Annotated in this window: 51 protein-coding genes, 1 other RNA gene and 1 pseudogene (2 of these 53 running past the window's edge); 40 read left to right on the top strand and 13 right to left on the bottom strand. The window is 62.9% G+C overall.

All coding sequences use genetic code 11. From position 1 onward, the window contains the following. Positions 1–1,168, bottom strand: the 5' portion of a protein-coding gene (locus tag ACWGXF_RS15415) for an MFS transporter (RefSeq protein ID WP_256628586.1). It extends 152 nt beyond the left edge of the window; only the first 1,168 of its 1,320 coding nucleotides appear in the window; it begins with the start codon at positions 1,166–1,168; the stop codon falls past the left edge of the window. Positions 1,169–1,581: 413 nt separating this feature from the next. On the opposite strand from ACWGXF_RS15415, the gene ACWGXF_RS15410 reads away from it, so the two are divergent. Next, positions 1,582–1,746 carry a hypothetical protein gene (locus ACWGXF_RS15410; RefSeq protein WP_223305621.1) on the top strand — a complete coding sequence of 55 codons (165 nt, stop codon included), beginning with the start codon at positions 1,582–1,584 and terminating at the stop codon, positions 1,744–1,746. On the opposite strand, the gene ACWGXF_RS15405 is transcribed toward ACWGXF_RS15410, so the two are convergent. Beyond that, positions 1,730–2,644, bottom strand: a complete 915-nt coding sequence (locus ACWGXF_RS15405; protein WP_256628585.1) for a DMT family transporter — start codon at positions 2,642–2,644, stop codon at positions 1,730–1,732. The two genes, ACWGXF_RS15410 and ACWGXF_RS15405, sit on opposite strands and share 17 nt — an antisense overlap. A 91-nt stretch (positions 2,645–2,735) precedes the next feature. Here ACWGXF_RS15405 and ACWGXF_RS15400 point away from each other — a divergent pair, with 91 nt between their 5' ends. Together ACWGXF_RS15400 and rnpB are read left to right on the top strand one after the other, a co-directional pair. Then, the gene (locus ACWGXF_RS15400; protein ID WP_256628584.1) at positions 2,736–3,560 is read left to right on the top strand and encodes an AraC family transcriptional regulator; all 825 of its coding nucleotides are present in this window, start codon (positions 2,736–2,738) and stop codon (positions 3,558–3,560) included. 21 nt (positions 3,561–3,581) lie between these two features. Continuing rightward, positions 3,582–3,919, top strand: an RNA gene (rnpB, locus tag ACWGXF_RS15395) — RNase P RNA component class A. A gap of 41 nt (positions 3,920–3,960) precedes the next feature. Here the strand turns inward: rnpB and ACWGXF_RS15390 are convergent. Next, positions 3,961–4,092, bottom strand: a pseudogene (locus ACWGXF_RS15390) (LuxR family transcriptional regulator); the annotation flags it as partial. A gap of 1 nt (position 4,093) precedes the next feature. Beyond that, entirely contained in the window at positions 4,094–4,822 is a 729-nt protein-coding gene (locus ACWGXF_RS15385; protein ID WP_123975051.1) for a Crp/Fnr family transcriptional regulator, read from the bottom strand. A gap of 85 nt (positions 4,823–4,907) precedes the next feature. On the opposite strand from ACWGXF_RS15385, the gene ACWGXF_RS15380 reads away from it, so the two are divergent. From ACWGXF_RS15380 to ACWGXF_RS15370, 3 genes are read left to right on the top strand one after another with little or no spacing between them, the layout of a single operon-like run. Further along, the gene (locus ACWGXF_RS15380) at positions 4,908–7,088 is read left to right on the top strand and encodes a TonB-dependent receptor (protein WP_452102074.1); all 2,181 of its coding nucleotides are present in this window, start codon (positions 4,908–4,910) and stop codon (positions 7,086–7,088) included. After that, positions 7,088–8,335 (top strand): MFS transporter, encoded by a 1,248-nt coding sequence (locus ACWGXF_RS15375; protein ID WP_256628582.1) that lies wholly within the window; start codon positions 7,088–7,090, stop codon positions 8,333–8,335. The genes ACWGXF_RS15380 and ACWGXF_RS15375 overlap by 1 nt, the downstream gene beginning before the upstream one ends. Beyond that, positions 8,332–9,444: a siderophore-interacting protein gene (locus ACWGXF_RS15370; protein WP_256628581.1), complete on the top strand. Its 1,113-nt coding sequence runs from the start codon at positions 8,332–8,334 to the stop codon at positions 9,442–9,444. Before ACWGXF_RS15375 ends, ACWGXF_RS15370 begins: the two co-directional genes overlap by 4 nt. Positions 9,445–9,457: 13 nt before the next feature. Here ACWGXF_RS15370 and ACWGXF_RS15365 read toward each other — a convergent pair whose 3' ends face one another. Then, positions 9,458–10,225, bottom strand: coding sequence for a pseudouridine synthase (locus ACWGXF_RS15365; protein ID WP_012839847.1), 768 nt, complete (start codon positions 10,223–10,225; stop codon positions 9,458–9,460). Between the two features lie 66 nt (positions 10,226–10,291). Continuing rightward, on the bottom strand, positions 10,292–11,986 hold the full coding sequence (locus ACWGXF_RS15360) for an MBL fold metallo-hydrolase (RefSeq protein ID WP_054073880.1): 1,695 nt from the start codon (positions 11,984–11,986) through the stop codon (positions 10,292–10,294). Positions 11,987–12,145: 159 nt separating this feature from the next. Between ACWGXF_RS15360 and ACWGXF_RS15355 the strand changes: the two genes are divergently transcribed. From ACWGXF_RS15355 to ACWGXF_RS15200, 32 genes are all read left to right on the top strand, one after another. Continuing rightward, entirely contained in the window at positions 12,146–12,928 is a 783-nt protein-coding gene (locus ACWGXF_RS15355; protein WP_224648918.1) for a crotonase/enoyl-CoA hydratase family protein, read from the top strand. A gap of 38 nt (positions 12,929–12,966) precedes the next feature. Continuing rightward, the gene (locus ACWGXF_RS15350; RefSeq protein WP_256628580.1) at positions 12,967–14,871 is read left to right on the top strand and encodes a feruloyl-CoA synthase; all 1,905 of its coding nucleotides are present in this window, start codon (positions 12,967–12,969) and stop codon (positions 14,869–14,871) included. Between the two features lie 60 nt (positions 14,872–14,931). Further along, positions 14,932–15,699 carry an SDR family NAD(P)-dependent oxidoreductase gene (locus ACWGXF_RS15345; RefSeq protein WP_087864798.1) on the top strand — a complete coding sequence of 256 codons (768 nt, stop codon included), beginning with the start codon at positions 14,932–14,934 and terminating at the stop codon, positions 15,697–15,699. Between the two features lie 178 nt (positions 15,700–15,877). After that, on the top strand, positions 15,878–16,885 hold the full coding sequence (locus ACWGXF_RS15340; protein WP_452102073.1) for a Bug family tripartite tricarboxylate transporter substrate binding protein: 1,008 nt from the start codon (positions 15,878–15,880) through the stop codon (positions 16,883–16,885). Between the two features lie 91 nt (positions 16,886–16,976). Beyond that, entirely contained in the window at positions 16,977–17,984 is a 1,008-nt protein-coding gene (locus ACWGXF_RS15335; RefSeq protein WP_452102072.1) for a Bug family tripartite tricarboxylate transporter substrate binding protein, read from the top strand. A 153-nt stretch (positions 17,985–18,137) separates the two neighbouring features. Then, positions 18,138–19,901, top strand: a complete 1,764-nt coding sequence (locus ACWGXF_RS15330; RefSeq protein WP_256628578.1) for an acyl-CoA dehydrogenase family protein — start codon at positions 18,138–18,140, stop codon at positions 19,899–19,901. A gap of 96 nt (positions 19,902–19,997) precedes the next feature. Then, positions 19,998–20,558, top strand: a complete 561-nt coding sequence (locus ACWGXF_RS15325) for a MarR family winged helix-turn-helix transcriptional regulator (protein ID WP_003069024.1) — start codon at positions 19,998–20,000, stop codon at positions 20,556–20,558. 50 nt (positions 20,559–20,608) lie between these two features. Continuing rightward, the gene (dapF, locus tag ACWGXF_RS15320) at positions 20,609–21,487 is read left to right on the top strand and encodes a diaminopimelate epimerase (protein ID WP_256628577.1); all 879 of its coding nucleotides are present in this window, start codon (positions 20,609–20,611) and stop codon (positions 21,485–21,487) included. After that, positions 21,484–22,197, top strand: coding sequence for a DUF484 family protein (locus ACWGXF_RS15315; RefSeq protein WP_003069020.1), 714 nt, complete (start codon positions 21,484–21,486; stop codon positions 22,195–22,197). Before dapF ends, ACWGXF_RS15315 begins: the two co-directional genes overlap by 4 nt. A 25-nt stretch (positions 22,198–22,222) precedes the next feature. After that, the gene (locus ACWGXF_RS15310) at positions 22,223–23,269 is read left to right on the top strand and encodes a tyrosine recombinase XerC (protein ID WP_256628576.1); all 1,047 of its coding nucleotides are present in this window, start codon (positions 22,223–22,225) and stop codon (positions 23,267–23,269) included. Positions 23,270–23,479: 210 nt separating this feature from the next. After that, entirely contained in the window at positions 23,480–24,595 is a 1,116-nt protein-coding gene (locus ACWGXF_RS15305) for a CobW family GTP-binding protein (protein WP_034362970.1), read from the top strand. A gap of 254 nt (positions 24,596–24,849) precedes the next feature. Further along, positions 24,850–25,593 carry an RNA polymerase-binding protein DksA gene (gene dksA / locus ACWGXF_RS15300; RefSeq protein ID WP_003069012.1) on the top strand — a complete coding sequence of 248 codons (744 nt, stop codon included), beginning with the start codon at positions 24,850–24,852 and terminating at the stop codon, positions 25,591–25,593. A 46-nt stretch (positions 25,594–25,639) separates the two neighbouring features. Next, positions 25,640–27,367 (top strand): STAS domain-containing protein, encoded by a 1,728-nt coding sequence (locus ACWGXF_RS15295; RefSeq protein WP_256628575.1) that lies wholly within the window; start codon positions 25,640–25,642, stop codon positions 27,365–27,367. A gap of 147 nt (positions 27,368–27,514) precedes the next feature. Further along, positions 27,515–28,060 (top strand): ATP-dependent protease subunit HslV, encoded by a 546-nt coding sequence (gene hslV / locus ACWGXF_RS15290; RefSeq protein ID WP_003051248.1) that lies wholly within the window; start codon positions 27,515–27,517, stop codon positions 28,058–28,060. Between the two features lie 77 nt (positions 28,061–28,137). Continuing rightward, positions 28,138–29,457, top strand: coding sequence for an ATP-dependent protease ATPase subunit HslU (hslU, locus tag ACWGXF_RS15285; protein WP_003051251.1), 1,320 nt, complete (start codon positions 28,138–28,140; stop codon positions 29,455–29,457). Between the two features lie 354 nt (positions 29,458–29,811). Then, positions 29,812–30,240 carry a division/cell wall cluster transcriptional repressor MraZ gene (mraZ, locus tag ACWGXF_RS15280; RefSeq protein WP_452102071.1) on the top strand — a complete coding sequence of 143 codons (429 nt, stop codon included), beginning with the start codon at positions 29,812–29,814 and terminating at the stop codon, positions 30,238–30,240. A 9-nt stretch (positions 30,241–30,249) separates the two neighbouring features. Further along, entirely contained in the window at positions 30,250–31,179 is a 930-nt protein-coding gene (gene rsmH / locus ACWGXF_RS15275) for a 16S rRNA (cytosine(1402)-N(4))-methyltransferase RsmH (RefSeq protein ID WP_256628574.1), read from the top strand. 43 nt (positions 31,180–31,222) lie between these two features. Further along, a complete protein-coding gene (ftsL, locus tag ACWGXF_RS15270; RefSeq protein ID WP_003068998.1) occupies positions 31,223–31,504 on the top strand; it encodes a cell division protein FtsL in 282 nt (93 codons plus the stop codon). After that, positions 31,501–33,249, top strand: a complete 1,749-nt coding sequence (locus tag ACWGXF_RS15265; RefSeq protein ID WP_003068995.1) for a peptidoglycan D,D-transpeptidase FtsI family protein — start codon at positions 31,501–31,503, stop codon at positions 33,247–33,249. Before ftsL ends, ACWGXF_RS15265 begins: the two co-directional genes overlap by 4 nt. Then, positions 33,246–34,751, top strand: coding sequence for a UDP-N-acetylmuramoyl-L-alanyl-D-glutamate--2,6-diaminopimelate ligase (locus ACWGXF_RS15260; RefSeq protein ID WP_452102070.1), 1,506 nt, complete (start codon positions 33,246–33,248; stop codon positions 34,749–34,751). Before ACWGXF_RS15265 ends, ACWGXF_RS15260 begins: the two co-directional genes overlap by 4 nt. After that, positions 34,748–36,175, top strand: coding sequence for a UDP-N-acetylmuramoyl-tripeptide--D-alanyl-D-alanine ligase (locus ACWGXF_RS15255; protein WP_452102069.1), 1,428 nt, complete (start codon positions 34,748–34,750; stop codon positions 36,173–36,175). The genes ACWGXF_RS15260 and ACWGXF_RS15255 overlap by 4 nt, the downstream gene beginning before the upstream one ends. Then, complete coding sequence (gene mraY, locus ACWGXF_RS15250) at positions 36,166–37,344, top strand: phospho-N-acetylmuramoyl-pentapeptide-transferase (RefSeq protein WP_003068985.1); 1,179 nt, start codon at positions 36,166–36,168, stop codon at positions 37,342–37,344. The genes ACWGXF_RS15255 and mraY overlap by 10 nt, the downstream gene beginning before the upstream one ends. Before the next feature lie 5 nt (positions 37,345–37,349). Continuing rightward, complete coding sequence (gene murD, locus ACWGXF_RS15245; RefSeq protein WP_256628571.1) at positions 37,350–39,254, top strand: UDP-N-acetylmuramoyl-L-alanine--D-glutamate ligase; 1,905 nt, start codon at positions 37,350–37,352, stop codon at positions 39,252–39,254. Next, complete coding sequence (ftsW, locus tag ACWGXF_RS15240) at positions 39,251–40,522, top strand: putative lipid II flippase FtsW (RefSeq protein WP_012839829.1); 1,272 nt, start codon at positions 39,251–39,253, stop codon at positions 40,520–40,522. Before murD ends, ftsW begins: the two co-directional genes overlap by 4 nt. Beyond that, complete coding sequence (gene murG / locus ACWGXF_RS15235) at positions 40,519–41,604, top strand: undecaprenyldiphospho-muramoylpentapeptide beta-N-acetylglucosaminyltransferase (protein ID WP_003068977.1); 1,086 nt, start codon at positions 40,519–40,521, stop codon at positions 41,602–41,604. Before ftsW ends, murG begins: the two co-directional genes overlap by 4 nt. Next, complete coding sequence (gene murC, locus ACWGXF_RS15230; protein WP_003068975.1) at positions 41,601–43,034, top strand: UDP-N-acetylmuramate--L-alanine ligase; 1,434 nt, start codon at positions 41,601–41,603, stop codon at positions 43,032–43,034. Before murG ends, murC begins: the two co-directional genes overlap by 4 nt. Continuing rightward, positions 43,031–44,002 (top strand): D-alanine--D-alanine ligase, encoded by a 972-nt coding sequence (locus ACWGXF_RS15225; RefSeq protein WP_256628570.1) that lies wholly within the window; start codon positions 43,031–43,033, stop codon positions 44,000–44,002. The genes murC and ACWGXF_RS15225 overlap by 4 nt, the downstream gene beginning before the upstream one ends. Next, positions 43,999–44,808, top strand: coding sequence for a cell division protein FtsQ/DivIB (locus tag ACWGXF_RS15220; RefSeq protein WP_003068968.1), 810 nt, complete (start codon positions 43,999–44,001; stop codon positions 44,806–44,808). Before ACWGXF_RS15225 ends, ACWGXF_RS15220 begins: the two co-directional genes overlap by 4 nt. Before the next feature lie 72 nt (positions 44,809–44,880). Then, positions 44,881–46,110, top strand: a complete 1,230-nt coding sequence (ftsA, locus tag ACWGXF_RS15215; protein WP_003051293.1) for a cell division protein FtsA — start codon at positions 44,881–44,883, stop codon at positions 46,108–46,110. Positions 46,111–46,256: 146 nt separating this feature from the next. Next, positions 46,257–47,450: a cell division protein FtsZ gene (ftsZ, locus tag ACWGXF_RS15210; RefSeq protein ID WP_003068965.1), complete on the top strand. Its 1,194-nt coding sequence runs from the start codon at positions 46,257–46,259 to the stop codon at positions 47,448–47,450. A 249-nt stretch (positions 47,451–47,699) separates the two neighbouring features. Beyond that, a complete protein-coding gene (gene lpxC, locus ACWGXF_RS15205; RefSeq protein ID WP_003068962.1) occupies positions 47,700–48,623 on the top strand; it encodes a UDP-3-O-acyl-N-acetylglucosamine deacetylase in 924 nt (307 codons plus the stop codon). A gap of 11 nt (positions 48,624–48,634) precedes the next feature. Further along, positions 48,635–48,811, top strand: a complete 177-nt coding sequence (locus tag ACWGXF_RS15200) for a hypothetical protein (protein ID WP_452102068.1) — start codon at positions 48,635–48,637, stop codon at positions 48,809–48,811. A gap of 3 nt (positions 48,812–48,814) precedes the next feature. Here the strand turns inward: ACWGXF_RS15200 and ACWGXF_RS15195 are convergent, their stop codons facing one another. Then, positions 48,815–49,015: a hypothetical protein gene (locus ACWGXF_RS15195; RefSeq protein ID WP_256628569.1), complete on the bottom strand. Its 201-nt coding sequence runs from the start codon at positions 49,013–49,015 to the stop codon at positions 48,815–48,817. On the opposite strand from ACWGXF_RS15195, the gene ACWGXF_RS15190 reads away from it, so the two are divergent. After that, on the top strand, positions 49,014–49,442 hold the full coding sequence (locus tag ACWGXF_RS15190) for an RcnB family protein (RefSeq protein WP_034377101.1): 429 nt from the start codon (positions 49,014–49,016) through the stop codon (positions 49,440–49,442). The genes ACWGXF_RS15195 and ACWGXF_RS15190 overlap by 2 nt on opposite strands. A 149-nt stretch (positions 49,443–49,591) precedes the next feature. Here the strand turns inward: ACWGXF_RS15190 and ruvC are convergent, their stop codons facing one another. The 6 genes from ruvC to ACWGXF_RS15160 form a co-directional block, all read right to left on the bottom strand. Beyond that, positions 49,592–50,140: a crossover junction endodeoxyribonuclease RuvC gene (gene ruvC, locus ACWGXF_RS15185; protein ID WP_003068955.1), complete on the bottom strand. Its 549-nt coding sequence runs from the start codon at positions 50,138–50,140 to the stop codon at positions 49,592–49,594. 78 nt (positions 50,141–50,218) lie between these two features. Further along, positions 50,219–50,947: a monofunctional biosynthetic peptidoglycan transglycosylase gene (gene mtgA / locus ACWGXF_RS15180; protein WP_452102067.1), complete on the bottom strand. Its 729-nt coding sequence runs from the start codon at positions 50,945–50,947 to the stop codon at positions 50,219–50,221. Between the two features lie 14 nt (positions 50,948–50,961). Continuing rightward, positions 50,962–51,828, bottom strand: a complete 867-nt coding sequence (gene aroE, locus ACWGXF_RS15175; RefSeq protein WP_054073890.1) for a shikimate dehydrogenase — start codon at positions 51,826–51,828, stop codon at positions 50,962–50,964. Between the two features lie 181 nt (positions 51,829–52,009). Next, positions 52,010–52,870 carry an energy transducer TonB gene (locus ACWGXF_RS15170; RefSeq protein ID WP_452102066.1) on the bottom strand — a complete coding sequence of 287 codons (861 nt, stop codon included), beginning with the start codon at positions 52,868–52,870 and terminating at the stop codon, positions 52,010–52,012. Positions 52,871–52,899: 29 nt separating this feature from the next. Continuing rightward, positions 52,900–54,969, bottom strand: a complete 2,070-nt coding sequence (locus ACWGXF_RS15165) for a ribonuclease catalytic domain-containing protein (protein WP_256628568.1) — start codon at positions 54,967–54,969, stop codon at positions 52,900–52,902. Between the two features lie 169 nt (positions 54,970–55,138). Next, entirely contained in the window at positions 55,139–55,723 is a 585-nt protein-coding gene (locus tag ACWGXF_RS15160) for a YqiA/YcfP family alpha/beta fold hydrolase (RefSeq protein WP_003068947.1), read from the bottom strand. 177 nt (positions 55,724–55,900) lie between these two features. Between ACWGXF_RS15160 and rodA the strand changes: the two genes are divergently transcribed. Further along, positions 55,901–56,782 carry the 5' portion of a rod shape-determining protein RodA gene (rodA, locus tag ACWGXF_RS15155; protein WP_003068946.1) on the top strand. Its footprint extends 300 nt past the window's final position, so 882 of the gene's 1,182 nt are visible here — the first part of the coding sequence; it begins with the start codon at positions 55,901–55,903; its stop codon lies beyond the right edge, outside the window.

Here is a 56,782-nt window from a genome sequence, read left to right as displayed (position 1 = left end):
TGATGAGGGCGATGCCGCCTGCGGCAGCCGTGCCGGCCAGAAAGGCCGAGGGAATGGACCAGAACACGGGGAAGGCGGCGAGGATGCCGACGGAGGCCAGCGTCAGCGCGCACAGGGCCAGCACGGCGTCGTGCAGGAACATGCCTGTCAGGATCAGGCCTGTGGCGGCGATGAGCGCGGGGATGGCGCTGTGCATGCGGCGCTCGCCGGTCTTGTCCGAATGCATGCCGTTCCAGACCATGGCCAGCGTGCCGGCCAGGAAGGGAATGGCCGAGATCAGGCCGATCTGCAGATTGTTCTGGATGCCGATCTCCTTGATGATGGACGGTGACCAGAAGGCGATCGTGGCGTTGCCGCTGACGATGCAGAAGTACACGGCGGCACACAGCCAGACACGGTAGTTGCGGCAGGCGTCGGCGAAGGAATGCTGCTTGTGGCCCTGCTGGCTCTCCTGGGCCACGGCGGCGCTGACGGCGCGCTGCTCGGCGACGCTCAGCCACTTGGCGTTCTCGGGTTTCTCGGGCAGCCAGGCCAGCACGAAGAAGCCGGCGATCACCGAGGGAATGCCTTCAAGGATGAACAGCCATTGCCAGTTGGCCAGATGGCCCACGTCCTGCATGCCGTTCATGATGGCGCCCGCGATCGGGCCGCCCACGGCGCCGGCGATGGCGAACGAGGTCATGAACAAGCCGTTGATGCGCGCGCGGTGGCGGGCCGGGAACCAGTAGGTCAGATACAGCACCACGCCGGGGAAGAAGCCCGCCTCGACCACGCCCAGGATGAAGCGCAGCACATAGAACATGGTGGGCGTGGTCACATAGGCCATGGCCATGGAGGCCGCGCCCCAGAGGATGGTGATGCGCGCCAGCGTCTTGCGCGCGCCGATCCTCTCCAGCAGCAGATTGCTGGGCACTTCGAACAGGAAGTAGCCGATGAAGAAGATGCCGGCGCCCAGGCCGTAGACGGCCTCGCTGAACTGCAGGTCCTGCAGCATCTGCAGCTTGGCGAAGCCGACGTTGACGCGGTCTATCCAGGCCAGGACAAAGAGAAAGACCAGAAAGGGGATCAGGCGCCAGGTGATCTTGCGGTAGGTGGCGTCCATGTCGGGGTGCGCGTGCGCACCGGCATGGCCGGCAAGAGGGTGGGTGGCGGAAGCCGGGCTGCTCATGGGGAGTCTCCTGTATGCGAAAGTGCAGCGGGCACATGGGGCGCTTTTGCCGGCGCTCCTGTGTGTCTTGGAACATGGGGATGCGGCGCGGGCCGGTGTTCCTGTGGCGGCAGTATCGAAAGGCAGCGAGGGGCTGTCCAACAAGAAATTCTGAGCGGCCCTGAATGCAAATTCTTATGAGCAGAGGTGGTGCGGGCTTTGCACCGGCATGAGGCAGGCGTGCACCGATAAAGCACGGGAAAACCCTAGGGGTCATGCGTGCCCGATCGCGCTGCCGTCCGCTCAAAACCCCGGTCTGCGCCTGGTGTTGGGGATTGGCGATTGATTCACATCAAGCCCTGGGGAGATGGTGTTTCCCCTTGGGCCTGCAATCGGGAACAATGGGGCAAAGTCTGTTTGAGGGAGGACTGCTCTTGCTCACGTTCAACACAATTCTGGTGCTGCTGGGGGTCTGTTGCGTAGGCCTGCTGGTCGGTTTTTCCTGGCGCGAGCAGCGCTGGGGCCCCTGGGTCATGCTGGTGTTCGTGGTGAGTCTGCTGTCGCTGATGAGCTACGCGATTCTCAATCTGCTGCTTTAGCACCGCAGGCCAGGGCGGGACGCGCGCGCAGCGGGGCCTTCCACAGCTCGGCCAGCAGCAGACCGGCAATCGTCATGATGCCGCCCACGGCGTGGTAGGCCGCCAGGGGCTCGTTCAGGGCGAATGCCGCGATCAGGGCGGTGAAGACCGGGATCAGATTGAAGAACATGCTCGATCGCCCGGGCCCCAGCGTCTGCACCGCCTTCATCCACAGCAGCGGCGCGGCGATGGAGGCCATGATGCCGGCATAGCCCACCAGCGGCAGATTGCTGGCGTCAAGCCCGGTCTTGGGCGAGAAGAGATAGAGCGGGAACTGCACGACCACGGCAACCAGCACCTGCAGATACAGCAGCTGCACCGTGGCCAGGCGCGGCATGGGCCAGCGCTTGAGCAGGATGTTGTAGACCGCATAGGCCAGCATGGCCAGGAACATCATGGCGTCGCCCAGATTCAGGCCCTCGGAAGCCAGATGGCTGAGCCGGCCCGATGAAACCACCAGCGCGACTCCCACAATTGCCAGCAGCGAGCCCCAGATGCCGCCATGCGTCAGCGGCTGGCCCAGCATGAACACGGCCAGGGCCAGCACCAGCATGGGCGTGAGCGAGCCGATGATGCCCATGTGCGTGGCCGTGGTGAAGTGGGCGGCGTAATAGGCCAGGCTTTGGTAGATGACCATGCCCAGCACGCCCAGCACGAAGATCCGTGGCAGCAGGGGCTTGATGTCGGCGCGCTGGCGCCAGATCGAGGGCAGAACGAAGGGCGTGAACAGCACGGCGGCCACCAGCCAGCGAAAGAAACCGATCTCGGCCGCGCTGATGCTGTCTGCGGCCAGCTTGCTGACTACGGTGTTGACCGACCAGATCAGCACTGCGCCCAGTGGTAGTAGGTATGCACCCATAAGAAACTCCTTGAGGTGCTTATGATGCGCTTGACGTATTTGAAGCGCATTTCTGATTTCAGACATTTCATAACTCAAGCCGGACGAACCCATGCCTGCCTCTGCCCCGACTCCCGGCCCGGTCGCCAAGCGCCATGCCGTACAGATACTGGACACCGACAAAGTGCCTGGCCACTATTACTTCCGCTATGACGAGTTCGGCGAACACAGCGAGGCTCCGCCGCACAGCCACCGCTGGGGGCATCTGAACTATGCGGCCCACGGCAGTCTGAGCATGGACGTGCCCACGGGTCATATCCTGTGCCCGCCGCAGCACGGGGTGTGGATTCCGCCGGGCGTGGTGCACAGCTGCTATCTGCAGCATGCGGTGCAGTACCGCTCCGTCTATCTGGCCCCTGATCTGTGTGCGGACCTGCCGCAGACGGCGGGCTGCATGCGCCTGGGACCCATCGTCAAAGCCGTGCTCGCGGACTTCGGTGCCCGAGGCGTGCAGATCCCGGTGACTGACGCAGACCTGCGTCTGGCCCAGGTGGTGCATGACCAGTTGCGAGCCACGCCGCTGGAGCTGAGCTTTTTGCCCGTGGCCCGGCATCCGGCGCTGGTGCAGGTGCTGGACGCCATGCAGTCGCGCCCCGACGACCACCGCAGCCTGGCCGAATGGGCCGAGACCGTGCACATGACGGAGCGCACGCTGGCCCGCCACTGCCAGCGCGAGCTGGGCATGAGTCTGGGCGAATGGCGCCAGCGCATGCGTTATCTGCAGGCCATCGACGCGCTGGAGGCCGGCCACACCGTGCAGCAGATCGCCTACGACCTGGGCTACAGCACGCCCTCGGCCTTTATTGCCATGTTCCAGCGCGAGTCCGGCCTGCCTCCCGAGCAGTTCAGGCGCGAGTTCTGTGCAAGTTCTTTCTGAACGCGGGATAATGCGCGCCGTGAAGTGCGCCAGACCGCCGCTGGTACAAGTGCCGAAAGGCCGTACTGGAGGAACGTCCGGACTGCATAGGGCGGCGTAGCAGCTAACAGCTGTCCACCGTGAGGTGAGGATCAGAGCAACAGAGACGAGTCTGGCAGGAGTGCCGCAAGGCAGACCAACCAGGGTGAAACGGGCAATCTCTACGCGCAGCAATACCAAGTAGGCACACGTTGACGGGGCCCCCGGAGTGTGCGGGTAGGTAGCACCGAGCCATCGGGCGACTGATGGCCAAGATTAATGGCGGTCACATGGCGGGCAACCGTTGTGCACAGAATCCGGCTTATCGGCGCGCTTCACACTTTCTTCCTCGACCGGGCACAGCCCGGCGAATCCACTGCATTCACTCCACCATCAGCGCGAACTGCTGATGGGGATGGTGGATATCAAGCCGCGCAAATGCGCGGTTGCGATAGGTCTTGACCGGGGCAGCGCTCAGTCCGAGATCGGCCGCAATGCCGTCCTGGGTCAGGCCGCTATGTCGCGTATCTTCGCAGCCCTTCTACATCCTTGAGCTGCACGCTTCGGTAACCTACGGTCAGCAGGTCCTGGCGTTCCAGCTCCAGCAGCGCTTCGTTGAAGCGCGAGCGCGAGACGCGACAGAAGTCGGCCAGCTCGCTTTGTGTGATGTTGAGCTGACCTGCATCGGGGAACGGAAAGTTCAGCGGCGTGATCAAGGCCCCCAGGCACTGGGCGACGCGGCTGGTGATGTGGCTGCATTGCTGAGCCGAGATAAGGCGCATGAGTTGCTGGTTGCGTTCCGCCATGAGCTCCAGCAGGAACTGGCTGAAAGCCGGGGATTCGAGGCGCAGGCGGTGAAAGGCCGGAGCCGCCAGCGTCAGCATGGTCAGATCGTGCAGGGCCACGGCATCGCAATCCATGCGCGCGCCCTGGCGCAGCAGGCAGGCTTCGCCGAACCAGCTGCCGGCAAAGCCGCACAGCGTGATGGATCGCCCGTCCTCGCCCGGCATGCACAGTTTCACGGCACCGCGCCGCACCCCGACCCAGCCGCGTGGGGCGTCGTCGTTGCACCACAGGTAGTGGCCCGCCGGGACGTGACGCACGGTCAGCGCGGGGCGCACACATTCCTCGAACATCTGGTCGCTGACTGCATGTGACCAGATGCACTGCTGCCAGCCGGCAAGTGCCTGCTCTTTGCCTAGGAACGAGGGATTGATGGGCATGGCGGCGGAGATTGTTCTCAAAAGAAAAGAATTCTCATTCTCGTTTGTTTATTCTTCTGGGGTTATTCGTGCATTCAATGTGGGTATCCAGATGAGAAAAATCGGGTTGTTGGAGGGAGTGGCCGCCGTGGTGACGGCTACCGTGGCAGGGGGGGCGCAGGCGGCGCAGACCGAGGTCGTGCTACCCGAGCAGCAGGTCAGCGCTTCGGCAGCCCCCCAGATCCGCAGCGAACTGGCCGCGAGCGTGCAGGTGATCGAGCATGCAGAGCTCCAGGCACAACTGGGCGCTGGCCGCAATCTGCAGGAGGCCCTGGGCCAGTTGGTCCCGGGCATAGACCTGGGAGGGCAGTCGCGCAGCAATTTTGGCCAGAATCTGCGCGGACGCACCATGCTGGTAATGATCGACGGCGTGTCACTCAACAGTTCGCGCGGCACGGCTGGGCAGTTGGATGCCGTGGATCCGTTCAACATCGAGCGCATCGAGGTGCTTGCCGGTGCCAGCGCCCTCTATGGAGGCGGAGCGACCGGCGGCGTCATCAACATCATCACGCGCAAGGCCTCGGATGCTCCCACGCGTTTCAGCAGCGAGCTGGGCGTGACATCGGGGCTGCAGGGCAGCCGAGATCATCAGTATCGACTCGCTCAGTCCATTGCGGGCGGCAATGACTGCGTTCAGGCCCGGCTGGGTATCGCGCTGCAGCAAAACGGCAGTTTCTATGACGGCAAGGGCGATCCGGTGCGTACCGACATCGCGCAGACCGATGCGCAAAATACGCGCATCGTGGATCTGATGGGCAACCTGCAGCTCAAGATCGATGCGCGGCAAAGCCTGAGCCTCGGCGCTCAGTACTACCGCAACAGGTTCGACGGTGGCTCCTATCTTTATGGGGGGCCGAATCTCGCGGGCATCTTCGGCGGCAGGCCCGGGCTGCTGGAGCAGCGCGGTGGCTTTGTCAGCGATGTGATGCCCCAGACCGAGCGCGCCATGTTCAACGCGGACTACCGCGTAGAGCAGGTGTTCGGCGGCCAAAATCTCTATATCCAGAGCTTCTGGCGCAAGGAGAAGATGGACTTTGCGCCGTTTCCCAGCTCCGTGGTCACCGCCTCGCACCAGAACACGGACAGCTGGGGCTTCAAGTCCGCATTGGCCAAATCCTGGGGGGATGTCAGCCTGCGCTACGGCCTGGACTGGGACCGCGAAACCTTCGACGGATCGGCGACCGTGTTCGATACCGGCCAAGCCCTGACCTCGGGGGGCATGGTGAACCGCTCCATAGGCAGCACTGGGCGCTATCCGGGTTATCGGGTCGATACGACGGCGCTGTTTGCCCAGGCCGAATGGAAGCTCAAGCCCGAGCTGACCCTCAGCGGCGGGCTGCGCTACCAGCACATGGGCCTGGAGGTGGGCGACTTCGTGGGCTTCAACCAGCAGCTCTCCCTGCTGCTGGGCCGTGGAACGACGGCCGATGCCATCCGCGGCGGCAAGAACAGCTACAAGGTCGGATTGTTTAACCTGGGGGCCACCTATGAGCTGAGCAAGGCCCACAGCACCTGGCTCAGCTATTCCGAAGGCTTCGAGCTTCCCGACCCTGCCAAGTACTATGGTCAGGGCAACTACGCGCTCAATGGTTCGCATTGGCAACTGGTCAGCGGCATCGATCCTGCCGGATCTCCGCTCAAGGGTATCAAGACGCGCCAGCTCGAATGGGGCTGGAAGACGCATGGCAGCCCCCTGAAGCTGCAGGCGGCGCTGTTCTACGCATGGTCAGACCAGACACTGCAGATCAACAATGCCAACAACAACGTGACCATCAATGTGGCGGACGAAAGACGACGCAACTACGGCATCGAGGGCTCGCTGGACTACGCCATGGGTTCGCAGTGGAGTGCAGGCGGCAACTGGCTGTGGATACGCTCGCAGACGCGCCAGGGCAGGGAGTGGTCGCGGCAGAGTATCATGACGGCGAGCCCGTCCAAGCTCGGCACCTATGTGCAATGGGCGCCATCGCCCTGGAAGCTGAGACTGCAGGCGACGCACCAGTTCAGGCTCGAGGATGACAGCGCACAGCGCATCAAGGGCTTCACCACCATGGACTTGCTGGGCAGCGTGAAGCTGTCGCTGGGCACGTTGAACTTCGGCATCCAGAACCTTCTGGACAGGCAGTACCTCACCACCTGGTCGCAGCGCGCCATGGCGCTCTACGGCGTGGGAGCCGTCTCGCCGCAGGCCTTTGCCTTCCAGGGGCGCGGGCGCACCTTTACGCTGAACTACCGGGTGGAGTATTGATGCAGGAGTACCATGCCCGTCCGCGTGGGTTCTGGGCCGTGCTCGTGGCTCTGTACATTGCTCAGGGAATCCCCGGCTATCTGCTGATCATGGCCGTGCCGGCTGCCTTGCGCGCGGCCGGCATGCCTTTGCAGCAGGTGGGCATGCTGTCGGTGCTGATGCTGCCGCTGGTCCTCAAATTCCTCTGGGCTCCCTTCGTGGACCGCTGGCAGCCCCTGGGCTGGGGCCATAGGCGCAGTTGGATACTCTGCACCCAACTGGCCACGGCAGCCGGCGTCGTGCTGCTGGCGCTGTGTGGACCGCAGGTGCCCATCGCCACCATTGTTGCCATCGGCATGTTGATCTCTCTGTCCGTGGCCACGCAGGACATCGCTACCGACGGCTATGCCACACAGCAACTGCGCGGCACCGAGCTGGGTCGTGGCAATGCCATACAGGCGGCTGCGGTGGCTGGTGGGGTGCTCATAGGCGGCTCCCTGTCTCTGGTGCTCATGGAGCGCCTGGGCTGGCAGCCGGCACTGCTGCTGATGGCGGCGTTGTGCTTGTTGCCGCTGCTGATGCTACCCTGGATGGTCGAGCCCGAGCGCATGCCGGCGGCAGCGGCGCCCGGGCAAGCAAAGACCGGGCCCAGTCTGCGCAACTTCCTGCAGCGTCCCGGTATGCTGTCGGTGCTGGCGCTGGCAGTGGTCTTCCGGCTCAGCGAAGGCATGCAGCGTTCCATGGAAAGCAGCTATCTGCTGCACAACGAGCTGTCGCTGGGCCAGGTGGGGGTGCTTGGTGGCACTGGGGCAGCCATTGCGGGTCTGGCCGGCAGCGCGCTGGCCGCGCTGTGGCTGCGCTGGCGCAGCCGTGAGCAGGTGCTGCTGGCATTGAGCGGCATACGCGCCCTGGTTTTTGCCCTGTTCCTGCTGCATTCGCTGCACTTGCTGGGTTCGGATCTGCCGCTGGTCGGGCTCACCGTGGCACTCAGCCTTTTGCGCTACATGGAAATGGTCGCGCTCTATGCCTTGTTCATGTCGGCGTCCAGCCATTCGCAGCCAGGCACGGACTTCACCATCCTGGCCTGTGCGGAGTTTCTGACCTATATGCTCAGCTCGATGGCGGGTGGCTTCATCGCCAAGCAGTTCGGCTTTTCGGGCCTGTTTGCCGTGACCAGCGCGCTGGCCGTTTTCAGCTGGCTGGCCGTGGCCAGGTTGTTGCTGAGCTACCGCAGCACCAGTGGCGGATCCGTGGAGGCTGCCGCATGACATCCGAAGTACACATTGCGTCCGCTCAGTTGCAACTGCCCGATGCCGCCGCCTTTACCCGCTGGTTTGCCGCACATCTGGAGGATGAGGAGGTCCAGGTCCTGCACACCGAGCCACCAGGCTCGGTGCATTTGCAGCTGGACCTGGTGGGCAGCCTGGAGCTGCGCCTTACGGGGGGCTCGCGCATAGCCTGCGAACTGCAGGCCGTGGATGGGCGCATGGCGCAGCTGATGCAGCTGTCCCTGGGCGAGCACCTGCAGCAGTTTGCCGAGCAGCTGTGCATTCCCGCGGCGCAATGGTGTATTGCCTGGGAGAGTGACAGGGACAGCGGGAGCGCGGGCGACAGTCCGAGCCTGAATGTCTGGCGCGTGCTTAGCAACCGGGTGCTGACGCCGCATATGCGGCGCCTGCGCTTGCAGGCCCAGGCGCAGAAGGGATTCGAGGATCTGGCACCGGACGGCCTGCATGTGCGCTTGCTGCTGCCGACTCCAGGCGCTATGCCCCAGTGGCCGCTCATAGATGCTGACGGCCGCCTGCTCTGGCCACACGGAGCTCCCCGACTGCCACGTCGCAGCTACACCATCCGGGCGCGGGACCCGCAGACGCGCGCCATCGATATCGATGTGCTGCTGCATGCGCGGGAGGGTGGTGGGCCGCTGGCGCCCGGTGCGCGATGGGGTATGACGGCTGCGGCCGGCGATGAGGTCGGTGTCCTCAGCCCTTCGGGCGGCAGAGTGCCTCAGGCCGACCGGCTGATATTGCTGGCGGATGCCTGTGGCCTGCCTGCTGTGGCCCGCATTCTGGAAGACGCCCAGCCGGGCCGGCAGGCGTATGCCTGGTGCTGGGTCGACTCGCCGCAGGAGTGCAGGGCGCTGCCCGCGCAGCTGCAGCGGCATGTCACCTGGTTCTGCGCGGGCAGGCCAGGGGCATCGGAGGAGGGCATCGCGGCGGTGCTGGCCTGGCTGCAGCAGCAGGATTGGTCGCAGCCCCAAGGCACGCAGCTATGGGCTGCGGGCGGTCAGGCCATGGCCGTAGCCATACGGCAGTGGGTGCGCGGCCATGCCCCCGCAGCCAGCGTGCGCAGACTGGTGAGCAGTTATTGGCGCTAAGGCGCTGATCCGTTCAGAACCTTTCCCAGGGCATCAGATAGCGCCACTGACCCTCGGGCACCTTGGCCAGAGAGACGCGGCCAAGGCGCAGCCGGCGCATGCTGACCACCGCCAGGCCGATGGCGGCGCACATCTTCTCGATCTCTTCGGGCGCAATGCCCTTGAGAGCGAAACGCAGGTGGTTTTCGCTCTGCCAGCTCACGTGGCAGGGAGGCATGCGGCGATGGCCGTTGCCGCCGGGAATGGGCAGACCTTCGTACAGAATTTCCAGGCCATCTTCAATGATCTGGCCCTCCACGCCGACGATGATTTCCTGCTCCAGCCACATGCCTTCCTCGGCCAGCTTGCGTGCCACGCGCTTGTCCTGGGTGTAGACGATGAGGCCGCTGGCAGGCAGGGGAATCGTCAGAAACGACTCCAGATTCCTGAAGTGATGATCCAGCACCAGCTGGGGCATGGGCGTATCGAGCTTGGCCTTGGTGTCTTCTCTCAGCAGCGAATGCGCGCTGCGCACGCGGCCATAGGCCGGGCCCTGGGTCATGCCCGCAGGCTTGTTCATCAGGATGGTGACGGGCGGAATGGCTTCAGGCTTGGCATCCTTGCGCAGGATCACTACCTGATCGGGGCGCACGCGGGTTTCGGGCACTTGCACCACTTTGCCGTCCACCTGGACATTGCCCGCGACGATATGGAGCTCGGCTTCGCGGCGCGAGCATTGTTCTTGCTCCGCCACGCGTTTGGCCAGGCGGATGCTTTCTTGTTCAGGCAGGGATTCAGACATGGCGAGAGCTTAATGCTCCGGCCATGTCCTAGTTGTCCACAGGTTTAGCGCTGCGGTCGCTGGGCGCTATCTGCCAAGGCAGAGCTTTTGAATGCGCTCCACATGCGCCAGCAGCGATTGCTGGGCCACGGGCCACAGGGCTTGAGGTGTGTCCGCGTAGGCAATCGCCACCCAGTCCTGAATGCTGCCGTCGGGCTTGGTGCGCATGGCCTGATGTACCTTGGCCTCGCGTGCCAGGCGGTGGGCCTTGAGGCGGGTGATCTGATGTCGCGCAAAGCCCAGCACATAGCCATGGGCGGGCAGGATGTAGCGAATGTCGTGCTCCAGGCACATGGAGTGGAGCCTGTCCAGCGAATCGAGGTAATCGATCATATTGCCGTCCGGCGGGCTGATGACGGTGGTGCTGCCATTGAGGATGTGATCGCCACTGAATAGCAGCGCGTCCTCCTCCAGCAAAAAGCACAGGTGGTTGGCCGCGTGGCCGGGCGTGAAGATGGCTTGCAGCGTATGCGTGATCTCGCCTTCTGCCCCTTGTCCGGCAAGCGTGATGCGCTCTCCGTCCTGTAGCGTCACCTCGGGTCTGAAGCGACTGTTGGCGCGCGCTGTGGGCGCCGACGGCAGGCCCATGATGGGAGGCCTGGCATGGCCGGAGAGCAGGACCATGGCCTGCAGCGGCGCGGCGCCCGGCGAGTGATCGGGGTGGGAATGGGTGCAGACGATGTAGCGGATATCGCCGCCGGCGGCATCGTGCAGGCGCTGCAGATGTTCGGCATCGTCCGGGCCGGGGTCGATGGCGATATAGCCGGTATGCGCATCGCCGACCAGATAGCTGTTGGTGCCGGGACCGGTCATCATGCCGGAGTTGGGGGCCGTCAAACGCAGCAGGTTCTTGCGCAGCGGCACGGCTTTTTCAGGCTGCCAGTCCAGATGGTGAATGCCGTGGCCGTCGGGCAGCACCATTTCCAGTTCGCCATAGGCCATATCGGTTTCGGTATGACGTGTGTCTTTGCCTTTCAGGTGGCCGCCACGGGGACAGGCCTGCCACAGCGGCTTCTCGCTTAGCAGTGCATTGATCACGGCCTGGGTATCGGGCTGGTGAGCGATGCGCTGCAATGTGCGCTGGGTGGGAAAGAGGATGAACAGCTTTTTCTCTTCAAAGCGCGCAATCGCATCCTGCGGAGAAATCCAGGTGGGCTCGAACTGCTCGGTTTCGTCGGCCACCGCCGTTTGACCCTCGGGCATGCGGGCCACAAAAAACGGCACGTTAAAGCGCTTGGGCAGGTCCAGTGGTGCGGTCCAGTGGGCCAGATACCAGAGCTGGTCCACGGCCAGCGTCCAGCCGCGCGCGCGGCATTGCTCATACAGCGATGCCTTGCGGTCCAGTTGCTGAACTTGGGCCGGTGGAACGGGTTGGCCGGCCTGGTCATAGGCCAGCAGGATGCCCAGCTCCTCAAAAGTCTCGCGAATGCCTGTCAGAGCCTGGGTGATGCGTTCATCTCCCGCCTCGGCGATCATGCTGGGGCGCAGGCGCGCCAGCGCATGACTGGCTGGGGCTGCATCTTCATCTTCCTGGCCGCCGCCGGGGAAAACATAGGCATTGGCAAAGATGCCTTGATCTGCACGCCTTGTCATCAGCACTTCAAAACCATTGCCATCGGCGCAGTCGCGCAGCAACAAAAGCGTGGAAGCATCGCGCGCGGGAACTGGCGCGCGCTGGGGCTGAAGCAACTGGCTGGGGCGGGGCTGGCTGGGTGATGTCATGAGGTCACATTATGCGAAGTCGCCGCGTTCGTGAATGTCACACCTGGACTAGTTGTGCACTCCTGCTGCGCGAATCGGGGAAAGCACTGAGAGCAAACGGCCGAGGATGTCTTGCATTTAGTTATTTGAAATAACAATAATGATGCAAAAGGAATGGTTATGACTCATAAAGAAATTGCAGTTGAGTTCCGTGGCGAAGCCGAACAGGTCGTCGTCATTCGCCTGATGCGTGCCGCCAAGCGCAACGCCTTGTCCGATGGGCTGGTGCTGGGTCTGCGCGATGTATTCATGAATCTGCCCGCCAGCGTGCGCGCTGCAGTGGTGGATGGCGATGGACCGCATTTCTGCGCCGGCCTGGATCTGAGCGAGCTCAGCGAACGCGATGCGGCCCAGGGCGTTCTGCACTCACGCATGTGGCATGAGGCGCTGCGCCAGGTGCAGTTCGGCGCGGTGCCCGTGGTCGCCGCCCTGCATGGTGCCGTGGTGGGGGGCGGCCTGGAGCTGGCCAGCGCCTGCCATATCCGTGTGGCCGACAGCAGTACTTTCTATGCCTTGCCCGAAGGTTCGCGCGGCATTTTCGTCGGCGGCGGCGGCTCGGTGCGCATCCCGCGCCTGATCGGAGCCGCACGCATGGCCGACATGATGTTCACGGGCCGTGTGTACAAGGCCGAAGAGGGTGAGCGCATTGGTCTGTCGCAATATCTGGTGCCCGAAGGACATGCGTTGGACAAGGCCGTGGAACTGGCGCTGCGCATTGCCGAAAACGCCCCCATGACCAATTACGCCCTGATGCACGCGTTGCCCAGGATTGCCGATCAGCCCGCTGATCAGGGGCTGATGACAGAAGCTCTGATGGCTGCCGTGGCGCAGAGCGCGCCAGAAGCCAAGTTCCGTTTGCAGGAATTTCTGTCAGGGCGGGCCGCCAAGGTCAGCAAGGACTGAAAGCACTCTCAAAAAACAACGCTGTGGAGACAAAGACAATGCAGGAGACAAACACAGCCATGCAGGCCCTCGGCCAGGTGGTAGAGGGGGGCAGGCCCCGCTACCGTGAGCTGGAGTTCGGCGTGCGCAGCATCCAGGTCAGGGAGGCAGGCGACGGCACTTTCTACGTGCGCTCCGACCGGGAGCTGGCAGAGCACGCAGCACGCATGACTGACAGGCTGCTGCACTGGGCGCAGACCACGCCGCAGCAGACCTTCATCGCCCAGCGACAACGACTGGCCGACGGCAGCACCGGTGATTGGCAGCGCATCGACTATGCCCAGACGCTGGCAGCGGCGCGCAGCATTGCGCAGTCCTTGCTGGACAGAAAGCTTTCGGCAGAGCGTCCCGTCATCATCCTCAGCGAGAACGATCTCGACCATGCCATGCTGGCCATGGGTTGCCTGTATGCAGGCGTGCCCTATTGCTCGGTTTCCACAGCCTATTCACTGGTCAGCACCGATTACGCCAAGCTGCGCCATGTGGTCGATACGCTCACGCCAGGCCTGATCTTTGCCGCCGATGCGGCGCGCTACGACAAGGCGGTACGCGCCGTGCTGCCCGAGGGCTGTGAGGTGGTTTACCGCAAGCCGGCCGTCGATGCCCGGACCTGCACCTTGTTTGCCGACCTGCTGGCAACCGAGCCTACAACTGCGGTGGATGCCGCCATGCAGGCCACCGGGCCCGACACCATCACCAAGTTCCTGTTCACCTCGGGATCGACCAAGCAGCCCAAGGCCGTGATCAACACTCACGGAATGTGGTGCGCCAACCAGCAGCAGATTGCCCAGACCATGCCCGATATGGTCAAAGGCCCGCCCGTGCTGGTGGACTGGCTGCCCTGGAATCACACTTTCGGAGGCAACAAGAATATCGGCCTCGCGCTCTATCACGGCGGCACTGTCTATATCGACGAGGGCAAGCCTACGGCGGCGGGCATTGCGGAGACGCTGCGCAATCTGCGCGAGATCTCTCCCACCGTTTACTTCAACGTACCCACGGGCTTCGAATACATCGCCCGCGCCATGGAGGGCGATGCGCAGTTGCGCAACAGCCTGCTCAAGCGCGTCAAGATGTTCTTCTACGCAGGAGCCTCTCTGGCGCAGCCCGTCTGGGATAGCCTGCACCGCACGCAGGAGGCCGAGTGCGGCGAGCGCATCGTGATGGGCACGGGCCTGGGCATGACCGAGTCCTCGCCCTCGGCCCTGTTCATCAACCGTCCCGATGTGCGCTCGGGGGACCTGGGCGTACCGGTGCCGGGTCTGGAGCTCAAACTGGCGCCTGTGGATGGCAAGCTGGAGGTGCGCTATCGCGGGCCGAACGTCACGCCCGGCTACTGGCGCGCGCCCGAAGCCACGGCAGAGGCGTTTGACGAGGACGGATTCTTCCGCACCGGCGACGCCGTGCAGTGGCGCGACCCGCAGGATCGAAACCAGGGTCTGCGCTTTGACGGCCGCATTGCCGAAGACTTCAAGCTGGCCACGGGCACATTCGTCAACGTGGGGCCGCTGCGGGCCAGGATCATCCATGCCGGCGCGCCCTATATCCAGGATGTGGTGCTGACCGGTCTGGATCGCAAGGAGGTCGGTGCCATCGTTTTCGGGACCCCGGCCTGTGCGGCCTTGAGCGGCCTGGACGCGGGGGCGACGCTGGAGCAGATCATGCACAGCGAGCCCGTGCAGCAGCATCTGCAGACGGTTCTGAACCAGCTGGCGCAGACGGCCACCGGCAGTGCCACCCGCATTGCGCGGGCAGTGGTGGCGATCAGGGCGCCCTCGCTGGACCTGGGCGAAGTCACGGACAAGGGCTCCATCAACCAGCGTGCCGTGCTCCAGCATCGCGCCGATGTGGTGGCAGGCCTGTACGACGAAACGCTGGCCCTGATCCTGAAGCCCAATCTCTGAGCCAGGACAGGCTTGAGCCCAATGACAGAAAGCGCAAGCAGCTTTTAAAAGGATAGTGATATGCAAGTTCAGGATCAGATTGCCATCGTCACCGGAGGAGCCTCGGGCCTTGGCGAAGCCACGGCGCGTGCGCTGGCTGCCGCAGGCGCCAGGGTTGCCGTGCTGGATCGTCAGCTCGACAAGGCCAAGGTGGTGGCTGCCGAGATCGGCGGACTGGCGCTGGAGAGCGATATCTGCGATGCGGTCAGCGTCACGGCCGCGCTGGATGCCGTTCGCGAGCAATGGGGCTCGGATGCACGCATTCTCATGAATGTGGCCGGCATCGGCACGGCCAAGCGCGTGATCGGCCGCGATGGCGAGCCCGCACCGCTGGAGGACTTTGAACGCGTGATCCGCGTCAACCTTGTCGGCAGCTACAACATGACGCGGCTGTTTGCCGCACGCTGCGCCAAGCTGGCGGCGCTGGAGGATGGCGCGCGCGGCGTGATTCTCTACACCGCCTCGGTGGCAGCCTTCGATGGCCAGGTGGGACAGCAGGCTTATAGCGCATCCAAGGGCGGCCTGGTCGGCATGACGCTGCCCATGGCGCGTGATCTGGCCCAGCACGGCATTCGTGTCTGCACCGTGGCGCCAGGCTTGTTCGCCACACCGTTGATGAAGGAATTGCCCGAGCCCGTGCAGCAGTCGCTGGCGGCATCCATTCCCTTTCCTTCGCGCCTGGGCAAGCCTTCGGAGTTTGCCGATCTGGCCGTGCATATCGTGCACAACGATCATCTCAATGGCGAGGTGATTCGTCTGGATGGTGCGCTGCGCATGGCTCCTCGGTAAGTGTTACCCCCTGAGGCACTTTGCGCCTTCCCCCAAGGGGACGACACCATCGCTGCGGGGCTGCCCTTGCTCGATGTCTCTGGCTTGGAGAGTGCCAGAGCCAGCTCAGTGCCAAAGATTGAGACGTGTATTGATTCCACAGGACCGAAGAGTCCGTATTTCAAGCAGGAGACAAGTCATGCAAGGTCGTCGCAATTTCGTCAAAGGGCTGGGCGCTGGTGCCGCGCTGGCCGCGTTCGGCGGCATCGCCAGCCGCAGCGCCTATGCCCAGGGCAGCGGACCACTGGAGCAGGTGCGCATTCTCTACGGCTTTCCCGCAGGCAGTGCCGGTGACTCTGTAGCCCGCCGCGTGGCCGAAAAGATTGGCGGCACCAGCTACTCCAAGAACATGGGCGTGGTGGAGAACAAGCCCGGTGCCGGTGGCCGCATCGCGCTGGAGAATCTGCGCAACTCTGTGGGCGACGGCTCGGTCATCGTGCTGTCCCAGGTCTCGGCCTTCTCCATCTACCCGCATATCTATAGCAAGCTGAGCTATCAGGCCAAGGATTTTGAGCCGATTTCCATCGGCGCCATCATGCACCATGGACTGGCTGTCGGCCCTGCCGTGCCGTCCGAGGTCAAGACCCTCAAGGATTTTCTGGCCTGGTGCAAGAACAACCCCGACAAGGCCAGCTTCGGCAGCCCCGGTGCCGGCAGCCAGCCGCATCTGCTGGGGGCGCTGCTGAGTCTGCGCTCCGGCGTCAGGCTCAGCCATGCGCCATATCGCGGCATGGCACCCGGCGTCTCGGACGTCGTGGGCGGTCAGATCGCCGCCATCATGGGCACGTGCGGCGACTACCTGAGCTATTACAAGGCCGGCAAGCTGCGCGTGCTGGCCACCAGCGGCCCGCAGCGCAACCCCTATCTGCCCAATGTGCCCACCTTTGCCGAGCAGGGCTTTGCCGATCTGACGGCCGAGGAATGGTTTGGCTTCTATGCCAATGCCAGGACACCGGTCGACGTGCGTGCACGCGCCCATGCGGCCATCACGGCAGCGCTCAAGAGCGACGCGCTCAAGGAAAGCCTGGGTGTGGTGGGCCTGATTGCCACCAGCTCCACGCCAGAGGAGATGGCCCGTTCGCAGCAGGCCGAGTTCGAGCGCTGGGGTCCGCTGGTCAAGCAGATCGGTTTTACGGGCGATTCCTGATGACCCCTCGGTATCGAATAGCATTCGGGTCGGGATTTTTCAGACAGGCTCAAGCCTGCATATAGCGATCGAACAATAGAGGAGACAAACCATGCAAGATCGTCGCAATTTCGTCAAAGGCCTGGGCGCTGGTGCAGCGCTGGCCGCGTTCGGCGGCATCGCCAGCCGCAGCGCCTATGCCCAGGGCAGCGGACCACTGGAGCAGGTGCGCATCCTTTACGGCTTTCCCGCAGGCAGTGCCGGTGACTCTGTAGCCCGCCGCGTGGCCGAAAAGATTGGCGGCACCAGCTACTCCAAGAACATGGGCGTGGTGGAGAACAAGCCCGGTGCCGGTGGCCGCATCGCGCTGGAGAATCTGCGCAACTCTGTGGGCGACGGCTCGGTCATCGTGCTGTCCCAGGTCTCGGCCTTCTCCATCTACCCGCATATCTATAGCAAGCTGAGCTATCAGGCCAAGGATTTTGAGCCGATTTCCATCGGCGCCATCATGCACCATGGACTGGCTGTCGGCCCTGCCGTGCCGTCCGAGGTCAAGACCCTCAAGGATTTTCTGGCCTGGTGCAAGAACAACCCCGACAAGGCCAGCTTCGGCAGCCCCGGTGCGGGTACCCAGCCGCATCTGATCGGCTCCCTGCTCAGCCTGCGTTCGGGCATCAAGCTCAGCCATGTGCCTTATCGCGGCACGGCGCCTGCGGTGTCAGACCTGGCTGGTGGTCAGATTGCAGCCGTGATGGGCCCCAGCGGCGACTTCCTGAGCTACTACAAGGCCGGCAAGCTGCGCGTGCTGGCCACCAGCGGCCCGCAGCGCAACCCCTATCTGTCCAATGTCCCTACCTTTGCCGAGCAGGGCTTTGCCGATCTGACGGCCGAAGAGTGGTTTGGCTTCTATGCCAATGCCAAGACGCCTGCCGATGTGCGTGCACGCGCCCATGCGGCCATCACGGCGGCGCTCAAGAGCGACGCGCTCAAGGAAAGCGTGGGTGTGGTCGGCCTGATTGCCACCAGCTCCACGCCCGAGGAAATGGCCCGTTCGCAGCAGGCCGAATTCGAGCGCTGGGGACCGCTGGTCAAGCAGATCGGCTTTACTGCGGATACCTGATACACCCCCTGAGCCGCTTCGCGGCTTCCCCCTGAGGGGGACGGCGCCATCGCCGCGAGGCGGCTCTTGCTGGGCGCCTCTGACTATAGGGTTGCGCTTCTTGCATAGCCCGCGTTTTGGTTGAGTTTTTGCTGCAAACGCAGCCGGTTTTGTATGTCCTATTTGCCCCTCAGTGCCGATAACGCGTTTCTTCTATTTGATGTGCTCAAGGCCGATGAGCAGTTGCAGCGCCTGCCGGCGCATGCCGCAACGGATCAGGCGCTGATGCAGCAGGTGCTGGAAGAGGCCGGCAAATGGGTGGGCGAGGTGGTGGCGCCGCTGTCGCGCGAAGGTGACGAGGTCGGCGTGCAGTTTGCAGCGGGCAAGGTCACCACGCCGCCTGGATTTGCCCAGGCCTATCAGGACTTCTGGCAGGCGGGCTGGCCTGCACTGGCCTGTGCCGAGGAGGACGGCGGCCAGGGGCTGCCCTGGGTGCTGGAAGGCGTGCTGTACGAATGGCTGAGTGCCGCCAACCATGGCTGGACCATGGCGCCGGGCCTGCTGCATGGTGCTTATGAGTGCCTCAAGCACCATGGCAGCGATGCGCTCAAGGCCGCCTATCTGCCCAAGGTGGCCAGCGGTGAATGGCTGGCAACCATGTGTCTGACGGAGGCCCATGCGGGCAGCGACCTGGGGCAGGTACGCACGCAGGCCGTGCCGGTTGGCGAATCCGAGCAGGGCGAGCGATTCGAGATCAGCGGCAGCAAGATTTTCATTTCGGGCGGCGAGCATGATCTGACCGATAACATCCTGCATCTGGTGCTGGCGCGTCTGCCCGGGGCTCCGGCAGGGCCCAAGGGCCTGTCGCTGTTTCTCGTGCCCAAGCTGCTGCCAGGCGGCGAGCGCAACCGCGTGGTCTGTGAGCGCATCGAGGAAAAAATGGGCCTGCATGGCAGCCCCACCTGCGTGATGCGCTTTGATGGGGCTGCAGGCTGGCTGATAGGCCAGCCCGGAGCGGGCCTGAACGCCATGTTCGTCATGATGAATGCCGCGCGCCTGCATGTGGCGCTGCAGGGCATAGGCCTGCTGGACGCGGCATGGCAGAAGGCCCATGCCTATGCGCTGGAGCGCCGTCAGATGCGAGCGCCAGGGGCGGTGCCGGCCTCGCGTGGCGCAGGCGATGCAGCAGATCTGATCATCGAGCATCCGGCCATTCGCCGCACGCTCGATTTGCAGCGTGCCTGGGTGGATGGCGGGCGTGTGCTCGCCTACCAGACCGGTATCTATCTCGATGTAGCGCGACATGCCGAAAGCGCCCGCGAGCGCGAGCAGGCCCAGCAGTGGTGCAGCCTGATCACGCCCGTGCTCAAGGCCGCCTGGACCCAGCAGGCATTCGAGGGTGCCAGCGCCTGCCTGCAGGTGTTCGGCGGCCATGGCTACATCCGCGAGTGGGGCATAGAGCAGATCGTGCGTGATTCGCGCGTGGCCATGATTTACGAAGGCACGAATGAAATTCAGGCCATCGATCTGCTGGTGCGCAAGGTGCTGCCGGACGGTGGTCAGGCCATGGGGCAATGGCTGCTGACTTTGCGCAACAGCCTGGATGCAGGTCGGGCGCTGGATGCAGAAGTGCTGCGCTGCCTGGCCCAGCTGCGCTACTTCACCACGGTGCTGGCGCAGGCCTGCAAGGAAGATGACACCCTGGCCTGGCGCGTGGCCGACGACTACCTGCGCTGCGTGGCCGTGGTGCTGCTGGGCTGGGCGTGGGCACGTATTGCGGCCACAGCGGGGGGCGATAGTGAGCGCTGGCGAGGCCCCTGCAAGCAGGTGCAGCAGCGCATATGGCCCGAAATGGACTGGCGTCTGACTCTGATGAAGGCGCAGTGGGCGCAGGCTTCCGTCGTACACGGCAACCAGCTGTTCACCTCCGCGCATTGATCAAAATGGCTGCAGGATGCGAGCAATACCGGCACAATTGCGGTCTTTTCATCGCGCCCCTGGATTGCTCTTTTGCCTTCGAAGTTGACATCGCCAATGCTCGCTCACAAGACTGCTGAACCAGACTCCAAACCTGCACGCTCCTTGCGCGGCACGCGCTCCAGAGAGGTGGGTTCGGACCTCCCGGGCTCGGGGCAGGAGCCCAGGGACAGTGCCGAGGTTTTTGCCGTCGATCAGGTCGATGCCAGCTTTCTGGAGTCGCTGCTGGGCTACAACGCCAGGCGCGCCTCGCTGGCTCTGGTGGGAGTTTTCATGCGCTGCATGGAGCGTTTTGACCTCAAGATCGTCGAGTTCTCCGTGCTGTCTCTGGTGGGCAGCAATCCGGGCATCACCTCGCGTCAGCTCTGTCAGCAACTGGCCGTGCTGCCGCCGAATATGGTGGGCATGATCGATGCGCTGGGCAAACGCGGCTTTCTGGAACGGCGTCCGCACCCGCGAGACGGCCGCGCCACGGGTCTGTACCTGACCGCGGCAGGGCGCGAGCTGGTGGATACGGCCGAGCCCGAGCTCAAGAGCAGCGAGACCCGTGCCATCGCGCATCTGAGTGCTGCCGAGCAGGTGCAGCTCATGGAGTTGTTGCAAAAGCTGTATCGCTGATCCCATGGCATGGCGCAGATCCTGCGCCCGGCGCGATAATGTGCGGCATCATGCAGATTCGCTTTACCAAGATGCAAGGTGCGGGCAACGACTTTGTCGTGCTCGACGAAACCCAGGCTCGCCTGGGCTTGAGCACCGCCCAGTACCGCTACCTGGCCAATCGTCACTTTGGCGTGGGCGCCGACCAGATCCTGACGGTGCGCCCGGCACCCGCAGAGGGCGTGGACTTTGAATATGTGATCCACAACGCCGACGGTGGCGAGGTCGAGCAGTGCGGAAACGGCGCACGCTGTTTTGCGCGCTATGTGCATGACAAGGGTCTGACCGACAAGAGCGTGATCCGCGTACAGACCCTCTCGGGCGTCATCGCCCCCGAAATTCATGGCAATGGCCGCGTCACGGTCGATATGGGGGCGCCTCAGCTGGATCCGGCCAAGGTGCCGTTCACGAACGACGGTCTGCAGGCCGAGACTCTGGGTTCGACGCAAAAATGGCCTCTGACGCTTGATACTCCTTTGCAGCCGGCTACAGTCTGGATAGCAGCCGTTTCCATGGGCAATCCGCATGCGGTGCAGTTGGTGGACGATGTGGATGCCGCTTTGGTGGGGTTGCACGGCCCGCTGATAGAGAACCATGCCCGTTTTCCTCAGCGTGTGAACGCCGGCTTCATGCAGATCCTCAACCGCGGTGAAGTCCGCTTGCGTGTCTATGAACGTGGTGCCGGCGAGACCCTGGCCTGCGGTACGGGGGCTTGTGCCGCCGTGGTGGCCGGCATTGGCTGGGGCCTGCTCGATCAGCGCGTCGATGTTCATACCCGCGGCGGTCTGCTGACCATTGAATGGACTGGCGGTGCGCACGATCGCGTGCGCATGACCGGCCCTGCCGAATTTGTTTTTGAAGGCCAGATCGACATACCTGATACCTTATGAACAGCTTGACCGATACCGCCATGACCGAAGAGTCGATTGCCGATTACCTCCAGGAAAACCCCGATTTCTTCGAGCGCCATGCCGAGATGCTGACAGGCGTGCGTTTGATCAGCGGTCATGGCCCACGTGCCGTCAGCCTGCAGGAACGTCAGGCCGAGATGCTGCGCGAAAAGATCAAGGGTCTGGAGCATCGCATCATGGACATGGTGCGCCATGGCAGCGAGAACGCTTCCATCGCCAACAAGATTCATCAGTGGACCCATGCCCTGGTCAAGGTGCAGGACCTGCGCGAGCTGCCCCATGCGCTCACCGCCAGCCTGCAGCACACGTTTGATGTCCCCCAGGTCGCACTGCGTCTGTGGAATGTGGCGGGCGCGCACAGCGGCACCGTCTACACCATGGGAGTCAGCGATGATGCCAAGGCCTTTGCTTCGTCTCTGACCATGCCGTTCTGCGGCCCCAATATGGGCTTCGAACCCGTGACCTGGCTGCCCAACCCCAATGCGGTGCAGTCGGTCGCGCTGCTGACTCTGCATGACGGTGCCATGGACAGCACTTCCAATGCCTTTGGCATGCTGGTGCTGGGCTCGCCCGACCCGTTGCGCTTCGATGCCACCATGGGTCTTGAATTCCTCTCCCGCATCTCCGAGCTGGCCAGTGCCTCGCTCTCGCGCATGCGCGCTCCTGCGCTGACGCTGGCGCACGGCTGAGGCTGCAAAAAGGGGGTAGATACCGATGCAAGAGCGCGAGCAGCCCTCTTTTGAGGAGCAGTACGCGCAGCTTCCGGAAGTTGTCCATAGCTATCTGGAGCATGTGCGTGTGCAAAAGCGCCTGGCCGAGCGCACGCATACGCTGTATGCGCTGGACCTGATCAAGCTGCAGAGCTTTGCGCAGGCGGTAGCTCAGGAGCTTTTGACGCTGCAACCCTCGCATATCCGCCGCTTTGCTGCGCAAATGCATGGCGCCGGCCGCAGTGCACGCGGTATCGCACTGATTCTTTCGGGCTGGCGCAGCTTTTTCCGCTGGGCGGCCCAGCGGGAGCTGGTGCCTTTCAACCCCGTGGAGGGCGTGCGCGGCCCCAAAGCCGCCAAGCCTCTTCCCAAGGCACTGGCTGTGGACGATGCCGTGCAGCTGGCCAGTTTTCACAACCCCGAGGCGGACCCGTGGATGGAGGCGCGTGACGTCGCCATGACCGAGCTGCTCTACAGCTGTGGCCTGCGTGTGGCCGAACTGGTGGGGCTGGATTTGCGGCCCGACCAGCAGAGCCGGCATGAAGGCAGAGGCTGGATTGACCTGGAGGCGGGTGACGCCCATGTTCAGGGCAAGGGCAGCAAGCGCCGCATCGTGCCCGTGGGGCGCATGGCGATCGAGGCCTTGCAGCGCTGGCTGGCGCTGCGCAGCAGCGCGCTGGTCGGGACTGCACAGCTCAAGGCACAGGATGAAGCGGCCTTGTTCGTCGGCCGCCGGGGCGAGCGGCTCAGCGCCCAGTCGGTCTGGTCGCGTCTCAAGCAGCGAGGCCAGCAGGCGGGGCTTGCGACTGGCGTGCACCCGCATGTGCTGCGTCACTCCTTTGCCAGTCATATGCTGCAGTCCAGTGGCGATCTGCGTGCCGTGCAGGAGCTGCTCGGGCATTCCAGCATTGCCACCACGCAGATATATACGCGGCTGGATTTCCAGCATCTGGCCCAGGCTTATGAAAAAGCCCACCCGCGTGCGCAGCGCAGCAGCGTCGGAGAGACGCCCGCTCCATTGCGCATGCCGGACGACGAAGAGCAAAACTGAAGAGTCCTGATTTGATAGCTTGAAGTGATTGTTGAGTATGTGATGGAGGTGATTTTTTGCTGAAATTTCTGCCATCCCTGCTGCCCATGCGCGCTTGAAAGCACCGCTACACTCCCCAGCTGTTATCACCGGAGCGCGCATAGGGATGCGCCGCCCGTGTTTTTTGGACAGCCGCATGTGGCGGCTGGCCGCAGCAAGAGGTTTCAACGCATGGCTCTCATTCCTGTCACCATCCTCACGGGCTTTCTGGGCTCGGGCAAGACCACGCTGCTCAAGCGCGTGCTGCACGAATCCCACGGCATGAAGATTGCCGTGATCGAGAACGAGTTCGGCGAGGAGAACATCGACACCGACATTCTCAAGACCGAATCCAAAGAACAGATTCTGCAGATGAGCAACGGCTGCATCTGCTGCACCATCCGCGAAGACCTGCGCGAGGCTTTGCAGTTGCTGGCCGCCAAGCGCCGCAAGGGGCAGGTGGACTTCGACCGCATCGTGATCGAGACCACCGGCCTGGCCGATCCCGGTCCCGTGGCCCAGACCTTCTTCATGGATGACGAGATCGCCGAGACCTATCTGATCGACTCCATCATCACTCTGGTGGATGCCAAGCATGCCAACCAGCAACTCGACGATCGCCAGGAAGCGCGCCGTCAGGTGGGCTTTGCCGACCAGATGTTCCTGTCCAAGACCGATCTGGTGACGGATGCGGAAAAGGAGGCGCTGATCCATCGCCTCAAGCACATGAACCCGCGCGCGCCCATCCGTGCCGTTCATTTTGGCGATGTGCCCCTGAGCGAAGTGTTCGACCTGCGTGGCTTCAACCTGAACGCCAAGCTGGACATCGACCCTGATTTCCTCAAGGAAGATGATCACGACCACGATCATCACGACCACAGCGCTTGCGACCATGACCATGGCCAATGCGAACACGATCATGAACACCAGCACGACGAGCATTGCGGCCACGACCACCATGACCACGAGCATGGCGAGCACTGCAATCACCCACATCACCATCATCACGACGATGACGTGAAGAGCTTTGTCTACCGCGCCGATCGCGCGTTCGACCCGGCCAAGCTGGAAGACTTTCTGGGCGCCATCGTCAATATCTACGGCCCCAAGATGCTGCGCTACAAGGGCGTGCTCGACATGAAGGGCACCAGCCGCAAGGTCATCTTCCAGGGCGTGCACCAGCTCATGGGCAGCGATCTGGGCCCAGAGTGGGAAGCCGATGAAAAGCGAGTCAGCAAAATGGTCTTCATCGGCATCGACCTGCCGCAGGACATTCTTCGCCAGGGACTGGATCAATGTCTGGTGTAAACCCTGGGTTTGGGGGCTGTTTCGGCGAAAGCTAACGGTTTGCTGACAATGACTGACGGCCTGCCAAGCAGGCCGTTTTGTTTGTCTGTTATTTCTCGCAAACTGACCGAAACAGGCGCAGGCTTTGTTGCAAATTGTGGGGTATGTGCAACGGAGCCGGGATGGGGGGACTGGCGTGGCTACAATGCCGGCCCTAAAGAGGGTGTTGGAGCAATCCGGCCCTGCAAGGGCTCTGTACTGTAAGGAGACAGGACGTGACCGCTGTGAAAAGTAATCTGCCCAAGGCTGCAGCCAAAGCTGCGGCAGCGGCTGTGCACCCCCGCAGCGTCGAGACCTCTTTGGTGGACGCCGCGTTGGACAACCCGGTGCTGGTACCTGCAGCAGCGGGAGAATCTTCCAAATCGTCCAGATCCAAGCGTTCTGCATCGCCTCCAGCGCGGCAGCCTGAAACAGATGTTCCGCCCTTGGCAGCTTCGGCAGTCAAGGCTGCGGCAACCATGAGAGATACGAAAGCAATGACCAACACAAAGCAAGCTGTGCCCAAGAAAGATCCCAAGCTGGCCAACGCCTGGAAGACCAAGTCGGTAGAGGAGCTGACCGATGCTGAAGTGCTGGCCATGTCTGATGACGATTACATGAACGACGCCCAGCTGGCCTACTTCCGTCGCAAGCTGGTCGCGCTCAAGAACGATATGCATGTGAATGCGGGCGAGACTGCGGAAAACCTGCGTGAAGACACCGTCGTGGTGCCCGATCCTGCCGATCGTGCCACCATCGAGGAAGAGCACGCTCTCGAGCTGCGCACCCGTGACCGCGAGCGCAAGCTGCTCAAGAAGATCGACCAGTCCATTGCCCGCATCGATGCCGGCGACTACGGCTACTGCGACGAAACCGGCGAGCCAATCGGAGTGGGACGGCTGCTGGCTCGCCCCACCGCTACACTGTCGCTGGAAGCCCAGCAGCGCCGTGAACTCAAGCAGAAGATGTACGGCGATTGATCTGCGTCAGGCGTTGGCGGGGCTGCAGGCAGCAAAGTAGAGGACCATGGTGAAAGAAGAAAACAAGTCGGGAGGGTTGCTGTCCAAGGTGGTGCGTTTCGTGCGCCACCCGACCGTGAATTGGTCCGATTTGGAAAATCTCAACCAGGAAAGCGAAGCAAGCCAGTACAGCAAGCAGGCGCTAAAGGAGATGCTGGAGCGCAAGCGCCAGAACGACTTTGTGCGAAAGCGCGAGTTTGACCAGCTGCGCAAGCTGCGTCAGGCTCAGCTGTCCAAGACGGCGGTGACTGCCAGGGCTCCGCTCGAGACGCCGACCCCATTGGCACCTTCCTCTTTTTTGCAGACTGCCCAAAGCTCCGTACCGGGCGAGCGCGCAGAAACCATCAAGAAGATCGACGAGATCGAAGCGCAGATGGCCCAGCAATGGTGGCGCGGCAAGCTGGCCGCTGATGCCGCCACCATGCCGCTGCAACTGCCGGAGGTCGGAGGCAGCATGCCTTCGGTATTTAAAAGCCAGCCGCTTTCAATCAGCACGTTGCCCCTGCTTCAGGATGTGTTGCCAGGCGATCTGGAGCTGCCGCAATCGGGGCGGCAGGGCAATCCTGTTGCTTTGCCGGGCCTGCGTGGCGAGACGGACTTTTCGCCGGCGTTTGCCACGACCGAGGTCTCCGCTCCAACCGATATCAACATGGTTCCGCCGTCCTTTGCGCGCTTCGAGCATGATGCCGCGCTGGAGGATGCTGCGATTGTCTTTGCCAGCGGTGACAGCGTAGCAGCCGAGACCAGTCTCAAGGCCTTGATTGCCGAGCGTGCTCAGGATACGCCGGCACAGTTGCAGGTCTGGCTGGCACTGCTGGACATGTACCGCGCAGCAGGCATGCAGGCTGAGTTTGAAGACGCTGCCATGGACTTTGTGGCGCGCTTCGGCCGCTCGGCCCCGCAATGGTTTGTGATGCCGCAGCAGGCGGGCAGGCTTAGCGAAACCGCGCCGGATGCCGCAGCAGTGCAGACCGGCTTTCGCTGGCAGGCTCCTGTGCATTTGGATGAGCCTGGCTTCAAGGCGCTGCTGGCCAGCAAGGCGCGCAGCGTCGGCAGCTCGGTCATGGACTGGAGCGTTCTGGAGAGCCTCGACCCCGGCGTGAAGAAGCCGCTGCTGGATGCGGCACAGCGATGGGCCGACGAAAAGGGATCACTGGTTTTTGCCGGCCATGAAAGATTGCAGGCCGTGCTCAGCAAGCACACCCCTTCCGGTGATCGAGCCGTCGATCAGGACTGGTGGTATTTGCGTCTGGCCATGCAGCGCCTGATGCATCTGCAGGACGAATTTGAGCTGACGGCGCTGGACTATTGCGTGACCTACGAGCTGTCGCCACCCTCGTGGGACGATCCGGTCTGTGCGTATTCGAACGAAGGGCAGGCGCAGAACCTGCGTGCCCAGGATAGCCGACTCTTGGGGCCGGAGACGATTCAGCCCGGCATGCTCTGGAAGGAGCATCAGCCGCGTTTTGCGCTGCAAGGCGTGATCGACGGCGATGCATTGCCCTGGCTGGCCGAGGTTCAGGAAAAGGCCAAGCTTGGCGAAGCCATTGCCATTGACTGCGCGCGCCTGGTGCGCATGGACTTTGCTGCCGCAGGCTCGGTGCTGAACTGGGCTGCGCAGATGCAGGAGCTGGGTCATGTGTTGCAGTTCGGTCAGTTGCACCAGTTGCTGGCGGTGTTCTTCAATGTTGTTGGCATTCAGGAACATGCACAGGTGATCCCAAGGAGGGACTAGCTCCCTGGGTGGCTATGCCGCCTCCCGCCAAGAGGCGGCGTCTCCGGCTGGAGTCGGGCCGTTTGAGGCCTTATCCACAGCAAGCGCTGCAAATTTAATTTTTCTGGGCCTCTTGAGGTCGATCTTGTCTGTCCCCATCTGCTCCAGATGGAACAGTTTCACGGCACCACCATTTTGAGCGTGCGCCGCCAGACTCCCGAGGGCGTGCAAGTCGCCATCGGCGGTGATGGTCAGGTCACATTGGGCAATATCGTCATCAAGGGCACGGCGCGCAAGGTGCGCAAGCTCTATCACGGCAAGGTGCTGGCGGGCTTTGCGGGGGCAACCGCAGATGCCTTCACGCTGTTCGAGCGCTTCGAGGCCAAGCTGGAAAAACACCAGGGCAACCTGACCCGCGCCGCGATCGAGCTGACCAAGGAGTGGCGTACCGACCGCGTGCTGCGCAAGCTTGAAGCCATGCTGGCCGTGGCCGATGCGACGACCTCGCTCATCATTACCGGCAATGGCGACGTTCTGGAGCCCGAGCAGGGCATTGTGGCCATCGGCTCCGGCGGCGCCTATGCGCATTCCGCAGCCAAGGCCTTGCTCAACAACACCGAGCTGTCGGCCGAAGATGTGGTGCGCAAATCCCTGGCGATTGCCGGCGAGCTGTGCATCTACACCAATATGAATCACACGATCGAGACGCTGTAAGCACCTCGATTATCCGAATTGATAGCTGTCGGCGCTTTATGGATGGGCGCCGGAGGCATATTTGACTGAGAATTCACATGTCTTCTGCCATGACTCCCCAGGAGATCGTCTCCGAGCTGGACAAGCACATCGTCGGCCAGCATGGTGCCAAGCGCGCGGTGTCGATTGCCTTGCGCAATCGCTGGCGCCGTCAGCAAGTGCCCGAGGGCCTGCGCCAGGAAATCACGCCCAAGAACATTCTGATGATCGGCCCCACGGGCGTGGGCAAGACGGAGATCGCCCGCCGCCTGGCAAAACTCGCCGATGCTCCCTTCATCAAGGTCGAGGCGACCAAGTTCACCGAAGTGGGCTATGTGGGCAAGGATGTGGACGCCATCATCCGCGATCTGGCCGAAGTTGCCGTCAAGCAGACGCGCGAGTCGGACATGAAGAAGATGCGCGCCCGCGCCGAAGATGCTGCCGAGGAGCGCATTCTCGATGTGCTGATCCCGCAGGCCCGCACTGGCGAAGTACCCGCGGACAACACGGCGCGTCAGGTTTTCCGCAAGAAGTTGCGCGAAGGTCAGCTTGACGACAAGGAAATCGAGATCGACATCGCCGAGCAGATGCCTCAGGTGCAGATCATGGGCCCCCAGGGCATGGAAGAGATGGCCGAGCAGCTGCGCGGCATGTTCAGCCATATGGGCCAGGAAAAGCGCAAGACGCGCAAGCTCAAGATCGCCGAGGCCCTGAAGCTGCTGACCGATGAGGAAGCAGCAAAGATGGTCAATGAGGAAGACGTCAAGACCCGCGCCATTGCCAATGCCGAGCAAAACGGCATTGTCTTCATCGACGAAATCGACAAGGTGGCGACGCGCCAGGAAACCAGTGGCTCCGATGTATCGCGTCAGGGTGTGCAGCGCGACCTGCTGCCCTTGGTCGAAGGTACCAGCGTCTCGACCAAGTACGGTGTGGTCAAGACAGACCACATTCTGTTCATCGCTTCGGGTGCTTTTCACCTGTCCAAGCCCAGCGATCTGATTCCCGAGCTGCAGGGGCGCTTTCCCATTCGCGTGGAACTGGAATCTCTGTCGGTACAGGACTTCGAGGCGATTCTGATGCAGACTCACGCCTCCCTGGTCAAGCAATATCAGGCGCTGCTGGCGACCGAAGGCGTGACCCTGGAGTTCAAGCCCGAGGGCATCACGCGTCTGGCAACGATTGCCTTTGACGTCAACGAGAGTACCGAAAACATCGGTGCACGGCGTCTGTCCACAGTGATGGAGCGTCTGCTTGACGAAGTCAGCTTCGATGCGGCCAAGCTTTCGGGGCAGACCGTGGTGATCGATGCAGCCTATGTGGATCAGCGCCTGCAGGTGCTGAGCAAGGATGAGGATCTGTCGCGCTTCATTCTTTGAAGAACCGAGCGCTTGAAGCGAGCTGCCCGCCTGTGCGGGCAGTTTGCGTTTGTAGGAGAAGGTCGAGACTTAAATCAGTTCTTTCCATTGAATTGAATGGTTGCAATTGACGTCTCCTAATGAGAGTCCACTTGCATTGACTTTGCTAAGTGCTTGTAAAGGAAAGGTATTTTCAGAATAAGGCTTTTCTTTTTCTCTCTAAGTGCTTGATTTCATTGCAAATAATTGTTCCTTCGGGTTTGGATTCACCTTAAATTGCTGATACAGTGCAAAAAAGTGCAATTAAGTGGTGAAAGCTGCCCTCGTGCCCATTTTTGGGGAACGAGCGGCTCCAGATGACCGGAGTAACTTGCCGTGTTTCAAGGGGCGTCTTCGCTGAATCTCGATGGAAAGGGTCGGCTCTCAGTGCCGACCCGGCATCGTGACGCCCTTTTCTCCTTGGCGGAGGGGCAGGTCACTTTCACCAAGCATCCCGATGGCTGTCTGTTGCTGTTTCCGCGCCCCGAGTGGCTGCAGTTTCGCGAACGCGTCGCGCAACTGCCGATCACGGCTCAGTGGTGGAAACGGATTTTTCTGGGCAATGCCATGGATGCGGAGATGGATGCAACCGGTCGGCTGCTGATTTCGCCCGAGTTGCGTGAGGCCACAGGTCTGACCAAAGAGGTCTTGATGCTGGGCATGGGGGCGCATTTCGAGGTCTGGGACAAGGCCACTTATGAAATGCGCGAAGCGGAAGCGCGCCAGCAACCGATGCCGGCGGCTTTCCAGGATTTTGTTTTGTAGGAAGTGCTTGTGAATCAGCCGTTGCAACATATCACCGTCTTGCTGGACGAGGCCGTGGACGCCCTGCTGGGTGGTGCCGCCAAGCCGCCTGCCGGCCAGTGGGTCGATGCGACGTTCGGTCGAGGCGGTCATTCCCGGCTCATTTTGCAAAGGCTGGGGCCGGACGGGCGCTTGATCGCGTTCGACAAAGACCCGGACGCAATTGCTGAGGCGGCGCGCATCACCGATGCGCGTTTTTCGATTCGGCATGAAGGATTTCGCCATCTTGGCGAACTGCCCGAAGGCAGTGTGCAGGGGGTGTTGATGGACCTGGGGGTGAGCTCGCCCCAGATCGACAACCCGGACCGGGGCTTCAGCTTCCGCTTTGACGGCCCCCTCGACATGCGCATGGACACCACGCGTGGTCAGAGCGTGGCCGAGTGGCTCGAAGATGCGGAAGTGCAGCAGATTGCGGAGGTGATACGTGACTACGGCGAAGAACGGTTTGCTGGCCCCATTGCAAAGGCGATTGTTGCTCGGCGCGAAAGCCAGGGCTCATTACGCACCACTGCCGAACTGGCCCAACTCGTGGCTGGCGCGGTCAAGACCCGCGAGGCTGGGCAAAACCCGGCAACACGGACCTTCCAGGCTCTTCGGATTTTCATCAATGCCGAACTTCAGGAGCTTGAGCAAGCGCTAGAAGCCAGTCTGCGCGTGCTGGCTCCCGGCGGCCGTCTGGCCGTGATCAGCTTCCATTCGCTGGAAGATCGCATCGTCAAGCAGTTCATTGCCAAGCATTCCAAGGAGGTCTACGACCGCCGTGCACCGTTTGCGCCTCCCACGCCCATGCGTCTGAAGGCGCTGGAGCGCATCAAGCCCAGTGCTGCCGAGGTGGATGCCAATCCCCGTTCGCGTTCCGCCGTGATGCGCGTCGCCGAGCGCACCGAGGTGCCTGCATGATGCATCGCCATGCCGCTCCGAGCATGGCTGCGGGAGGGCTGCCATGCTGCGCATAAACCTGCTGCTGCTGCTGGCGGTCATGACCAGCGCCATCTTTCTGGTGCATACCCAGTATGAGTCGCGTCGCCTGTTCACCGAGCTGGACCGCGCCGAGGCAGAGGCACGTCGGCTGGCGACGGATCAACTGCGCCTGCAGGTGGAAAAGCGTGCCCAGGCCGCTCCTCAGCGCATCGAGACCTTGGCGCGCGAAAAGCTGCAGATGAAGCAGGCTTCTCAGGCCATTACGCAGTACGTGCATGAAACGGCTGCAGGAACTGCGCAATGACACGCAGCGTGCTCTATACCACCAGCCCTTTGCTGGCTTCGAAAACACCGCTGTGGCGCAGCAAGTTCATCGTGGCTGCGCTGGCGCTGGGTTTTGTGGGCCTGGGCGCGCGTGCAGCCTATGTACAGGTCTTCGGCAACGACTTCTTCAAGCGTCAGGGCCTGGTGCGCTTTGCGCGCACTCTGGAGCTGCCGGCCAATCGTGGCCGTTTGCTGGATCGCAATGGCCTGATTCTTGCGTCCAGCGTGCCGGCGGCCAGTATCTGGGCCATTCCCGAGGACGTGGATCTGAAGGACCCTGAGGTCCAGCAAAAGCTCAAGGAAGTGGCGCGCCTCATGGACATGCCGCTGCGCTCCCTGATGGAGAAGCTGGATGTCGAGGACAAGACCTTTGTCTGGGTAAAGCGTCAGCTGGACTGGGATGTGGGCCAGAAGATCGTGGCGCTCAATATCAAGGGCATCTACAACCGCAAGGAATACAAGCGCCAGTATCCCGAAGGGGAGTCTGCGGCGCATATCGTGGGCTTCACCAATGTGGAAGACCATGGTCAGGAAGGCATGGAGCTGGCGTTCGACAAGGAACTAGCCGGCAAGGCTGGCTCGCGTCGTGTGATCAAGGATCGTCTGGGCCGCGTGGTGGAGGGCGTGGGCGATGAAGTGCCGCCGCAGGATGGGCAGGATATTCAGTTGTCCATCGACAGCAAGGTCCAGTACTACGCCTACCAGAAACTCAAGCAGCAGGTCGAGACCTTCAAGGCCAAGGCAGGCAGCGTGGTGGTCATGGATGCGCACACCGGCGAGCTGCTGGCCCTGGCGAACTATCCGAGCTACGACCCGGGGCATCGCAAGAATCTGACGGGCGAGCAGCTGCGCAACCGCGCGCTGACCGATACCTTCGAGCCGGGTTCGACCATGAAACCCATCACAGTGGCCGCAGCCCTGGAGCTCAAGCGTGTCAAGCCAAGCACCATCATCGATACCGCACCCGGCCGCTACACGGTGACGGGCTCCACCATCACCGATACGCACAACTACGGCGCGCTGACGGTGGAGGGCGTGATCCAGAAGTCCAGCAACGTGGGCGCGACCAAGGTGGCGCAAAAGCTCTCACCTCAGGAAATGTGGGAGTACTTCAGTGCGCTGGGCTTCGGCCAGAAGCCGCAGATTCAATTCCCGGGCGCGGTCTCGGGTCGTCTGCGTGCCTGGAAGACCTGGAAGCCTATCGAGCAGGCCACCATGTCCTATGGCTATGGCCTGTCGGCCTCGCTGTTCCAGATGGCACGTTCCTACACCGTGTTCTCCAACGACGGCAATGTCATTCCCTCGACGATTCTGAAAACGAACGAGCCTCCGGTGGGCGTGCGTGTGATCTCCAAGGAAAACGCCGAGGCGGTGCTGCACATGCTGCGTCTTGCTGCAGGCCCAGGCGGTACCGGCCAGAAGGCCCAGGCCGAGGGCTACACCATCGGCGGCAAGTCGGGCACTGCCCGCAAGCAGGTGGGCAAGAGCTATGCCGCTGGCAAGTACCGGGCCTGGTTCACGGGCATTGCTCCCATCGACAAGCCGCGCATCATCGTGGCCGTGATGGTGGACGAGCCGACGGCAGGTTCCTACTACGGTGGCACGGTGGCCGGCCCGGTGTTTGCGGACGTGGTCCAGCAGACATTGCGTTTCATGGGCGTTCAGCCCGACAAGGAAGTCAAGCCTCAGATCGTGGCTGCACCCGCTGAGGAGCCTGTGCTATGAGCACCCCCATTCAAATCCTGAACAATGCAGCCGAGGCCGTTGCCTGGCTGCGCAGTCGCGTGCAGGGTGACCTGCAGACCGATAGCCGCAAGGTCAAGGCCGGCGATGCCTTTGTCGCCTGGCCCGGTGCTGCCACTGATGGCCGAGCCTATGTGGGCAAGGCTCTGGAGCAGGGCGCCGCCGCCGTGCTGGTGGAGGCCGACGGTCTGCAGGTCTTCGATCTGAGCGGCGACAGCATTGCAGCTCTCAAGGGCCTGAAGGCCGCGACGGGACTGATTGCCGACCAATGGTTTGCACATCCCAGTGGCGAGCTCGACGTGCTGGCCGTGACCGGCACCAACGGCAAGACCACCACAGCCTGGTGGCTGGCGCATGCGCTCTCGAAAGTGACGCTGAACACACGCACCGGCTGTGCGCTGGTGGGCACCCTGGGTGTGGGCGTGCCGCCTGCATTGGAGTCGACAGGCATGACCACGCCGGACCCGGTGTTGCTGCAGCGCGCGTTCCGCAGCTACGCCGACCAGGGTCTTGCCGCCTGTGCCATCGAGGCATCGTCCATCGGCATCGTCGAGCACCGTCTGGACGGCAGCAAGATTCGCGTGGCGTTGTTCACCAATTTCACGCAGGACCACCTGGACTACCACGGCAGCATGGATGCCTACTGGCAGGCCAAGGCCCAACTGTTCGACTGGCCCGGCCTGCCGGCCGCCGTGGTCAATATCGACGATGCGCATGGCGCCAGGCTCTGGGCCAGGCTGCAAGGCCGCGCCATGGATGTGTGGAGCGTCTCCATCCAGGGACCGGCTCGCCTGCAGGCCAAGGACATCGGTCTGGGCGACGAGGGTCTGAGCTTTACCGTGCTGGAAGCCGGTCACAGCCTGCGCATGAATACGCGTCTGGTCGGTCAGTACAACGTCTCCAATCTGCTCGGGGTGCTGGCCACCCTGCGCTGCCTGGGCCTGACGCTGGAGCAGGCCGTGCAGGCCTGCGCCGATCTGGAGCCCGTGCCCGGTCGCATGCAGCAGATCGTCAAGCCCGGTCAGCCTCTGGTGGCCGTGGACTATGCCCATACGCCCGATGCGCTGGAAAAAGCCTTGCGCGCGCTGCAGCCCGCCGCGCGGCAGCGCCAGGGCAAGCTGTGGTGCGTGTTCGGCTGCGGCGGCGACCGGGACAACAGCAAGCGTCCGCTGATGGGGCAGGCCGCCCAGGCGCATGCCGACGGCGTTTTCGTCACCAGCGACAACCCGCGCAGTGAAGTGCCCGAAAGCATCATCGACCAGATCCTGGCCGGCATGCAGGCGGGCCAGGCATTGCATGTTCAGGCCGACCGCGCGGCGGCCATTGCCCAAGCCATTGCCCGTGCCGATGCGCGCGACGTGGTGCTGATTGCCGGCAAGGGACATGAGGACTATCAGGAGACGAAGGGCGTGCGCCATCCGTTCTCCGACATGGCTGAGGCGCAGAAGGCGCTCGCAGCCCGCGAAGGAAAGATTCGGTCATGATGACCCTGGCAAAAGCGCTGGAGCTGATCCAGACGCATATCCCCCAAGCCCGTCTGGTCGGCAACGGCCAGCTGGAGCTGACACGCGTGCACACCGATACGCGCACGTTGCAGAACGGGGACTTGTTCGTGGCCCTGAAGGGCGAGCGTTTTGACGCCCATGATTTTCTGCCTCAGGCGCAGGCCGCCGGTGCTGTGGCGGCCATTGCCAGCCATGGGCTGGAGGCTGCAGGCATGGCCGGCATCGAAGTGCCGGATACGCTGCTGGCACTGGGCGCGTTGGCACGAGCATGGCGTGCGCAGTTCGATCTGCCCTTGATTGCCGTGACCGGCAGCAATGGCAAGACCACGGTCACGCAAATGATCGCGTCCATTCTGCGCGCGCATGTGGGCGGGCAGGGCGAGGCAGCACTGGCCACGCGCGGCAATTTCAACAACTCCATAGGCATGCCGCTGAATCTGCTGCGCATGACGGACGCGCATCGCATTGCGGTGCTGGAGATGGGCATGAACCACCCCGGCGAGATTGCCGAGCTGGCTGCCATCGGCCAGCCCACGGTGGCCCTGGTCAACAACGCACAACGTGAACACCAGGAGTTCATGGGCACGGTGGAGGCGGTGGCGCGTGAAAACGGATCGGTGCTGCGCTTTCTGCCCAAGGACGGAGTGGCCATCTTCCCCGCCGGAGATGAGTACACGCCGCTGTGGACCGAACTGAGCGCTGGCCGCCCCAGCCTGATGTTTGGCGAGGCTGCTGATGGGGCTCAGGTTTTTGCCAGCGATGTGGTCTGGGCCAATGGAGTCTGGAGCTTTGCACTGAACACCCCGCAAGGCGTGGCTGCCGTGCAGCTGCATATTGCCGGCCGCCACAACGTGCGCAACGCACTGGCCGCGGCTGCCTGCGCCCATGCTGCCGGTGTGCCTTTGCCTGCCATTGCACAGGGACTCTCCGGCTTCGAGCCTGTGACGGGCCGCTCGCGCGCGCTGGCCGTGCAGATCAAGGGTCAAGGCGTCACGGTGGTCGACGACAGCTATAACGCCAACCCCGACTCGGTTGCCGCCGCCATTGCGGTGCTGGCCGAGCTGCCCGCACCGCAGTTGCTGGTGCTGGGCGACATGGGGGAGGTGGGCGATGACGGCCCGCAGTTCCATGCCGAGGCCGGCGCGCTGGCGCAGCAGGCAGGTATTGCCCATTTCTTTGCTCTGGGTGACCAGAGCGCGTTTGCGGCCTCTGCCTTTGGCTGCGGAGCTAGGCATTTTGATAGCATGTCCGCCCTTGAGCAGGCGGTGTGCGCAGTTTTACCCAAGGTAGGTAGCGTGTTGGTCAAGGGTTCGCGGTTCATGAAGATGGAGCAAGTGGTGCAGAGCATTGAGGCCTGTGCAGACAAGAAGCAGGGCAACTGCGAGGAGGCCGCATGCTGCTGATGCTGGCTCAATGGCTGCAGGGTATCTCGCCGGAGTTCGGCTTTCTGCGCGTCTTCCAGTACCTGACGCTGCGCGCCGTGCTGGCCGCCGTCACCGCCTTGCTGATCGGCCTGTGGATAGGTCCCAAGGCCATCCGCATGCTGACCGCGCTCAAGATCGGCCAGCCCGTGCGCGGCTATGCCATGGAGACCCATCTGGTCAAGAGCGGCACGCCGACCATGGGCGGCGTGCTGATTCTGTTCTCGATTGCCGTATCCACCTTGCTGTGGTTTGACCTGTCCAACCGCTTTGTCTGGATCGTGCTGCTGGTCACGCTGGGCTTTGGCGCGATTGGCTGGGTGGACGACTGGCGCAAGGTCGTCAACAAGGACCCCGAGGGCATGCGCTCGGGCGAGAAGTATTTCTGGCAGTCCGTCATCGGTCTGCTGGCCGCCCTTTACCTGGTGTTCTGCATCTCCGAGAACAGCAATGCCGAGGTCTTCGCGCTGTTCGTCTCCTGGGTACAGTCGGGCTTTTCCATGGACCTGCCGCCCAAGGCCGGCCTGATGGTGCCCTTCTTCAAGGAAGTCAGCTATCCGCTGGGCGTGCTGGGCTTCATCGTCATGACCTATCTGGTCATCGTGGGCGCCAGCAATGCCGTGAACCTGACCGACGGCCTCGATGGCCTGGCCATCATGCCCGTCATCATGGTCGGCACGGCCCTGGGCATCTTCGCCTATGTGACCGGCAACGCCACCTATGCGCGCTACCTGCTGTTCCCCAGCATCCCCGGTACGGGCGAGCTGATGGTGTTCTGCGGCGCCATGGCGGGTGCCGGTCTGGCCTTTCTCTGGTTCAACGCACATCCCGCCCAGGTCTTCATGGGCGACGTGGGCGCGCTGGCTCTGGGCGCTGCTCTGGGAACGATTGCCGTGATCGTGCGCCAGGAAATCGTGCTGGCCGTGATGGGCGGCATCTTTGTGGCGGAAGCCATCTCGGTGATGCTGCAGGTGACTTACTTCAAGTACACCAAGAAGCGCTATGGCGAGGGCCGCCGTCTGCTGAAGATGGCACCGCTGCACCATCACTTCGAGAAGAGTGGCTGGAAGGAGACCCAGGTCGTGATCCGCTTCTGGATCATCACCATGCTGCTGTGCCTGCTGGGCCTGTCCACCCTGAAGCTGAGGTAGTCGCCATGCAAGACGAAGACCTCAAGCTCGATGATCAGGTTCTGCAGCCGGATGCGGTTGTGGATGCTATGCAAACGCAAGCGCCTATCGCTGATATGCAAAGCATTTCAGATGAAAATATGTCTGAAATGATTCAGGAGCAAGCGCCAGAAGCTCCTGAAATGCAAGCGCCTGCCATCATCGCCAAGACGCTGGACGCCGAGCCGGTGCCCGATATCTCCACCTTGACGGCAGCCAGGGACGCGGCCGCCTTCGTGGCACAGATTTTTGCCGACCCCAGCATCTCCGATGCGGCCGATGCCGAAGTGACCGAGGTCGAGTCGCAGCCCGAAGCCGAGCTGGAAGCAGTGGTGGAGCTGCCACCTGTCCCCGTGCACTGGCCGCAAGGCGCGGCCCAGCACCTGCAGGGCCAGCGCGTGCTGATTCTGGGTCTGGGCATCTCGGGCATCGCCATGGCACGCTGGTGCGTGCGTGCCGGTGCCGAGGTCACGGTGGCCGACACGCGCGAAGCCCCCCCCTATCTGCCTGCGCTGCAGGCCGAACTGCCCGGCGTGCGCTTTGTTGCCGGCGCATTCACGGCTGCTCTGGTCGATGGCCAGAGCCTGAGTTCCGTCTATCGTTCGCCGGGCCTGAGCCCGGCCAGCGTTGCCCCGGTCTTCGATGCCGCGCGCAGCATCGGCCTGCCCACGGGCGGCGAACTGGATCTGTTTGCCTTTGCGCTCAAGGGCCTGCGCGAAGCCCATGGCTATGCGCCCAAGGTGCTGGGCATCACCGGCACCAACGGCAAGACCACGGTCACCTCGCTGACCGGTCAGCTGCTGGAGCATGGCGGATTGAGCGTGGGCGTGGCCGGCAATATCGGTCCTTCGCTGCTCGACACCCTGTCTGCTCGCATCGATGCCGAGACTCTGCCTCAGGCCTGGGTGCTGGAGCTGTCCAGCTTTCAGCTCGACGACTGCCGCGGATTCGAGCCCACGGCGGCCACGGTGCTCAATATCACCCAGGACCATCTGGACTGGCATGGTGGCATGCAGGCCTATGCCGATGCCAAGGCCCATGTCTTTGGCGAGCAGGCTCTGATGGTCCTCAATCGCGAAGACCCCGTCGTCATGGCCATGCTGCCAGCGCCCGTGGCGGTGCCCGGCAAGCGCGGCAAGACTTTCCAGCGTGCCCATGTCAGCTTTGGCGGCGACATGCCGCGCCGCCCCGGAGACTTCGGTCTGGAGGTGGTCAACGGCATGACCTGGCTGGTGCGCGCCCATGAGGCCGACGAAACCAGCAAGGGCAAGAACGCCGACGATCTGCACATCGTGCGCCTGATGCCCGCCGATGCGCTGCGCATACGCGGCCGCCACAACGCCATCAATGCACTGTCGGCCCTGGCGCTGGCGACCGGTGCGGGATGCACGCTGGCACCGCTGCTCTACGGCCTGCGCGAATACCGGGGCGAGCCGCACCGTGTGCAGCCCGTGGGCCGGGTGGGCGATGTCGAATACTTTGACGACAGCAAGGGCACGAATGTGGGCGCCACCGTGGCGGCCCTCATGGGCCTGGGGCCGGACCACCGCATCGTGGTGATTCTGGGCGGTCTGGGCAAGGGCCAGGACTTTACGCCGCTGGCCGCTCCCGTCTCGCGCTATGTGCGCGCGGCCGTGCTGATCGGCCAGGATGCGCCGTTGATTCGCGAGGCGCTTGGCGACACCGGCGTGACCCTGGTCGATGCTGCAAGCATGCAGGATGCCGTGCAGCAGGCCGCGCGTCTGGCTCATACCAATGATGCGGTGCTGCTCTCGCCGGCCTGCGCGAGCATGGACATGTTCAAGGACTATGCGGACCGCGCCCACCAGTTTGTGGAAGCGGTGCGTGAGCTGGCGCTTGAAGCCGGCCAGCAACTGGAGGACGGCGCATGACAGCCGCCTTCCTGACCAGCCTCTCCGGCCGCATGCGCTCGTGGTTCCGCAGCGCAGAGGAAAGGCCCATCGACGTGCTGCCCGTGCGCGTAGGCGGGCCGCTGTACGACCGTCCCACCCGTACTCCGGCAAGCGTACTGGGGCTGGATCAGGCATTGATCTGGGTCGTCATCGCCTTGCTGTCCTGGAGTCTGGTCATGGTGTATTCGGCATCGATTGCGATGCCGGACAACCCGCGCTTCGGCAAGATCGAGCCCTATCACTTTCTGCTGCGCCACACCATGTCGATAGGCATGGCCTTTGTGGCCGCGCTGCTGGCCTTCCAGGTGCCCATGAATGTCTGGGAGAAGGTGGCGCGCAAGCTGTTTCTGATCTCCATTGTGTTGCTGGTGGCGGTGCTGATCCCGCATGTGGGCACGGTGGTCAACGGCGCGCGGCGCTGGCTGTCGCTGGGCATCATGAACTTCCAGCCTTCCGAGTTGGCCAAGTTCTCCATCCTGATCTACGCGGCCGATTACATGGTGCGAAAGATGGAGGTCAAGGAGCGCTTCTTCCGCGCCGTGCTGCCCATGGGCTTGGCTGTGGTCGTGGTGGGCGTGCTGCTGCTGGCCGAGCCAGACATGGGGGCCTTCATGGTGATCGTCGTGATCTCCATGGGCATTCTGTTCCTGGGCGGCGTGAATGCGCGCATGTTCTTCATCATCGCACTGCTGGTGGTGCTGGCCTTCGGCATGATCATCGCCACCTCGGAGTGGCGCCGCGAACGTATTTTTGCCTACCTCGATCCCTGGGATGAGAAGCATGCGCTGGGCAAGGGCTACCAGCTCTCGCATGCGCTGATTGCCATCGGGCGAGGCGAGATCTTTGGCGTGGGCCTGGGCCGCAGCGTGGAAAAGCTGCACTGGCTGCCCGAAGCGCATACCGACTTCCTGCTGGCTGTGATCGGCGAAGAATTTGGTCTGGTCGGCCTGCTGCTGATTGCTGCCGTCTTCTTCTGGCTGACCCGCCGCATCATGCTGATCGGCCGTCAGGCCATCGCGCTGGACCGTGTCTTTGCCGGGCTGGTGGCCGAGGGCGTGGCGATCTGGATGGGCTTCCAGGCCTTTATCAACATGGGTGTGAATTTGGGCGCCCTGCCAACCAAAGGCCTGACTCTGCCGTTAATGAGTTTTGGCGGTTCGGCCATTTTGATGAATTTGATTGCGATAGCTGTGGTGCTCAGAGTCGATTACGAAAACAAGCTGCTGATGAAGGGGGGCCACGCATGAGCCTGCTCATCAAGCCAAACAAGCCACGCACGGCACTGGTGATGGCCGGTGGTACCGGCGGTCATATCTTCCCCGGTCTGGCCGTGGCACAGGAGCTGCGTGCGCGCGGCTGGAATGTGCACTGGCTGGGAGCGCCCGGCTCCATGGAGTCGCGCATCGTGCCGCCCCAGGGCTTTGCACTGGAGCTGATCGAATTTGGCGGCGTGCGCGGCAAGGGGCTCAAGACCCTGGTGCAACTGCCGTTCAGGCTGGCGAAGGCCTTCTCGCAGGCGCGTGCCGTGATGAAGCGCGTGCAGCCCGATGTGGTCATCGGCCTGGGCGGGTACCTCACCGTGCCCGGTGGCCTGATGGCTGCGGCGTCGGGCGTGCCCGTGGTGCTGCACGAACAGAACTCCGTGGCCGGCATGGCCAACAAGGTCGTGGCCAAGGTTGCCAAGCGAGTGTTCACTGCTTTCCCCAAGGTATTTGCCAAGGGCGAATGGGTGGGCAATCCGCTGCGCCAAGCGTTTCTGGAGCAGGCCGAGCCCGCCCAGCGCTTTGCCGGCCGCAGCGGCCCGCTCAAGCTGCTGGTGGTGGGCGGCAGTCTGGGAGCCAGGGCGCTCAATGAGATCGTGCCCCAGGCTCTGGCCCTGATGCCTGCCGATCAGCGCCCCGTGGTGCTGCACCAGAGCGGTACGGCCCAGATCGATGCGTTGCGTGCCAACTATCAGGCTGCAGGCGTACAGGCCGAGCTGACTCCCTTCATCGATGACACGGCCAAGGCTTTTGCGGATGCCGATCTCGTCGTCTGCCGTGCCGGTGCCAGCACCGTGACCGAGATCGCCGCTGTAGGGGCGGCAGCGGTCTATGTGCCCTTCCCTGCCGCGGTGGATGACCACCAGACCAGCAATGCCCGCTTCCTCGTGGATGCTGGTGGCGGTTGGTTACAGCCGCAAAGTACTTTGAGCGCCCAAGGGTTGGCGGAAATGCTACAAAATATGCAGCGTGCGACGCTGTTGGAGCGCGCTGAACTCGCGAAGAAAATGCAAAAGACTGATGCCACCGCGAAGGTGGTCGCCGCTTGTGAGGAGTTGGCAGCATGAAACACGCCATTCATCACATTCACTTTGTCGGTATTGGCGGCGCCGGCATGAGCGGTATTGCAGAGGTTCTGCACAACCTGGGTTACGCCATTTCAGGCTCGGATCTGGCCGACAGCGCCACGCTGCGCCGCCTGGCGGGCCTGGGCATCAAGACCTTTGTCGGTCATGCGGCCGAGAACGTCGACGGCAGCGATGCCGTGGTGACATCCACGGCCGTGCAGGGCGACAACCCCGAGGTCCTGGCTGCGCGCGAGAAAAAGATTCCTGTGGTTCCCCGTGCGCTGATGCTCGCCGAGCTGATGCGTTTCAAGCAGGGCATCGCCATTGCCGGGGCGCATGGCAAGACCACCACCACCAGCTTGGTGACCAGTGTGCTGGCCGAAGCCGGTCTGGACCCCACCTTCGTGATCGGCGGCAAGCTCAACAGCGCCGGTGCGAATGCCAAGCTGGGCCAGGGCGACTACATCGTGGTCGAGGCCGACGAGTCCGATGCCTCCTTCCTGAATCTGCTGCCTGTGATGGCCGTCGTCACCAATATCGACGCCGATCACATGGAAACCTACGGCCATGACTTCGGCCGCCTCAAGCAGGCCTTTGTCGATTTCCTGCATCGCATGCCGTTTTACGGGCGCGCCATTCTTTGCGTCGACAGCCCTGCCGTGCGCGAGATCCTGCCCAAGCTGGCGCGTCCGGTCACGACCTACGGCTTTGCCGAAGATGCCCAGGTGCGCGCCGTGAACGTGCGTGCCGAAGCCGGTCGCATGCGCTTTACCGTGCGCCGCCAGAACGGCCAGAGCTACCCCGATCTGGAGGTTGTGCTGAGTCTGCCCGGCGAGCACAACGTGCTCAACGCCCTGTCTGCCGTGGCGGTGGCCATGGAACTCGAGATTTCCGACGAGGCGCTGCTGCGCGCCTTGGAAGGCTTCAAGGGCGTGGGACGGCGTTTCCAGCGCTATGGCGAACTGCCGGCTGCCAATGGCGGCACTTTCACCGTCATCGACGACTACGGTCATCACCCCGTGGAAATGGCAGCCACGCTGGCTGCGGCACGCGGTGCCTTCCCGGGGCAGCGCCTGGTGCTGGCCTTCCAGCCACACCGCTACAGCCGCACACGCGACTGTTTCGAGGACTTTGTGAAGGTCATCGGCAGCGCCGACTCGGTGCTGCTGGCCGAGGTCTATGCCGCGGGCGAGGCACCCATCGTGGCTGCCGACGGTCGATCCCTGGCTCGCGCCTTGCGTGTGGCCGGCAAGGTCGAGCCTGTATTTGTGGAAAACATTGCCGATATGCCGGCAGCCATCGCTGCCAATGCGCAAGCGGGCGATGTATTGCTGTGCATGGGGGCCGGATCGATTGGCGCCGTGCCTGGGAAATTGGTTGAAATGCTTCAGAAACAAGAGCTGGCTGCGCCCGCAGGGAGCGCGCAATGAGCATGTTTGGTACAAATATCGACGTGAAGGCACTGGGCAAGGTCGCCGTGCTCATGGGCGGTCGCTCGTCCGAGCGCGAGGTCTCGCTGATGTCCGGCGCTGGTGTGCTGGCCGCACTGCAGTCCAAGGGTGTCGATGCCCACAAGTTCGACCCTGCCGAACAGGGGCTGGAGCAGCTCAAGGTGCAAGGCTTTGACCGCTGCTTCATCGCGCTGCATGGCCGCTACGGTGAGGACGGTACGGTGCAGGGTGCACTGGAGTTGCTGGATATTCCCTATACGGGTTCGGGCGTGATGGCTTCCAGCATCGCCATGGACAAGATCATGACCAAGCGCATCTGGCGCTTTGAAGGACTGCCCACGCCGGACTGGCGCATGGTCGCCTCGGCCGCTGAAACCCGCGCCGCACTGGAAGCCCTGGGCGCTCCCATGATCGTCAAGCCCGCACGCGACGGCTCCAGCATCGGCCTGACCAAGGTGATGAATGCCGACGAATGCGCCAAGGCCTACGAGCTGGCGGCCCAGTACGACGCAGAAGTGCTGTGCGAGCAGTTCATTGCCGGTGACGAGACCACCTGCCCCGTGCTGGGCACGGGTGCCCAGGCCGGTGCGCTGCCGGTGATCCGAATCGTTGCGCCCGAAGGCAACTACGACTACCAGAACAAGTACTTCACAGATACCACGCAGTACCACTGCCCTAGCGGCCTGCCGGCTGCCGAGGAGACCGAGATCCAGCGCATTGTGGAAAAAGCCTTCCGTACGCTGGGCTGCCGTGGCTGGGCGCGTGCCGACATCATGATTCGCGCCAGCGACCGCAAGCCTTTCTTGCTGGAGATCAATACCTCTCCAGGCATGACGGGGCATTCTCTCGTCCCCATGGCTGCGCGCGCTTCCGGCGTGAGCTACGAAAACCTGTGCCTTGGCATCCTGGCCATGAGCACGCTGGATGGAGAAGCGGAGCAGCCATGAACCGCAACCAGCCCACAGCCGTCGTCCCGTTCGACGTCAAGCTCATGAACATCACTGCCACGGTGATGTTCATGGGCTGCTTGACGGCGTGCGTGATGGCCGTGGGGTGGTGGTTGATGCGAACTCCGGCCTTCAATATCGGTCGCATCGTGGTGGAAGGCGAGCTGGTGCATAACAACGCCGTGACGCTGCGCGCCAATGTGGCGCCAGTGCTCAAAGGCAACTTCTTCACGGTGGACCTGAAGGCGGCTCAGCACGCATTCGAGCAAGTGCCCTGGGTGCAGGAGGCGCAGGTGCGCCGCGAATATCCGAACGGCTTGCGCGTGGCGCTCAAGGAGCATGTGGCCGAAGCCTTCTGGGGGGCTGAGACCGGTACCGGTCTGGTCAACAAGGCCGGTGAAGTGTTTGAAGCCAATCTGGGCGAACTGGACCGCGAAGGTCTGCCGCGTCTGCAAGGCCCCGAGGGATCGGCACCGCGTGTTCTGCAGATGTATCGAGCGCTGGAGCCGGCCTTGAAGCCACTCGATGTGGCGCTGGACAGCCTGACTCTGGATGCGCGTGGCAGTTGGACGCTGGTGCTGGACAACGATGCGCTGCTGGAACTGGGCGGCGGCACGACCGAAGACATATTGCAGCGCGTGCAGCGCTTTGTGCGCACGCTGCCTCAGATCACCTCTCAATACAAGCGCTCGGCTGCAGCACTGGAGTCTGCAGACCTGCGTTACGAAGACGGCTATGCCTTGCGACTCAAGGGCGTGACCACTGGAACCTCCGCGCCGGCAACTGCTGCCAGGGCCAGACGATAAGCGGGAGCAGGGGAACAGACATGCAAGGCGCACACAAAGACAAGACAGAACCTACCGGGGGCGGAAGCTGATATGGCAAGAGAATACAAGGATGTGATTGTTGGGCTGGATATCGGCACGGCCAAGGTCATGGCGGTGGTGGCCGAGGTCATGTCCAATGGCGAGCTCAAGCTGGCGGGCCTGGGCGTCGCCCCCAGCAACGGCTTGAAGCGCGGCGTGGTCGTGAATATCGATGCGACCGTGCAAAGCATCCAGCAGGCGCTCAAAGAGGCCGAGCTGATGGCGGATTGCAAGATCCAGCGAGTGTGTACCGGCATTACCGGTAGCCATATCCGCGGTCTGAATTCCAGCGGCATGGTGGCCATCAAGGACAAGGAAGTCTCGTCCACCGATATGGCCCGCGTGATGGAAACCGCCAAGGCCATCAATATCTCGTCCGACCAGCGCCTGCTGCTGGTCGAGGCGCAGGAGTTCGTCATCGACGGCCACGAGGTGCGCGAGCCCATCGGCATGAGCGGAATTCGCCTTGAAGCCAAGATCCATATCGTGACCGGTGCCCAGAGCGCGGCCGAGAACATCATCAAATGCGTGCGCCGCTGCGGCCTGGAAGTCGAGCAGCTGCTGCTCAATCCGCTGGCGTCGGCCCAGGCCGTGCTGACCGATGACGAGCGCGAGCTGGGCGTGGCCGTGGTGGATATCGGCGCGGGAGCGACCGATGTGGCCATCTTCACCGGCGGTGCGATTCGCCACACGGCCGTGATCCCGATTGCCGGTGACCTGATCACCAGCGACATCGCCATGGCCCTGCGTACCCCCACCAAGGATGCCGAGGACATCAAGGTCGAGAGTGGCTATGCCAAGCAGTTGCTGGCCGATCCCGATGCCCAGGTCGAAGTGCCGGGCCTGGGCGACCGCAGCCCGCGCATGATCAGCAAGCAGGCCCTGGCCGGCGTGATCGAGCCCCGCGTGGAAGAGATCTTCTCGCTGGTGCAGCAGGTCATCCGCGAATCGGGCTACGAAGAAGTGCTGTCCTCGGGCATCGTGCTCACGGGCGGCAGCGCCGTCATGCCCGGGATGATCGAGCTGGGCGAAGACATCTTTCTCAAGCCCGTGCGCCGCGGGCTTCCCAAATATTCCGGTGCGCTGGCCGACATGGTCGCCCAGCCCCGTGCCGCCACGGTGATGGGCCTGCTCGATGAAGCACGTCTGGCACGTCTGCGTGGCTACAAGGTGGCCCAGAAGAGCGGTTCCATGAAGACCGCTTTCGGCCGGTTCAAAGACTTCATCGTGGGGAACTTCTGATATGAGCACTTATCGCATGTTCATCACCGGACCACCACAGATGGATTTTTCGCGGTATCGACGACGAAGACCGCGAAGACCTCAAGAGTTCGAAATTTCTTTTCCACAGCAGCGACAAACCACCACTAGAGAACAGGAGCACCACCATGCCTATCGACATGATTGAAACCGAAGAATTCAACCAAGGCACGCAGATCAAGGTGATCGGCGTCGGCGGTGGCGGCGGCAACGCCGTCGACCACATGATTGAACGCAGCGTTCAAGGCGTCGAATTCATTACGGCCAATACCGATGCTCAAGCTCTGTTGCGCAGCCGCGCTCACCGCACCATCCACCTGGGTGGCAGCGGCCTGGGTGCCGGCAGCAAGCCCGACAAGGGCCGCGACGCTGCGGAAGCTGCTGTGGAAGATATTCGCGCTGCCATCGAAGGCGCGCACATGCTCTTCATTACGGCAGGCATGGGTGGTGGTACGGGTACCGGTGCATCGCCTGTGATCGCACGAGTGGCCAAGGAAATGGGCATTCTGACGGTGGGTGTGGTGACCAAGCCTTTCGAGTGGGAAGGCGGCCGCCGCATGCAGAACGCTGACGCCGGCCTGGCCGAGCTGGAGGCGAATGTGGACTCGCTGATCGTTGTGCTCAACGAAAAGCTGCTCGATGTGCTGGGCGACGATATCTCCCAGGACGAGGCTTTTGCTCATGCCAACGACGTTCTGAAGAACGCCGTGGGCGGCATTGCCGAAATCATCAACGAGTACGGCCATGTGAACGTCGACTTCGAAGACGTGCGCACCGTGATGGGCGAGCCCGGCAAGGCCATGATGGGCACGGCCAAGGCCGCCGGTCCCGATCGTGCCCGTATCGCTGCCGAGCAGGCCGTGGCCTGCCCGCTGCTGGAAGGCATCGATCTGTCCGGCGCCAAGGGCGTGCTGGTGCTGGTGACTGCAGCCAAGGGGAGCCTCAAGCTGTCCGAGTCGCGTCTGGCCATGTCCACCATCAATGCCTATGCGTCTCCCGATGCCCACGTGATCTACGGCGCTGCCTACGATGACTCGCTGGGCGACGAAATCCGCGTGACCGTGGTGGCCACCGGCCTGTCGCGTCCCAATGTGCGTCGCCAGAACATCCAGGTGGTGCAGGGCGGTCTGCGTACCGGTACCGACAACGTGGCAGTGGGTCTGCCTCCCCTGGGCGGCATGGACTACGGCACGGCCAACACCAATGTGCCAAGCGTCTGGCGCACCAACCGCACCCAGGCTTCGGAGCGCGTGAGCGCGCTGGCGTCTGGCGGCATGGACGATGTGGAGATCCCGGCGTTTCTGCGCAAGCAGGCTGATTAAGCTCCCCCCTGAGCGGCTTTGCCGCTTCCCCCTCTCTGGCGCTTTGCGCCGGAGGGGGACGACACCCTCGGTGCGGGGCGGTCCTTCCTCGGTGTCTCTGCCTCCGAGTGCGCCAGCGCTTGAGAGTCAGCCGCAAAGGCCTTTGGTTCGTTAAGGACTGATGGCCCATCAGTTCGCTGTATCGCAGCGATTAAGACAACCCTGAGTCGGCGTAAGCCGGCTCGGGGTTGTCCCATTTAAAATACCAGCATGCTTCAGCAACGTACCATCAAGACCATTTCCCGTGCCGTAGGCGTGGGCCTGCACAGCGGCCAGCGTGTCGAGTTGACGCTGCGCCCTGCCCAGCCTGATACCGGCATCGTGTTCCGTCGCGTGGACTTGCCTGAGCCTGTGGATATCCCCATTTCCGCCGAGGCAGTGACCGATACGCGCATGGCTTCCACCATCGGCAGCGGCGGCGCCAAGGTGCATACGGTAGAGCACCTGATGTCGGCCATCGCCGGTCTGGGAATCGACAACCTCTACGTGGACATCACTGCCGAAGAAGTGCCGATTCTCGATGGCTCCTCGTCATCGTTCGTGTTTCTGCTGCAAAGCGCCGGAATCGAGTTGCAGAAAGCGCCCAAGCGCTTCATCCGCATCAAGAGCCCGATCGAGGTGCGCGAAGGCGAAGGCCAGAACCTCAAGTGGGCGCGCTTCGATCCCTACCATGGCTTCAAGCTGCGCTTCGAGATCGACTTCGCTCACCCAGCCGTGGACTCCACGGGGCAGTGCGTGGAGTTCGACATGGGTCTGGACAACTACACACGCGACATCGCCCGCGCCCGCACCTTCGGCTTCACCAAGGATGTGGAAATGCTGCGCAACAACGGCCTGGCACTGGGCGGGGGGCTGGACAACGCCATCGTCATGGACGACTACAAGGTCCTGAACAGCGACGGCCTGCGCTATGACGACGAGTTTGCCAAGCACAAGATCCTTGACGCGATCGGCGATCTGTATCTGATCGGCAAGCCCATTCTCGGTGCCTACAGCGCCTTTCGCTCGGGTCACGGCCTCAACAACAAGCTGCTGCGCGCAATGATCGAGCAGCCCGAGACCTGGGAGCTCGTGACCTTCGAGAGCGAGCGCCAGGCTCCCCAGGGCTTTGCCATGCCCGCTCAGGCCTGGTGAGCGAGACCTCCATGCTGATCTTTCGCTGGCTGGCCACCTTGCTGATTCTGGCTTCGGCATTGAGCTTCGCCTTCTATCTGGGAACCGGCAAGGCGCACTACAAGCGCCTGGGCTTTTTGCTGTTCAAGTGGTCGGTGATTGCCGGTCTGGCCTTTTTTGCCGTGATGTTTGTCGGACGCATCATCTGAGAACTAATGAATATTGATAGCGGCTTGCCAAATCAGGCTCGGCGTTTCATAGGTTTCTGCTCTGTAAACAGCGCGCAAAAAGTGGTAAATCGGCAGTTGCTCACTTCTTGCAGCGCCGAAATTGGGTAAAGATGGATCTGCTGCGGCCGCCATGACCGGCCGCACACCTTGTTGACCGAAACAATTCGACAAAGGAGTACCCATGTCCCGTTTGACTACCCGCATTCTTTCTGCCTCCATTGCCGCCTGCCTGGGTCTGGGCAGTCTGGCCGTCCAGGCGCAGCCCGGCCCGCCGCCCGGCCGCGGCAATGGACATGGAGCGCAGGACATGCGCCATGGCGGTCGCCATGATGATCGTGGTCGGCATGAGCAGCGCCATGACAGGCGCGACGACCGACGTGCCGATCATCACGACAATGGTCGCCGTGGCGGTGGTCCCGACCATAACTGGTACAAGGGCAGTCGCGTGCCGCCGCAATACCGCAGCCAGCACTATGTGGTGAATGACTGGCGCGGCCACCATCTGTCGGCGCCGCCGCGTGGCTATCACTGGATTCAGAACGGCGGCGACTATCTGCTGGTCGCCATTGCCACAGGCGTGATCGCCTCCATGGTGCTGAGCGCCTATTAAGCAAATCACACCATCAAAAAAGCCGTGGCATGTCACGGCTTTTTTTGTATCGGGCAGAGCTTTGAAGCAGTGTGTGCTTGTGAGGAAAAGCCATCCTGCGACCCCTTCCGAAGAGAGAAGGGGAAGCCGCGAAGCGGCTAAGGGCAAGCTCAATAGACCCGTCCGCCCCGGTACATGGCATGTTGCTTGCGGCGCAGATCGGTGGACTTGGCCATCAGCCCCATGGCGGCAGCCGCATGGGCATGGGTGATGGCCAGCCCCAGCGCGTCGGCGGCATCGGTGCCGGGCAGGCCGGGCAGTTGCAGCAGCCGTTTGACCATTTCCTGGATCTGGCTCTTGGCTGCGCGACCATGGCCGACCACGGCTTTTTTCATCTGCAGGGCGGTGTATTCGGAAACCGCGAGATTGGCGTTGACCAGGGCCGTCAGCGCCGCACCACGGGCCTGGCCCAGCAGCAGCGTGGACTGGGGGTTGACGTTGACGAAGACGATTTCCACGGCAGCCACCTCGGGCTGGTAGCGTGAGGCGACTTCGGAGATGCCGTCGAACAGCACCTTGAGACGGCCCGGCAGGTCGCCGAGTTCCATCTTGTTGGTGCGTATGGTGCCGCTGGCCACATAGGACAGGCGCTGGCCTTCCATGTCGATGACGCCAAAGCCCGTGGTCTGCAGGCCAGGGTCGATTCCTAGAATTCGCATGGCTGTCGATTATCCACGTACAAAACCTTCACGCTCCATGCGGGTGACAGCAAGCAAGAGCCGCCCAGGCGAAGCGCCTCAGGGGGGCGTCACCATCGGTATATAGCGCGCAATCGTGCGACTGCGCTGCGCTAGATAGCGCGATTGCGGCATTTTCTCGTAGCGCTTGGGTGCCGGAAGCATGGCGGCAAGTCGTGCTGCCTCGGCCGCATTGAGCTGGGCGGCACTCTTGCGGAAGTAATGTTGGGCGGCGGCCTCGGCGCCGAATACGCCCTGGCCCCATTCCACATTGTTGAGATAGATCTCCAGAATGCGCTGCTTGCTCAGCATCAGCTCCAGCAATTGCGCCAGCACCAGCTCCTGGCCCTTGCGCAGAAAATTGCGTTCGCCCGACAGCAGCAGGTTCTTGGCCAGCTGCTGGGTGATGGTGGAGCCGCCATAGACCTTGGCGGGCTTGCTGTTGTTTCCGGCTTTTTCTGCCTGCATGGCCCTGGCCTCGGCTTTTGCGTTTCGCTGCCAGGCCCTCTGAACGGCATCCCATTCCACGCCGTGGTGATCCATGAAGCCGGCATCTTCGGAGGCAATCACCGCGCGCTTGAGGTTGCTGGAGATCTGGCCGTAGTCCACCCATTGCTGGCGCCAGCGCAGGCCCTCGCTGCTGCGGGCAAGCTGCCAGGCTTCGGAGCGCTGATAGCTGGTGGACTCTGGATCCAGCCATGCCATGACTGCGATGCGTGCTACAAAAAACAATTGCAGCAGCAGGGTGGCGCAAAGCACCAGCAACAGCAGTCGGCCAAGAGCTTTCATGGTGGGGCGAGGTTTTAGTGAGCGGCTTCAGCGTGCAGCAGAGCGCGCAGTTCGGCCAGGACTTGTGCAGAGGGCGGACGCACGCCGCGCCATAGCGCAAAGGACTCGGCGGCCTGCTCCACCAGCATGCCCAGACCATCACGCGCCAGCGCGCCGTGGCTGCTGGCCCAATTCAGAAAATTCTGAGCGGCGGGGCCGTACATCATGTCGTAGGCCAGACTGCGTGCGTGCAGCACGCTGGCGGGCGCGGGCACATCAGCCCCAGCCAGGCTGCTGGCTGTGGCATTGATGATGATGTCGAAATTTTGGGTCAGATCAGTCTCAAGCACTTGCCTTTCAAGTGCTACCAGCTCTACGTTATGTAGTGTGGCAATGGCCGCATGCTGCTGGACCAGCGTTTGAGCCCTGGCATGAGTGCGGTTGACCACGACTAGGCGGCGGGGCTTTTGCTCCAGCAAAGAGCCCAGGGCTCCAGCAGCGGCGCCGCCCGCGCCAAGCAGCAGCACATCACGCCCGGCGATGGGCACACCGGCATTGCGGGTGATGTCGGCCACGATGCCCAGGCCATCGGTGTTGTCGGCATGAATGCCGTTGGCGCCGAATACCAGCGTATTGGCAGCACCAGCCAGCCGCACGCGCTCGCTGGTGCTGGTGGCCAATTCGGCCGCCTGCAGCTTGAAGGGAACGGTCACATTGCAGCCCTTGCCGCCGCGCGCGGCAAAGTCGCGCACAAAGTCGGCAAAGCCATCCAGCGGCACCAGGGCGCGGTCATAGCTGACGGGTTGGCCGGTCAGCTCGGCGAAGCGGGAATGAATCCAGGGGGAGCGGCTATGGGCAACGGGGTTGCCCATGACGCAGTAGGCATCAAGCGTATTTGTCATAAAAAGGCTGAAGGAAATCGCTGCGCAGAGTTGGGTACGCGTTGGGGCAGTGGCCGGCGAGATCGGCGCAGCCCAAGCCAAGGCAGCCGCACAAGGGCCGTCCCGCCGCGCTGGCTGCGTTCCCCGCCTGCAAGCGAAGCGATGCGAGAGCGGGGGAAGACGCCGAAGGCGGCACAGGGGGTCACCTTATGTCTGTTTCCAGTGTCTGCTCGCGTGTGAACCTGAAGTGCGAGACGACGGCGATCTGATCGGCCTTGGTGCGCATGGCCGGGCCGAAGTGGCCGTAAGGGGCTGCGGCGCGGGCAATGGCTTCGGCACGGGTATCGAGCATGCGGTTACCCGAGCCCTGCACAATCTCGGTGGAAAGCACGCGGCCGTCATGATTCACGGTCAGGATCATGACCAGCTCGCCATACAGCTTCTTGCCCTTGTTCTCGGGGAAGTTTTCCGTGCCCTTGTCTTCCACCTTGCGGCGCAGCGCATCGTAGTAGACGGCGTACACGGCCTCCTTGGTGGCGGGGCTGATATAGCGCTTCTTGGGGCGGGCGTTTTCTGCGTTGATACGCTTTTCAATCTCGGCCAGCAGCTTGATGAGCTGCAAGCGCTTTTCTTCCTGTGCCTCCAGGGCCTTGTTGTCGGCGCTCAGGCGCGGGTCTATCGGGGGCAGCGCGGCCACTTGCTGGCGCAGCTGGGTCAGCAACTGGTTCTGCTGCTCCTGCATGGCGTCGAGCTGGCGCTGTTTTTCCTCGAAATCGTCGCCCACTGTCGTCAGGGCCGAGTAGGGCATGGGACTGGTGGCCCGGCCCTGGTCGGCATCGCCGCCGCCGGCCAGTGAGGTCTGGGCGATGGCCTGGGCCTTGTCCGGCGTCTCGTTGGCGCGGGCATTGACCAGAATCACTTCCAGCGGCGTGTCCTGAAACACGCGCTCAAAGCGTTCCGGGTCCACGAAGCGGACTGTCAGCAACACGGCATGGACGGCGATGGAAACGCCCAGCGCCAGCTGCAGCGTACTCAGTCGTCGAAGAGAGGTGGGCAGTTTCACGGCAGCGTCAGGGCGATGAGATGTGGAGATCAGGACTTGGGCTGGTCTGCTGCGGGATCGGCGTCGTTCATGTCCACCGCAATGGAGATGGGGCCGGCCACGGCGTCGTCATCGTCCTCGCTGCTGTCCTCACCTTCGCTTTCGGCCTCGGCTCCTGCATCCAGGCGTTCGATCAGCGTGCCCGAGATGTCCAGCGAGATCTCGTCGATCTCGCCGAGCTTGACACGCACATGGGCGCCGCGCGGCAGGTTCTGCGCACCCAGTACGGGCAGTACCAGCGGCAGATTGTCGGCGCGCACCAGGAAGGAGCCGTTGGGGCCTTCCTTGAACACGCTGGCCGTCAGTTCGCTGATGCCGTTCTGCTCCAGATACTTGAGCGTCCAGAAGCGCTCCATGCCGGCCTGATAGCCGTTGTAGGCGCTGTAGGCGCCGTCAAAGCTGCTGATGATGCCGAACAGCTCGGCATCCTTGGGCTTGAAGGGCGCTGCCAGGGCAGCCGTCTTGCCATGGCGGGCGCAGGCAATGATCTGCCACTGATTGACCAGATCCACATAGCGGCGCAGCGGGGAGGTGGCCCAGGAGTAGGCTTTCACGCCTATGCCGGCATGGGGCAAGGCCTTGGTGCTCATGCGTACCTTGACGCCGGGTGCCAGGCTGGCCTGGCTGCGGTAGATGCCGGGCACACCGTGCTCGGCCAGCATCAGGCCCCAGGTGCTGTTGGCCACGATGGCGGCCTCGGCCACGATCAGGTCCAGCGGCGCGCCGCGCTTGCGCACGGTGATCTGCACCTGCTCGCTGCCATTGGGCTCGGCGCCGTCGTTGCCGACGAGACGGAAGTTGTAGTCCGGGCGGTTGAAGTTCTCGGGCTTGCCGCGCACCACTTCGCGATTGGCCTTGAGGAACTTGGACCAGCGCTGCAAAAAGGTGAGCTCCTTGCGCTTGCCCAGCAACGAACCAGGCGTATTTTCAACCTCGATTGAGGAGTCGGTCAGCCATTCCTCGGTGACGATGTGATCTAGCTTGTCGTAGCGGAAGTTGACTTCCACGGGCACGCGCTCGAGACGGGTTTCGCTGGAGATGGTCTCCAGCGTCTCTTCGTTGATCTGCACATACAGCGAGACCGCGGGGTTGGAGCGGCCTTCGTCCAGCGTGTAGATATGCACCACGTCGTCGGGCAGCATGGTGATCTTGTAGCCGGGCATGTAGACGGTGGACAGGCGGGCGCGGCCCAGCTTGTCCAGCTCGCCGCCGGGCGTGATGGCCAGACCGGGGGCGGCAATGTGTATGCCCACGGTGACGGTGCCCGTGCCCAGGCCCGTGACGGACAGCGCATCGTCGATTTCGGTGGTGGCCGAGTCGTCGATGGAAAAAGCCTTTACATCGGCCACGGGCAGGTCGGCCGGTGGCTGGGGGGCCTGCACGGAGGGGAAGCCCGTGCCCTTGGGGAAGTTGTCGAACAGGAAGCGCTTCCAGTGAAACTGGTAGGAAGAGTCGATGGCGCCGGCGCGGTGCAGCAGCTCCAGCGGGGCCAGCTTGGTGGCGCGGCTGGCATCGACCACGGCCTTGTATTCGGCAGCGTTCTTGTCGGGCTTGAACAGAATCTTGTAGAGCTGTTCGCGGATTGCCTGCGGGCACTCGCCGCGGCCCAGTTCCTCGGCCCAGGCGTCGATCTGTGCCTGAATCTGCTTTTTCTTCTCGATGGCGGCAAGGGCTTGCTGCAGGATTTCTGCAGGAGCCTTCTTGAAGCGGCCCTTGCCCGCACGACGGAAATAATGCGGTGCGTCGTACAGGCAGAACAGCGCACCGGCCTGCTGGGCCAGCGTCGCGGATTCGGAAAAATAGTCACGCGCCAGGTCGGCAAAGCCGAACTCTTCCTCGGGCGCAAATTCCCAGGCCAGATCCAGGTCGATCTCGGCGGCCTGGGCCTGGCCCTGAGCGACCAACTCGGCAGGAGCCGGCTTCTCGAACTTGAGCAGGATATTGGCGGCCTTGACCTTGACCCGCTTGCCCGAGTCCAGCTCGACTTGGGCAGAGGATTCGGCTTCGGAGAGGATGCGCCCGGCCAGAAATTTGCCGGCTTCTTCAAACAGTGCGTGCATAACCGCGCATTTTCCCACGAGCCGAACATTTGGCGCTCAGAAGTGATTCAGTTCATGCTTGAGGTCGGTCAATATCAGACGCGGCCCCCGCGCGGTCAGGGCCGTGAACAGGGGGGCGCGTTGCAGCAATACAGCCGTTCCCTGGGGGCGCATGGAGTCGCCGAGGGCATCAGGCCAAGGCCAGAAATTCGTCGATCCGGTCCAGATACTCGGCAAAGTTGCTCAGGGCGTGGTCGCCGCCTTCTTGCACCAATTGAAGTGCGTGAGGGTAGCGCTCGCTCATTTCGTTCCAGTCCAGCACCTCGTCGCCCTGGGCGATCAACACCATCTCGGGTGCTGCCGGCGTCATGGTGCGGGTGTCGAGCTGGCGCAATTCCTCAATGTATTCGGGGCGAAAGAAGAAGGTTTCCTCGGGGTCATGCCAGCTGGACTGCTCGCCGATGTATTTTTCCAGGTCACGGGCCGGGTTGACGGCGGGGTTGATCATCACGCTCTTGCAGCGCGCCAGCTGGGCCACCCAGCTGGCGTAATAGCCGCCCAGCGACGAGCCCATGACGGCCATGTTCTGGCGTGGCCAGTTGGCGATGCCCTCTGCTATCACGGCCGCCGCTTCGCGCGGCGAGGGCGGCAGCTGAGGGCACCACCAGCGTACCTTGGAATGCCTGGCGCCCACATAGTCCGCCATGATGCGTGCCTTGTTGGACTGAGGGGAGGAGCGAAAGCCATGCAGATACAGCAGGTGGGTGGTCGTCATAGCGGCAATCTCCTCTGGTAAAAACACTTCTGTCTCGGTCATTGTGGACTGTCTGCCCCAAGACTATCAGGGGAGAAGGCCTATGGCGGGAGGAATGAGCGTGGGCCGACTTGAGTCGTCAGCAAAGCTCAACCCTGCAAGCTGCACGGCAGTCGGCTCCCACGATAATTGCGGCCCATGTCCGCCATCGAATTCGATAAGCCCTCGCTGCTGCAACGCATTGTTCCGCTGTTTCGCGGCTTTGATTTCCTGCTGCTTCTCTTTATCGCCATGTTGGCGGGTGCGGGGCTGCTGGCCATGTACTCGGCGGGTTTCGATCACGGCACGCGCTTTGTGGACCACGGCCGCAATATGCTGATTGCGGCGGGTCTGCTGTTCGTGCTGGCCCAGATATCCCCTCAGCAATTGATGAAGGTGGCCGTGCCTCTCTACACCCTGGGCGTGGTGTTGCTGGTGGCGGTGGCGCTGTTCGGCATCACCAAGAAGGGGGCCACGCGCTGGGTGAATGTGGGAGTGGTGATTCAGCCCTCCGAGCTTTTGAAGATCGCCACGCCGCTGATGCTGGCCTGGTGGTTCCAGCGCCGCGAGGGCAATCTGCGCGCATCGGACTTTGTCATCGCCTTTGTGCTGCTGATGGTGCCCGTGGGCCTGATTATGAAGCAGCCAGACCTGGGCACCTCGCTGCTGGTGATGGCTGCCGGCCTGTCCGTGATCTTTTTTGCCGGCCTGCCCTGGAAACTCATCGTGCCGCCCGTGCTGCTGGCCCTGGTCGGCATTTTCCTCATCGTCTGGTTTGAACCCCAGCTCTGCGCCGATGGCGTGAGCTGGTATTTTCTGCATGACTATCAGCGGACACGCGTCTGTACCTTGCTGGACCCCACGCGCGACCCGCTGGGCAAGGGCTTTCACATCATTCAGGGCATGATTGCCATCGGTTCGGGCGGTGTCTGGGGCAAGGGTTTCATGGCTGGCACGCAGACCCACCTGGAATTCATTCCAGAGCGCACCACCGACTTCATCTTTGCCGCCTATTCCGAAGAATTCGGCCTCATAGGCAAT

The organism is Comamonas sp. HJ-2 (assembly GCF_053615495.1).
Note: the sequence above shows the minus strand (reverse complement) of the source record. Positions and strands in the feature narration are given on the sequence as shown.

Bases quoted from the DNA above. Each gene is read 5' to 3' on its own strand.
- hslV (WP_003051248.1), top strand. From the start codon at position 27,515: ATGGAACAGTTTCACGGCACCACCATTTTGAGCGTGCGCCGCCAGACT.
- ACWGXF_RS15375 (WP_256628582.1), top strand. From the start codon at position 7,088: ATGCAGGAGTACCATGCCCGTCCGCGTGGGTTCTGGGCCGTGCTCGTG.
- ACWGXF_RS15400 (WP_256628584.1), top strand. From the start codon at position 2,736: ATGCCTGCCTCTGCCCCGACTCCCGGCCCGGTCGCCAAGCGCCATGCC.
- ACWGXF_RS15195 (WP_256628569.1), bottom strand. From the start codon at position 49,015: ATGGGTACTCCTTTGTCGAATTGTTTCGGTCAACAAGGTGTGCGGCCG.
- ACWGXF_RS15335 (WP_452102072.1), top strand. From the start codon at position 16,977: ATGCAAGATCGTCGCAATTTCGTCAAAGGCCTGGGCGCTGGTGCAGCG.
- aroE (WP_054073890.1), bottom strand. From the start codon at position 51,828: ATGACAAATACGCTTGATGCCTACTGCGTCATGGGCAACCCCGTTGCC.
- mtgA (WP_452102067.1), bottom strand. From the start codon at position 50,947: ATGAAAGCTCTTGGCCGACTGCTGTTGCTGGTGCTTTGCGCCACCCTG.
- ACWGXF_RS15355 (WP_224648918.1), top strand. From the start codon at position 12,146: ATGACTCATAAAGAAATTGCAGTTGAGTTCCGTGGCGAAGCCGAACAG.
- ACWGXF_RS15315 (WP_003069020.1), top strand. From the start codon at position 21,484: ATGAACAGCTTGACCGATACCGCCATGACCGAAGAGTCGATTGCCGAT.
- dapF (WP_256628577.1), top strand. From the start codon at position 20,609: ATGCAGATTCGCTTTACCAAGATGCAAGGTGCGGGCAACGACTTTGTC.
- ACWGXF_RS15405 (WP_256628585.1), bottom strand. From the start codon at position 2,644: ATGGGTGCATACCTACTACCACTGGGCGCAGTGCTGATCTGGTCGGTC.
- ACWGXF_RS15190 (WP_034377101.1), top strand. From the start codon at position 49,014: ATGTCCCGTTTGACTACCCGCATTCTTTCTGCCTCCATTGCCGCCTGC.
- ACWGXF_RS15370 (WP_256628581.1), top strand. From the start codon at position 8,332: ATGACATCCGAAGTACACATTGCGTCCGCTCAGTTGCAACTGCCCGAT.
- ACWGXF_RS15345 (WP_087864798.1), top strand. From the start codon at position 14,932: ATGCAAGTTCAGGATCAGATTGCCATCGTCACCGGAGGAGCCTCGGGC.
- ACWGXF_RS15325 (WP_003069024.1), top strand. From the start codon at position 19,998: ATGCTCGCTCACAAGACTGCTGAACCAGACTCCAAACCTGCACGCTCC.
- ACWGXF_RS15305 (WP_034362970.1), top strand. From the start codon at position 23,480: ATGGCTCTCATTCCTGTCACCATCCTCACGGGCTTTCTGGGCTCGGGC.
- ftsL (WP_003068998.1), top strand. From the start codon at position 31,223: ATGCTGCGCATAAACCTGCTGCTGCTGCTGGCGGTCATGACCAGCGCC.
- hslU (WP_003051251.1), top strand. From the start codon at position 28,138: ATGTCTTCTGCCATGACTCCCCAGGAGATCGTCTCCGAGCTGGACAAG.
- murG (WP_003068977.1), top strand. From the start codon at position 40,519: ATGAGCCTGCTCATCAAGCCAAACAAGCCACGCACGGCACTGGTGATG.
- ftsW (WP_012839829.1), top strand. From the start codon at position 39,251: ATGACAGCCGCCTTCCTGACCAGCCTCTCCGGCCGCATGCGCTCGTGG.
- ACWGXF_RS15165 (WP_256628568.1), bottom strand. From the start codon at position 54,969: ATGCACGCACTGTTTGAAGAAGCCGGCAAATTTCTGGCCGGGCGCATC.
- ACWGXF_RS15160 (WP_003068947.1), bottom strand. From the start codon at position 55,723: ATGACGACCACCCACCTGCTGTATCTGCATGGCTTTCGCTCCTCCCCT.
- murC (WP_003068975.1), top strand. From the start codon at position 41,601: ATGAAACACGCCATTCATCACATTCACTTTGTCGGTATTGGCGGCGCC.
- ACWGXF_RS15265 (WP_003068995.1), top strand. From the start codon at position 31,501: ATGACACGCAGCGTGCTCTATACCACCAGCCCTTTGCTGGCTTCGAAA.
- ACWGXF_RS15200 (WP_452102068.1), top strand. From the start codon at position 48,635: ATGCTGATCTTTCGCTGGCTGGCCACCTTGCTGATTCTGGCTTCGGCA.
- ACWGXF_RS15255 (WP_452102069.1), top strand. From the start codon at position 34,748: ATGATGACCCTGGCAAAAGCGCTGGAGCTGATCCAGACGCATATCCCC.
- ACWGXF_RS15220 (WP_003068968.1), top strand. From the start codon at position 43,999: ATGAACCGCAACCAGCCCACAGCCGTCGTCCCGTTCGACGTCAAGCTC.
- ACWGXF_RS15330 (WP_256628578.1), top strand. From the start codon at position 18,138: ATGTCCTATTTGCCCCTCAGTGCCGATAACGCGTTTCTTCTATTTGAT.
- ACWGXF_RS15295 (WP_256628575.1), top strand. From the start codon at position 25,640: ATGGTGAAAGAAGAAAACAAGTCGGGAGGGTTGCTGTCCAAGGTGGTG.
- mraY (WP_003068985.1), top strand. From the start codon at position 36,166: ATGCTGCTGATGCTGGCTCAATGGCTGCAGGGTATCTCGCCGGAGTTC.
- ACWGXF_RS15360 (WP_054073880.1), bottom strand. From the start codon at position 11,986: ATGACATCACCCAGCCAGCCCCGCCCCAGCCAGTTGCTTCAGCCCCAG.
- lpxC (WP_003068962.1), top strand. From the start codon at position 47,700: ATGCTTCAGCAACGTACCATCAAGACCATTTCCCGTGCCGTAGGCGTG.
- ruvC (WP_003068955.1), bottom strand. From the start codon at position 50,140: ATGCGAATTCTAGGAATCGACCCTGGCCTGCAGACCACGGGCTTTGGC.
- murD (WP_256628571.1), top strand. From the start codon at position 37,350: ATGCAAGACGAAGACCTCAAGCTCGATGATCAGGTTCTGCAGCCGGAT.
- ACWGXF_RS15340 (WP_452102073.1), top strand. From the start codon at position 15,878: ATGCAAGGTCGTCGCAATTTCGTCAAAGGGCTGGGCGCTGGTGCCGCG.
- ftsA (WP_003051293.1), top strand. From the start codon at position 44,881: ATGGCAAGAGAATACAAGGATGTGATTGTTGGGCTGGATATCGGCACG.
- ftsZ (WP_003068965.1), top strand. From the start codon at position 46,257: ATGCCTATCGACATGATTGAAACCGAAGAATTCAACCAAGGCACGCAG.
- ACWGXF_RS15260 (WP_452102070.1), top strand. From the start codon at position 33,246: ATGAGCACCCCCATTCAAATCCTGAACAATGCAGCCGAGGCCGTTGCC.
- ACWGXF_RS15310 (WP_256628576.1), top strand. From the start codon at position 22,223: ATGCAAGAGCGCGAGCAGCCCTCTTTTGAGGAGCAGTACGCGCAGCTT.
- ACWGXF_RS15225 (WP_256628570.1), top strand. From the start codon at position 43,031: ATGAGCATGTTTGGTACAAATATCGACGTGAAGGCACTGGGCAAGGTC.
- ACWGXF_RS15365 (WP_012839847.1), bottom strand. From the start codon at position 10,225: ATGTCTGAATCCCTGCCTGAACAAGAAAGCATCCGCCTGGCCAAACGC.
- ACWGXF_RS15350 (WP_256628580.1), top strand. From the start codon at position 12,967: ATGCAGGAGACAAACACAGCCATGCAGGCCCTCGGCCAGGTGGTAGAG.